This is a genomic window from Thermalbibacter longus, from assembly GCF_023806485.1.
Lineage (GTDB): Bacteria > Chloroflexota > Chloroflexia > Thermomicrobiales > Thermomicrobiaceae > Thermalbibacter > Thermalbibacter longus.
Genome location: NZ_JAMSLR010000002.1, coordinates 287,473 through 344,549, shown reverse-complemented (window position 1 = coordinate 344,549; position 57,077 = coordinate 287,473). Strand labels below are relative to the sequence as shown.

Sequence of the window (57,077 nt, the reverse complement as noted above, 5' to 3'; positions counted from 1 at the left end):
GGTGACGGCACGGTCGAAGGCCGAGATGCCCGTCGTCACCCCCTCGCGAGCCTCGACCGAGACAGTGAAGGCCGTCCCGAAGCGACTCCCGTTCGCCTGCGGTGGTACCATGAGCGGCAGCCCTAGCCGGTCGGCCCACTCCGGCGCCATCGGCACGCAGATGAGCCCACGGGCCTCGCGCGCCATGAAGTTGATCGCCTGCGGCGTGGCATGCTGCGCCGCGATGCTCAGGTCCCCCTCGTTCTCCCGATCCCGGTCGTCCACGATAATCACGAACTTCCCCTCCCGGAAGTCCGCGATCGCCCGCTCGACTCTCTCCCAGCGCGTCATCGTCAGCTCCCTGTACCGAACATTTCGGTCACCCGGATTCTCATGCATAGCCAGCCTGGCGCAGCAGCTCCATCGTCAGGCCGGTCCGCGGGGCCTGGCCGAGCAGCCGCTCGACGTACTTGGCAATGACGTCGACCTCCAGGTTCACCAGCGCTCCCACCCCCTTGCGCGGCAAGGTGATGTGCTGCTGCGTGTGATAGACGAGCGAGACGCTGAAGCTGTCGTCGTGGAGCGCCGCCACCGTCAGGCTGGCCCCGTCCACCGCGATGAAGCCGCGCTCGACCACGTAGCGCATCACCTCGGGCGGAGCGGCGATCCGGGCGACCAGCGCTTCGCCTTCGCCCCGCAGCGCGACGATTCGCCCGACGCCGTCGACGTGCCCCTGCACGTAGTGCCCCCCGAGCCGGCCACCGGCCGGCACCGAGCGCTCCAGGTTCACCAAGTCGCCCGGCCGCAGCCGGCCAAGGGTGCTCAGCCGCAGGGTGACCGGCTGGAGGCCAGCCACGAACGCGCCCTCGCTGAGCCGGGTGACCGTCAGGCAGACGCCGTCCACGCTGATGCTGTCGCCGACTCTCGTCCCCTCCAGAACCGCGCGACAGGCGATCGTCAGCTCGGCCCCGCCACCGCGCGCCTGCAGCGCGCGCACCGTCCCGATCTCTTCGACGATCCCGCTGAACATCACGCCACCTCCGAGACCGGTGGTACGGTCAGCCGCCCGGCGACCATCACGTCCGGCCCCAGCCGGCACAGCTCGACGCCCTGGAGTCGCCAGGCCTGATCCATGGTCGCCACGCCGCGGCCACCGACCGGGCCGGGAGCTTGACAGCCACCGACGAGCACCGGAGCGATGAAGGCGACGACCTGATCGACCAGACCGAGGTCGAAGAGGCGGCCCAGCAGCCGGCCACCGCCCTCGACCAGGACACGGTTGACCCCTCGCTCGCCGAGCGCGCGCAGCAGCGCGACCAGGTCGACGCCGCCCTCGCTGCCAGGCAAGATCAGGACCTCGGCGCCGGCCGCCTCCAGCGCGGCCAGCCGTTCGGCCGGCGCGCTGGCCGTGCAGGCGATCAGGGTACGTCCCGGCGTGTCCGGGTGGAGCATGGCTGCCGTCGCCGGCGTGCGCGCGCGACTGTCCACCACCACGCGCAGCGGGTGGTGCGGGCCGCCCTCGCCGGCCTCTTCCGGCGGCAAGCGCACCGTCAGCAGTGGATCATCGGCCAGCACCGTGCCCACCCCGACCAAGACCGCGTCGTGCTGGTCGCGCAGGCGGTGCGCTTCGCGACGAGCAAGCTCGCCGGTGATCCAGCGCGAGTGCCCACTGCGGGTCGCGATGCGCCCATCGAGCGTCATCGCGTACTTGGCCGTGACTTCCGGCAGGCCGGTGCTGAGCCGCTTGAGGTAGCCAGCGTTGACCAGAGCGGCTGCGTCGGCCTCCAGGCCTACCTCGACTTCGATGCCGGCGTCGCGAAGCCGGGCTAGGCCCCGCCCACAGACTTCCGGATACGGGTCGAGCAGGGCGACGACGACCCGCCGAACCCCGGCGGCAACGAGGGCCTCGACGCACGGCGGCGTGCGGCCATAGTGAGCGCAGGGTTCGAGCGTGACGTAGAGCGTCGCGCCGCGAGCGCGTTCCCCGGCCTGCTGGAGTGCGACGATCTCCGCGTGGGATCCCCCTGGCGGCCTAGTCGCACCCTCCCCGACGACCTCGCCCTCGCGCACCAGCACGGCACCTACCGCCGGGTTCGGCGCGACCCGTCCCTGCGCGCGCCAGGCCAGCGCGAGCGCCCGGCGCATCCACCGGCGATCCTCGTCCGACCAGGCGCGCGACGCTACCATGCTGCACTCCGCCCATGACAAATGACCCGAAGGCAAAGCCCTCGGGTCACATCGATCGAGGTTAGGCTGTGCCCAGCCAATGGCCAGGTGCAACCACCTTCTCCCATCCGGACTATACCGTCGGCCCCGGAGTTTCACCGGATCCTGCGGCCGCAGCCGCTCGCGGGCTATACCGCCGGTCGGGAATTGGCGCCGTCGCGCCTCACCCTGCCCCGAAGGTTTTGCACTGTCCAGTGTACCGAACCGAGCAGTCCACCGTCAATGCCCAAGACTCCTGGCATTCCCACTGTGCGGGGCCCGGCAGGCAGACATAGGTACAGCGATCCAGCAAAGACGGTGCTATATCTCGATCAGGAGCTTGCGGAGACCAGCGCGCCGGAGCGAAGCACGCAGCGCACCCGTCGGAGCTGGCCCAGCTCTTCCAGCGGGTTGCCGTCGACGACGAGGAGGTCGGCTCGCTTGCCTGGCTCCAGGGTGCCCAATGTCGCGCCCAGCCCGAGCACGTCGGCCGCGACGCGGGTCGCGGAGGCGAGCGCCTGATCTGGGGCCATACCGTACTCGCACATCAGCTCGAGCTCCGCGACCAGCGACGGGTGGGGCGTATCCGGTGAACCGGCATCGGTACCGGCGACGATCGGGATGCCCACGTCGAGCGCCATCCGAAAGCTCGACCGGTGCGCGTAGGCAGCCTGCCGCGCCTTGTGGACAGCGTATGCCGGGATCGTGCCAGAGCGGTTCTCGGCGATCGTCCGGTAGACCAGGAGCGTCGGACATAGCGCTGTCCCGCGCGCCGCCATCTCGGCCACGAGCTCCTCGGTGAGATAGATGCCGTGCTCGATCGTATCGACGCCCGCGCGTACCGCGTTGCCGATCCCATCAGCCCCGATCGCGTGTGCCGCGACCCGAAGGCCGAAGCGGTGCGCCTCCCGGGCCGCGACCGCCAGCTCCTCCTCCGTCAGCTCGGACTGCCCGACTTCTTCCCCCTCCGGTCTGCCGTAGACTCCACCCGTCGCTGCGACTTTGATCACGCGAGCGCCCAGGCTGATCTGACGACGCACCGCGTGGAGCACCGCCTGAGGGCCGTCGGACGCGATTCCCCAGAACGGGTCGTGCCCGCCGGTCATGATGATCGTCTGGCCGCAGGCGACGACGCGAGGGCCGCAGACATAGCCCCGCTCGATCGCCCGGGCAACGGAGAGCGGGATGTCCCAGTTGCCTCCCAGATCCCGCACCGTGGTGATCCCAGCCTCCAGCTCAGCGCGCGCGTTCTCCACGGCGCGGATCACGGTGAGCTGCTCGCCCTCCGACGCGACCACGTTCGCCGGGTCGGAGCCACCGCTCCAGACGAGGTGGACGTGCATGTCGATGAGGCCGGGCATCAGGAAGGCTCCAGACAGGTCGATGACCTGGTGATCGCGGGGCGAGAAGCGGTCGGCAGGCCCGACGTCGACGATGCGATCCCGTTCGACGACCACTACGAGGCCGGATCGCGGTTCCGGGTGGACGCCGTCCCAGACCACGGCTCCGTGCAGAACCAAGGCCATACTGCCAGACTCCCCTCGACCAAGCTCCACGCGGCGAAGGTCTCGCCGCTCAGACGCGCAGCGGAAGGTCTCAGCGACGCAACCCTGGGAACTAGCGCGCGGCGTTCCGGTTTAGATCGGCACGATCTGGTCTTCCAATCGCTTGGAGCGGCGAGTGATGACCTCTGGCCGATCCTTGCCGACGATGACGGTATCGTCGTGGCGGAACCCGCCGACGCCGTAGATGTAGATGCCCGGCTCGCACGAGAACACCTCGTTTTCACGGAAGGGACGATAATTGAACGGCATGTCCTCGGGGAACTCGTGCCCCTTGATCCCCATCCCGTGACCGGTGCGGTGCCGGATGTACTCGCCGAAACCAGCTTCTTCGATCACTCGCTGCGCCGCCGCGTCCGCGTTCGCGACCGTGTTCCCGGCGACCATCTGGGCCGCGGCCGCCTCGCATGCTGCCGTCGCCGTCTCGAAGGCTCGTCGACGGAGGTCATCCTTCGGCGCACCGAGAAACAGCGTGCGCTCGTTCTCCACCACCAGCCCAGCCAGCCGTCCGATGATAATGTTGACCACCACGTCTCCAGCGGAGAACCGAGCACCGCAGTCAGCGCCGGTGCCATGCGGGGCCGCGGACGCCGGGCCGCTCAGCGAGAAGACGCGCACCTCCCAGCGCGCCTCCGGGTAGCGCCGCGCTCCCTCCTCCGCCAGCAGCGCCGCGATCTTGAGGTCGAACGCGGCGACGAGCTCGCCGGGCTTGACCAGCTCCATATACCGATCCTGTCCCCAGTCGGTCAGCTCGGCGCAGCGGCGCATGATCTCCAGCTCTTCGGGATACTTGTCTTCGCGCATGCGAACCAGTCGTGCCGTGACATCGACGAACTGCGCCTCGGGCATGACGGCCTCGAGGGCAGCCGGGCCGGTGCCTTCGACGCCGAACCTGCCGCCTCGGATCCCCCGGCTCCTGAGCTTCTCAGCCAGGAGATGCGCCCACCGGTCGCGCGTGTATGTCCGCGGGAACGAGCGCGGGTGCTCCAGGTAGATCGCATAGTCACGGACGAACAGCGAACCTCGCTCCTCGGCCATCATCAAGTGATGGGTCGACAACTCGTTCATCACCATGAATGGCTCGGCAGCTCGTGGGATCACCAGAGCCACCGGCCTCTCCCACGGCTCGACATCGAGGTGAAAGCCCGAAAGCATATAGAAGTTGTTCGGCTCCGAGACGATGACCGCCTCGAGGCCGTTCTCCTCCATGAACTCGCGGAGTTGGCGGTGACGGTCCGCAAACACGTGTTGGGGAACGAAGACCATCGGAGAGTCACTCCTTTCCAGCTATCACGGCCCAGCGCGTCGCACCCGGGACCAGCTTGAGCACGGCCTGCGACTACGCCTCGAACACGGTTCGGAGCGCGTCGAGCGAGAGCGACGGCAGCATGCTGTCCGCAGCCGACTCGCCTCGCCGCTCCGCCGTCGCGACGGCATCGAGAGGACGCGCGACCCGACCCTCTCGTCGCCTCTCGTGTCGCATTCTCGCACACCCCGGAGCGAGCTGAAGCCCGCGTACCCCGGCTCGACGAGCGGCCGTCCGTACCGAGCACGCCGCATAGAGAGCGTGGTTTGGCGTTTCCGCGATCCGCCCGAGTGAGACTCGCCCGTGGCGATCAAGAAGAGGCGCAGAGCGCCGCGACCCGCTACGGTCACGGCACCCCGCACTTCATCGGAGGGAGCTCCCTCGCGGCGGGTAGATCCTACCCCGGCACGGCGTGTCGGCAGCCACCGGTTACCGGCACGCCAGCGAGCCACCGGTTACGGCTCGATGCGCACCACTTGCCCCTCAGCGGCCGAAGTCCCGTTGGCCGACACGTAGATGCGGCCGTCCGGACCGATAGCGAGGCCGCTCGGGAACACCAGCCCCTGGTTCACCAGCGTCGTGCGCTCCCCGTTGGGCGCAATCCGGATCAGGGCGCCGAAGATGTCGCCCTGCTCGGCCGCCAGCAGGCCGTTGGCCGCAATCTCCAGCACGTAGAGACTCCCATCAGGGCCGAACGCCAGGTCGATGATGTTGGTGAAGCCGGTCGTCCACACCTCTGGCTCCTCGCCGGGCACCACGCGCCAGATGCGCGCCATGCCTGGCGGGAACGGGAAGCCGGTCAGCTCGCCGACGTAGTAGGCCCCGTCTGGCCCCTTGACGACCGTGGTCGGCACGCTCTGTGCCGGGATCTTGGTGCCCGGCGGCACATCCAGAAACGGCGGCGCGTCGACCTCCTGAGGCGGGAAGACAGCGAGCGTCGAGATGCTACCGTCCGCGGTCACCGCTAGCAGCGCGTTGGCCCCGGCATCGACGACGATATAGCGATCCGGTTCGACGAGGACAGCGTACGGATTGCTGTCCGGCCCGGCACCGTCGGGATCGTTCGCGGCCTCGTACGCCGCGAGGTCAGCGATGGCAGTCCACCCACCTTCCTCGTCGATGGAGACGAGCAAGCCGAAGTTCGCGCCGGCTTCCCCGAGCTGGTTCCGCACGGCTGGGTTGGCTCCGAGACCGATCACAGCGACCAAGCTTCCGTCACTACGCACGGCGATATCGTGTGGCCCCAGCGCCGAGCCGCCATCCGCCTGCGCGAGCGAGGGGAGACCGGTGGCGACCCGCTCCTGGAGGCCGTCCGCGATCCGGGTGAGGGCGCCGGACGGGCCGTAGCAGACCTCGTTCCCCTCCGGGCCCGCGACGCAGGGGCCCTCGCCGCCACGGCCCGCCTCGGCCACGTAGAGCGCCCCATCGGGGCCGAAGGTGAGGCCGCGTGGGTTATCGAGTTCCTCGGCCACAGCCTCGAATGCCGGCACCGTCAGGCGCTCGACGCCGAGCCGGCCTAGCAGGACATCATATCGCTCCGGCCACGCGCCCGGGTGCCATTCGAAGCGAGCGCGCTCGAAGTACTGGACGACGAGATCGCCCTCGACGAACTCCTCGCTGATCGGGTAGCCGAAGATCGCCAGCCCGCCGAACCGCTCCCAGTACGCCCGGAAACCGGCCGAGAGGTTGTGCCCGGTCTCGGCGAAATACACGGCGCCAGGCCGAGGCTCAGCCTCCTGAAACGCGGCTTCGTCTTGCCGCTCGGCCGTGAGCTCGGCTCCGAGTCTTCCCAGGAGCACGTCCCACCGCTCTGGCCAGGCACCCGGGTGCCACTCGAAGCGAGCCCGCTCGAAGTACTGCATGGTGACCCCGTTCTCCGAAAACTCTTCGGTGATCGGGTAGCCGAAGAGAGCGAGGCCACCGTAGCGCTCCCAGTACGCGCGGAACCCAGCGCACAGGTTGTGCCCGGTCTCGGCGAAGTACGTGCAGCCGGCGATCGGCTCGGACGGCTCGGTGGTCTGCGCTGACGCGGTTGCGCTACCGCCGAGCGCTCCCGCGAGCAGCGCGAGCGCGAGGATCGAGGCCAGACGTTTGCTCATGGCGCGACAGTCCCTTCACGGCAGCCAGTCCGCTCTCCAGCTCACAGGGAGCGAGGCCATCAGCACGTTCTCGTTCCCACCGGTCAAATCTGGATGCCACCACCCCCTTTCGCTCGCTGGGACAGGCGTTCGAGCCGTACCCCTCCCGTTCACTGGCTCGGAACAGTGGATGCCATTGTTCTTGCCTTGGGGAGGCGAGTCAACCGTCAATTGAACCAAATCTTGACCGTCGCGCAGCGGATTCGAGCGAGGCAGCGCCACCGCTCAGCCCTGGAGATTCCCCAGCGGAACTCTCTCGCTGCTCGCAGGCAGATGGCACTGTCACGCTGGAAGTCAGGCACGCCGGCGGGGTACCCGCAGCACTCGCCGCAGCGCCGCTCGCGCTGCCCAGTAGCCGCACATGCCGTGGACGCCGCCGCCAGGCGGGGTCGATGCCGAGCAGATGTACAGGCGGGGGTCGGGTGTCGTGTACGGGTTGAGCCGAGGCGCCGGCCGGGTGAAGAGCTGGCGTAGATCCTGGAGCCCCCCGTTGATGTCGCCGCCGACGTAGTTGAGGTTGTACTGCTCCAGGTCAGCCGGCCTCGAGACGCTCCGCGCCAGGATCAGGTCGCGGAAGCCGGGGGCGAAGCGCTCGACCTGCGCCTCGATGCGTTCCGTCATGTCGACGCGCGAGCTGTTGGGCACGTGACAGTAGGCCCAGGCCGTGTGCCTGCCCGCCGGCGCCCGGCTGGGGTCGAAGAGGCTCGGCTGTGCCAGGATGACGAACGGCCGCTCCGGGTGCCGGCCCGCGGTTACTGCCCGCTCGGCCGCCGCGATCTCGTCCAGCGTGCCTCCCAGGTGCACCGTCGCGGCGCGCTGGCACTCCGGGGCCCGCCAGGGGATCGGCCCGGCGAGCGCCCAGTCCATCTTGTACACGCCGGGGCCATAGCGGTAGCGCTCCAGCCAGCGCCGGTAGCCGGCGGGAAACCGCTGCCCAGCGATGGCCAGCACCTGCCGCGGCGTCAGGTCGAGCAGGACGGCCCGGCAAGGCGGTAGCTCGTCCAGCGCCCGCACCGGTCGACCGGTCACGATCTCGCCGCCGAGAGAGCGCACGTAGGCCGCCAGCGTGTCGGCGATGCGCTGGGAGCCGCCGCGCGGGAGCGGCCAGCCGGCCGTGTGGCCGAGCATGGCCAGCACCAGCCCGACCGCCGCGCTCGGGCTGCGCTCGAGCGGGAGCATGGAGTGGGCCGCCAGCCCAGCGAGCAGCGCGCGCGCCCGCTCGCCCTCGAACTGCTCGGACGCCAGCCCGACCACCGAGCGGAGCGCCTTCAAGCCGAAGCGCGCCAGCGCGAGGGGGTGACGAGGGATCCGGAACGGGCCGAGGATAAAGCGCAGGATGCGATCGGCATCGGCCACCAGCGGAGCCATCAGCCGCCGGTAGGCCGAGGCATCGGGCCCGAGCCCGGCGGCCGTCGCCTCCACCGTGCGCTCGAGCAGTACCGCCGTGCCGTCGTCGAGCGGGTGCGCCAGGGGTACTGGAGGCTGGATCCATTCCAAGCCGAAGCGGTCGAGCGGGAAGGTCTGGAAGAGCGGCGAGCCAGCGCCGAGCGGGTGGATGGCTGAGCAGACGTCGTGGACGAAACCGGGCAGGGTCAGTGCTGCCGAGCGCGTCCCACCGCCGACGCTCTCAGCGGCCTCGACGACGAGCACCTCGCAGCCGGCCCGCGCGAGCACGATCGCGGCCGCCAGCCCGTTCGGCCCCGCGCCGACGACGACCGCGTCGTACTTCGCCGGATCTCTAGGTGCGACGTCCATCGCCGGACGACGACGCGCCCTCCTCGGTCTCGGCCGGCCCGCCGGCCACCGACTCCACGGCGGCGACGAAGGCCGCCTCCGGCCGGGCGCCCTCGAACTCCAGCGTCTCGTCGATCACGATCTTGGGCACCGCGTAGATGCGGTAGCGCTGCGCGATGTGCGGGAACTCGCTGACCTCGACGACATCCGCCGTGACTTTGTCACTTTCGATAGCCATCATGTGCGCCAGCCTGGCGGCACGCGGGCAGTGCGGTCAGGTCGGCGTCACGAAGACCTGGATATGCACTGGGCGCGCCAGCTTGCCGAGGATCTCCCGGCTCAGCGGTTGCAGCCCGGTAGTGCCGCGGGAGACGTCGACCAGATCCTCGATCAGCGTTGCGAACTCGTAGCCGGCGGGTACACCGATGAAGCGTACCTTGCCCTTGTTCTTGCCCTCGAGGACGATCGCCGGGATCTCGGTGATGCCCTCTTGGGCCGCTTGCTGCCTGACCTGGAGAAAGTCGAGGAGCTCGAGTTCGATCTTGTCCGAGAGCGAGGCCAGCTCCTCCATCAACTCGTTCGTCTCTCGGCAGGTCGCGCAGTCGTAACCCGGGATGCTGAGCTGGGTCAGCTTCTGCGTGTAGAGCCGGATCTTGACCGGATCGGCCAGCCGCTCGGCGAAGAGCCGAGACAGGTAGTCGCGGTCAGCGTCCGAGAGGATCGCCATGCGAGACCTCCTCGCCAGATTCCAACGCGTCCCCACGGGGACGCATCCCTCCCGTGAGTATGTCATGCAGCCCGCCGAGCGGCCAGACCAGCGGGCGGCCCGGCGCGCTCCCCTCTGAGAATGCTACCCTTCCGTGTAGATCGACTTCGTCGCGAAGGGTGAGACCGTCATGGGCCAGCTCCTGATCGGCACCTCGTCGTGGACGGATCACGAGCCGTTCTATCCGCCGGGGATCAAGCCCGCCGAGCGCCTGCGCTTCTACGCGCGGTACTTCCCGATCGTCGAGGTCAACTCGACCTACTACCGGATCCCCGAGCGTCGCGTCGTGGAGGGCTGGGCGCAGCGAACGCCGCCGGGCTTCGTCTTCGACGTCAAGCCGCCGCGCGAGCTGACCAGCACGCCCGAGCAGCCGGGCGGCGAAGCCCCCACGCCGGACGCCGACGTGGCCAAGGCCTTCGCCGAGGCGATCGCTCCGCTGGCCGAGGCGGGCAAGCTGGGCGCTGTGACGTTCCAGTTCCCGCCGTCCTACCGCAACACCGAGGAGCACCGCGAGTACCTGCGCCTGCTGCCCGAGCTGCTGCCGGGCTTCCCTCTCTCGGTGGAGTTCCGCCGCCGCGACTGGCTCGACGAGGAGCACGCTGAGGAGACGCTCGAGCTGCTGCGCGAGGCTGGCCTGAGCTTCACGATGGTCGACGAGCCGCAGATCGGCGTCGGCAGCGTGCCGCCGATCTACGCCGTCACGAACCCGCGGCTCGCGGTCATCCGTTTCCACGGTCGCAACGCCGAGACCTGGTACCGCTTCACCGGCAAGACCGGCGAGCGTTTCAACTGGGACTACACGCCCGAGGAACTGGAAGAGTGGCGGCCGAAGATCCTGCGGGCCGTCGAGGAGGCGCAGGCCGTCCACGTATTCTTCAACACCAACTTCGGCAACCAGGGGCCGCGGAACGCCATGCAGTTGATGGACGTGCTCGGTATCGACCACCCACCGCTGCCGGGAGAGGGCGGCGAGGCCGAGCAGCGCCGCCTGTTCGAAGACGGCTAGCGACTGACCGCTCAGTGCGGCTGGAGCGCGTACTGCAGGAAGTAGTGCCAGAGGGCATCGGCAGCCGGGGAGGCCGGCCGCCCCGCCCGGCGCACGAGCGACCAGGAGCGCCGCACCGGGAAGCCCTCGACGTCGAGCACGACCAGCCGGCCGGTCTCTAGCTCGAGCTGGATCGCGTCCAGCGGCACCACGGCGATGCCGAGGTCTGCCGCTACCGCCTGCTTGATGGCGCCGCTGCTCCGCAGCTCCATCGCGATGCGCAGCGGCACGCCTGCCTCAGCGAAGATGCGCTCCATGTCGGCCCGCGTGCCAGAGCCCACCTCACGCACCAGGAAGAGCTCGCGCCCCAGCTCCGCCAGCGGGATGCTCCGCCGGCGGGCTAGCGGGTGCCGCGGCGAGGCGATCACCACCAGGTCGTTCGGCAGGAACTGCGCGATCTCCAGGTCGTGCGGGTCTTCGATCAGCCCCATGATAGCTACGTCCGCCTCGCCGGCCAGCAAGCGCTGCTGCACGGCGAAGCGGTTGAGCACGTCCAGCGAGAGCTCGATGCCCGGATAGGCGCGGTGGAAGGCCCCGAGCACCCGCGGCACCACGTAGATGCCGGCGGTGGTGCTGGCCGCGACCGCCACCCGGCCGCGCTGCAGGTTGTTGAGGTCGTGGACGGCCCGCATGGCGTCGTCGAGCAGCTCCATGACCTGCTCGGCATACGGCAGGAGCTGGCGCCCCGCCTCGGTCAGCTCCACCGAGCGCCCGGTGCGCTCGAAGAGAGTCAGGTGCAGGGTCTGCTCGAGCGCCCTGATCTGGGCCGAGACGGCTGGCTGGCTGACGCAGAGGGCCTGGGCCGCGCGCGAGAAGCTGCGGTGCTTCGCGACGGCGTGGAAGACCTGGAGTTGCCGGAGGCTGACATCCATATAGGTTTCTCCTATATGTCTATCGCTAATTGTTATTTGCCATTATATGCCGATACCGCTATGCTGTGAAGTACCACGTGACGCCGTGCCTCGCAACCCCTCATGGAGGGAGGTGGACGATGCCAAGGTTGTCCAGGCGAGACCAGGCCCAGCTCCTCACTGTCTCCAGTCGCGTCTCCCGGCCCTGCCTGAAACGCTTGCCCGGCCTCACCGCCGTAGTACAACGCTAGCCCCGGCCAGAACCGACCACGAGCGCGAGCGCCACCGAAGTGTCGGGTGGTGGCTTCCCTGCGCACGCCTCGACCTTCACGCGACCAGCAGAGAGCACAGAGAGGAGTACGACGATGTGGACGATCCCGAGCGCGTTGCCTGAGAACCCCGAGGCCCTGGTGCCGACCCCGCTCCTGCCGCCGGGCTACGCCGTCCCGGCCTCCCGCTGGGTGCATCCCAGCACGCGCCTGCGCCAGCTCCTGGACACCCTGCCCTACGTCTTCGCGCCAGGCATCTACGACCCGCACGGCGCCGAGCTGGTGATGTACTACCAGTTCCCGGCGGTCTACTTCAGCGGCTACTCGTTCGCCATCGGTCACCTCGGCACCACGGACATGGATCTCTACACCAGCGTCGAGATCGCCGACGGCGCCCGTCGCATCGTGATGGCCCTGCGCAAGTTCCAGCTTACGATGGCTGTCGGCGACCCGGAGAAGGGGATCCCGCCGAAGCACCTCCACATCCCCCCGGTCGTCGCCGACATGGACACCGGCTACGGCAACCTCTTCAACGTGCAGCGGACCGCGGAGCTGTACGTCGCAGCCGGCCTCGCTGGCGCCCACATCGAGGATCAGGTGATGCCGAAGCGCTGCGGTCATATCGGCGGCAAGGCGCTCATCCCGGCGCAGGAGATGGTCGGCAAGCTCCGCATGCTCCGTGCCGTGGCCGACGACCTCGGCAACCGCGACTTCGTGATCATCGCCCGGACGGACGCCGTCTCGGCCGTGGACGCGCCGGAGTCGACCCGCGGGCTGCCGCTCGCCATCGAGCGCGGGCTCCGCTACCTCGACTCTGGCGTGCCTGATCTCCTGTGGTGCGAGTTCCCCACGGCCGACCGCCGGCCGCTCGAGACCTTCGTCGAGGAGGTCAAGAAGCGCTTCCCCCAGGCCCGCTTCGCGTTCAACTGGTCGTCCTCGTTCAAGTGGTTCGCCGAGCCGAACCCGATCTCCTTCCGCGAGCTAGGGGAGATGGACGTCAAGTTCATCTTCATCACGCTCGCGGCCCAGCACGCTATGGGCTACGGCTTCAGCGAGCTGCTGCAGGCCCTAGGCCGCGAGCACGAGCAGGCGTACATCGCGCTCCAACGAAAGGAGTGGGCGCCCGAGGCCGACTTCCCCACGCGGAGCCATCACCTGTTCTCCGGCGTTCCTTACCATCACCACCTAGGTAAGGCATACGACGCGCCGCGGCTGGGGAGCGAGTTCGAGGAGCCGTTGCCGGAAACGGCTGTCGTCTAGCGGAACCGGGAGCGCGGGCAACGGCCCGGAGCGAGGCGGCTTCCCGAGAAGGTGGCCGCCTCGCTGCTGTCCCAATATGATGCGCGGTAGACTATGCGCATATCAGCTCTGTCGTTCGGAGAGGGAGGAGGCCTATATGAGCGAGCCGATCCGCGTTGCCGGCCCGGTGACGCCCGAGTTCGCGGAGATCCTCACGCCCGAGGCGCTGGATTTCGTCGCGAGCCTGCACCGCGAGTTCAACCCCCGGCGCCTCGAGCTGCTCGGCCGCCGCGCCGAGCGGCAGCGGCAGCTCGACGCCGGCGAGTTGCCCGACTTCCTCCCCGAGACCGCCCACATCCGCTCCGCTGACTGGCGAGTCGCGCCGGCCCCGCCAGACCTTCAGGATCGCCGCGTCGAGATCACCGGCCCCGTAGACCGGAAGATGATGATCAACGCGCTCAACTCGGGCGCGAAGGTGTTCATGGCCGACTTCGAAGACGCGCTCTCCCCGAGTTGGGAGAACGTGGTGCAGGGGCAGATCAATCTGCGCGACGCTGTCCGGCGCGCGATCACCTTCGAGGGGCCAGACGGGCGCGTCTACCGGTTGGCTGAGCGCACGGCGACCCTGCTGGTGCGCCCGCGCGGCTGGCACCTCGACGAGCGGCACGTGCTGGTCGACGGGCGGCCGATCTCGGCGAGCCTCTTCGACTTCGGGCTCTACTTCTTCCACAACGCCCGCGAGCTGCTCGACCGCGGCACCGGCCCCTACTTCTACCTCCCGAAGCTGGAGAGCCACCTGGAGGCGCGTCTCTGGAACGACGTCTTCAACTTCGCCCAGGACACGCTCGGCATCCCGCGGGGCTCCATCCGCGCGACTGTGTTGATCGAGACGATCCTGGCTGCCTTCGAGATGGACGAGATCCTCTACGAGCTGCGCGAGCACTCGAGCGGGCTCAATGCCGGGCGGTGGGACTACATCTTCAGCATCATCAAGAAGTTCCGCCACCGACCCGACTTCCTCCTGCCCGACCGGGCCCAGGTCACGATGACGGTGCCGTTCATGCGCGCCTACACCGAGCTGCTGGTCAAGACCTGTCACCGCCGCGGCGCCCACGCCATCGGGGGCATGGCTGCCTTCATCCCCAGCCGGCGCGACCCGCAGATCAACGAGGTCGCGCTGGCGAAGGTGCGCGAGGACAAGGAGCGTGAATCGGGCGATGGCTTCGATGGAACCTGGGTGGCGCATCCCGACCTGGTGCCGGTGGCGATGGAGGTCTTCGACCGCGTGCTGGGCGATCGCCCGAACCAGGTCGAGCGCCAGCGCGACGACGTCCAGGTCACGGCGGGGGATCTGCTCGACGTGCGCGTGCCGGGCGGCCAGATCACCGAAGCGGGCTTCCGCAACAACGTCAGCGTGGGGCTCCAGTACCTCGACTCCTGGCTCCGAGGACAAGGGGCGGCCGCCATCTTCAACCTGATGGAGGATACGGCGACGGCCGAGATCTCCCGCGCCCAGCTCTGGCAGTGGCGGTATCACCGCGCCTCGCTGGCCGACGGGCGACCCATCACGGCGGAGCTCTACCGGCAGGTGCGCGACGAGGAGGTCGGCAAGCTCGGCGGCCGAAGCGCTGGGCGGCTCGCGGAGGCGATCGAGATCCTCGATCGCCTCGTGCTCGAGGACGAGTTCACCGAGTTCCTGACGTTCCTGGCCTACGACTACATCGACTGAGCGGAGCGACGACCCGGAGCTGGTCAGAGGAGTCCAGGCGCGGCGGAGACCTACGCTCCCTCGCTGCCTGGCTCCGGCGAACGGGCGAGATCGAGCAGCCGATCAGCGAGGGCCACCAGCTCGGCCCGCCCGCGCAGGACGCCGAGCCAGCGCTGCGGGATGCCGGTGATGCCGGCACGCGCCCCGGCCAGCGCGCCGGTCACCGCCCCAGCGGTGTCGGCATCGCCACCGAGGTTCACCGCCGCGACCACCGCGTCCTCGAACGAGCCATGGCACGAGACGGCCCAGAGGGCGATCCGCAAGGTGTTGAGCACGTAGCCGGAGGTGGCCGCCGTCTCCGGGTCGAGCGCCGGCGCGTCCTCGACCGCGCGTCGCACCGCGGGCTCCGGCACCGCGGCCGCGGCGGCGAGGAGGGCCTCAGCCGGAGCTGCGTTCGCCTGGATCGCGGTGGCGATCGCCTGCCCCAGCGCGACGCATGCCCACATCGCCTCCGGGTGCGCGTGGGTGATCCGCGACACCTCCAGGCTCGCCTGCACCAGCTCGCGCGGTCGCCAGGCGTGGAAGAGCGCGACCGGCGCTGTCCGCATCAGCGAGCCGTTACCAGCCGCTCGGTACGGGGCCGCGCGGTAGACCCGCTCGGCGGCCTCCTCCCAGCGCTCACCGGCGGCGATCCTGGAGAGGACGCGCGCCACGGTTGTGCCGACGTCCTTGGGGCCGCGCAGAAACCACTCGACGAAACGCCGCGCGATGTCCCCCGGCTCGACGCGACCGAGCTCCACGATGCTCCTGGCGATGCAGAGGGCCATCTCGGTGTCGTCCGTCACCTCGCCGGGTGCGAGGCTAAGCCAGCCTCCGCCGATGATCTCGCGGTGGACACCGAAGCGGGCACGAATCTCGCTCGCCGAGCAAAGCTCGACGGTCGCGCCGAGGGCGTCACCGACAGCCAGACCAGCGAGGCAGCCGCGGAAACGGTCGCGCGCGACCCGCTCGCTCACCGCGTCCATGTCCCACCTCGCTCCCCACCGCCCTGCGCCCTTCGGCGAAGTTCGAACCAACCAGGAGGGGTTCCCTCAAGCAGGCGGCGCAGTGTCTCCGCCATCCACTCCCAGTACCTGTCGTCGTCGGGCACGAGCTGCTCTAATGTCAACGCCGCCTCGCGGGGCGCGTCCAGGCCTCCATCTGCTCGCACCGGCAGCTCCCACACCGGAGCCGTCGCGTGCTCCCCGGCGACCAGCGCGCGCAGGTCGGGCAACTCCACGACCAGCAGCGCCTCGACCTCGCCTGCGTCCGGGGCGAGCCTCTCGGGAGCCGCCGGCAGCGGTAGCGCGAAGATGTCCTGCACCTCGCGGTCGATCCAGCCGGAGCCAGCGCGCTCCATCCACCGCCGGCCCACCGGGACGAGCGCTTCGGCTCGCACGGCCAGGCCCAGCTCCTCGCGCAGCTCGCGGAGCACCGCCGACCGGGCCGGCTCGTCTCGCCCGAGGCGGGAACCCGGCTGCTCCCCGGCCCGATAGTGACCGCCGACGCTGACGTCGACCATTCCCGCCATGGTGTCCTTCCAGCGGCTACGCCGCTGCAGCAAGAGGCACGGCTCACCGGCGCCGTCTCGCCAGGCGATCCAGACGTGGAACGCGCCGTGCCAGTCCCCGTCGCGGTGGACGGCATGACGGGGCTTGACGGTGCCAGTTGGCCGCCCGTCCGGGTCGAGGAGCTCGAACGGCTCGTCCGGCGGGTCGACGGGGTTCACGTACGTCTCGCTCATGCGCAGAGTCTACCGCACGCTGGCTGCCTGCACGTGTGCTAGGCTAAGTCGCTTCGCGGCGAGGGACGCGGAGGAGCGTACCCCAGCAAAGGTCGCGACGCGAGGCAGCGGTGATGTCCGGCAGCGAGGAGAGCCGAGAGCATGGAGCTGAAAGACACGATCACGGTCGAGGAGTTCCAGCAAGTCGACATGCGCGTCGGGCGGATCGTGGCCGTCGAAGAGTTCTCCGAGGCACGCAAGCCGTCGTACAAGCTCACGATCGACTTCGGCCCGCTGGGCACTCGCCGCTCGTCGGCAGCGATCCGGCCGTGGTACCGGCCAGAGGAGTTGCTCGGCCGCCTCGTGATTGCCGTGGTGAACCTGCCGGTGCGTCGCGTCGCCGGGTTTCCCTCGGAGGTGCTCGTGCTCGGCGCGATCCAGGCCGACGGCCGCGTGATCTTGCTGCAGCCCGACACCGAGGCCGAACTGGGCAGCTTCATCGCTTGAGCAGACCGGAACCGACGCACAGGCCACCACGACGGGGGCCACACCTCGGGACGAGCGGTGTGCTATACTCAGGGCAGGTGTAGTTTTAGAAAAGATTAGGTAGGTAAAGCATGAGCGAGTCGAATCCGGGCACAGGCCGCTGGTTCGGGCTGGGATTTCTCGCTGTCGGGCTCGCGATGATCATCGTCGACGCCACGATCGTCAACGTCGCCGTGCCGAGCATTATCGCCGACCTGCAGATCGCGGCCACCGACGCCGAGTGGATCAACACCGTCTACTCGCTGGTCTTCGCGGCGCTGTTGATCTCCGTCGGCCGGATCGGAGACCTGATCGGGCGCAAGCGCGTCTATCTCGGCGGGCTCGTCCTCTTCGTGCTCGCCAGCCTGCTCTGCGGCGCGGTGCCGAGCGGAGGGTGGCTCATCGCGGCCCGCGCGCTGCAGGGCATCGGGGCGGCGCTCATCCTACCCTCGACCCTGTCGAGCGTCAACGCGATGTTCCGCGGTCGCGAGCGGGGGATCGCGTTCGGAATCTGGGGATCGGTGATCGGCGGCATGGCTGCCCTCGGCCCCCTCGTCGGTGGGTGGCTGACGACATCCTATTCGTGGCATTGGGCCTTCTACGTCAATCTGCCGATCGGAGTGGTCGCGTTTGCGGGCACGGCGCTGCTCGTCCCGGAGACGCGTGACCCTGCGGCCCAGCGTGGCCTCGACCCACTCGGGATCGCGTTGAGTAGCACGGGCTTCGCTGCCCTGGTCTTCGGCCTCATCGAGGGTGAGCGCTATGGCTGGCTGCGTCCAGCGATGCCGTTCCGGATCGGTGACTGGAGCTGGCCGCTCAGCTCGCTGTCGCCGGTTCCCGTTGCGCTCGGGCTCGCTGCGCTCCTGATTCCCCTGTTCTTCGCACACCAGCGCTGGCGTGGCGACCGCGGGCGACCGGTGCTCGTCGACCTGGCCTTGTTTCGCTACCGGAGCTTCCGCTGGGGCAACCTGACCGCCCTGATCGTGAGCCTCGGCGAGTTCGGCATGGTGTTCGTGCTCCCGCTCTTCCTCCAGGCAGTCCTGGGCTACAGCGCGTTCGAGACCGGTATCGTCCTGTTGGCACTGGCTGCCGGCGCCTTTATCGCCGGGCCTGCTGCCGCAGGCCTGGCACAGCGCTTCGGGCCGCGACGGGTCGTGACGGCCGGCATGGCGCTGGAAGCGGTCGGACTGCTCGGCCTCGCCGCCCTGCTCTCGCCCGAGACGAGCGGCATCCGGTTAGCGCCAGCGCTCCTCGTCTACGGTGTCGGTGTCGGGCTGGCCACCAGGCAGCTTACGAGCGTGATCCTGGCCGAGGTGCCTGCCACCCGCTCGGGACAGGCATCGGGCATCCAGAGCACGACGCGCCAGATCGGCTCGGCCCTCGGCATCGCGATCCTCGGCACGCTCCTAGCCGCTGGCCTGGCAACGAGCACCCGCGACCGCCTGGAAGGCATACCGGGGATCCCTCAGGCGCAGGTGATCGAGATCTCGCAGCTCGTCAAGCGAACCGCCGGACAGGTACTCCCCGAGCTGCGTCGCCAACCGGGATCCGAGCCGGTGGTAGAGGCGATCGAAGAGGCGTTCACTTGGGCAGCCCGGCGTGACGCGGTCGTCGCCGCAGGATTCATCCTCGTCGGTTTCGCGGCGAGTTGGCTGCTGCCGGACGTGTCTGGCCTGCAACGGCAGGCCGGAGCCGCGGAGACCGTAGAGACCGCCGTGGGGCGTCCGTCATCCTGAAGCGCGCCAGAGCGCGAGGGCTAGCACCGCTGTACCCAGAACCAGGCGATACCAGACGAACACGAGCGCGCTGTGCCGCTGGAGGAAGCGCAGGAGAAACGCGATCGCGAGGTAGCCCACCACGGCGGCACTGATCGTGCCTGCCGCGAAGATGAGACGCTCTTCGGCGGGCAGCCCCGCCCGGAGGAGATCGATCCCCTCGAGCAGACCGGCGCCCGCGACAGCCGGCACGCCCAGCAGGAACGAGAAGCGGGCCGCTGCGTCCCGGCGCAGGCCCAGGAAGAGGCCAGCGGTGATCGTGCTCCCCGAGCGCGAGACGCCCGGCAGGAGCGCCAGAGCCTGCGCCAGCCCGACGACGATGCCGTCCCAGGCAGTGACATCGCTCAGGTCTCGCCGGTGGCGCGCCAGCCATTCGGCCAGCGCCAGCAGCAGGCCCAGGCCGATCAGCAGTAGCGCGCTGACCATGATCGCCCTGTCGCCTCCACCGCCGGAATGGAAGTAGGCATCCAGCGCGTCCGAGCCGAGAAACCCGGCCACCGCCGCGGGGATCGACCCGATCGCGATGATCAGAGCCAGCCGGGCGTCCGGATCGGCCGTCCAGCGACGGGTCTTCAGGCCACGCAGCAGGCCGGCTGCCATCGCCAGCAGATCGCGCCAGAAATAGGTCACAACGGCGGCCAAGGTTCCGAGGTGGAGCGCCACGCTGAAGGCCAGGCCAGGCTCGGGCCAGCCGAGGAGCCAGGGGACGATCAGGAGATGCGCCGAGCTGCTGATCGGCAGGAACTCGGTCAGTCCCTGCAGGACGCCGAGCAGGATCGCCTCGAACACGCCCACCTAGCTCGCTGCCTCCTCGACCGAGCTGCGCCGTAGCTCCCGCCAGGACAGGCTCTCGCGCCACCAGAAGAGCAGGCCCCAGAGGGTCACCGGCAGGTAGAGCACCGCGTGGAGTACCAGCGCGTACGAGAGCGCCAGCTCGCGGCTGATCCCGACGACCCCGACGAGCACCAGCAGCACGCCGGCCTCGAACGGGCCGATGTAGCCGGGGGAGGACGGGATCAACGTCGCCAGGTTGGCCACTGCCGTCGTCAGCAGGATGACGAGCATGCTGAGCTGGAGATCGAACGCCTGGGCCACCACGGCATAGGTGAGCGCCTCGAACAACCAGGCAGCGATGGAGGTCGCGGCCACGGCGAAGAGCTCGCGGCGTCGCTGGAGAATGCTCAGGCCGAGGACGATGGAGTGCGCCATGCGCTCGGCGCGCTCGCGCAGATGAGCCGGCAAGCGCGGCAAGGTACGGGCGAGCAGCGGCTCCCGCACGCGCCGGTTGCTCACGATCGCCAGCCCGACCAGCAGGGGTACGAAGAGCAACCCAGCCACGACGGCCAGGTGGCGGAGCGGCGAGGTCAGCGCGACCGAGAGCGACGCCACCAGCATGAACGCCAGCATCGTCAGGCCGTCGAACAGGCGCTCGACCGCGATCGTCGTTAAGGCGGCCGTCTTCCGCACGCCCGCGCGCGTCGACAGCGCGTAGGCGCGCACGAACTCGCCGGCCCGCAGCGGCAAGACATTGTTCGCCATGTAGCCGATGACCACGACCGGGAACAGGTCGGCCCAGTGGACGCGGCGGGCGCTCTGGAGCAGGAGCGACCAGCGGACTGATCGAACCCAGACGCCGCTGAAGTAGAGCGCCAGCGCCGGGATGACGTACCAGTACTCCGCGCGCTTCAGCGCGCTCCAAACGGCCTCGAAGTCCTGCCCGCGCAGGGCGAGGAAGAGGAAGACCAGGCTGACTGCGATTCCGACAATCGTGCGCCGCACTCGTACCCAATCGCGCGCTTTTGTCTCACACGCGTGGGGAGCGAGCAAGATGGATCGATTCCCGTCACCCGTACCACTGTCCTGGCCCCACGCGCCAGCACAACGCCGCTGAGTATAGCTTCGGCCACTGATGGCGACCACTGGAGGCGATCGCCACGACGCTGATGTGCTCGCCCTGTCACCAGAGGCAGTTGCGAAAATGGGAGAGGGCCAACCCCGATGCTCACGTCGCGGTGCCTATCGGGGACCAGCTCTCTCAGCGCGCTGGGCAGCCGGCCCGCTCGTAGAGCACCAGGCCACCGCGCTGCTCGACCCCTCGCGCGCCCGGGTAGCCGAACTGGGCTGGATCGACGTCGAGCGGCAACACGGCGTAGCAGACAGCGGGTGGCGCCTCCGGCAAGCGCCAGTAATCGAGCTGCCCCCGGCCGTAGACACGGTGGCCCGTCCGCTGCAGGATCGCGGCCAGCATGCCGAAAGTCGCCGGGTCGCGCTCGAGCGCGGGCAGGTCGACCGGCGCGCCGCCGGGCACCGCGGCGGCCAGCTCCCAGAGCCATGGGTTCGGCTCCAGTGTGAAGACGTAGTTGGGCCCGCCGATGACCTGCCTAAGCTGCGGATACGCAGCGATCCTCTGGAGCACCGGATCCTCGGCCGGCGGGCGGCTCGGATCGGCATGGTAGGCCACGGTACGCACCCCGATCCCCTGTAAGAGCGCGATCGTTTCCGGCGACGGAAACTCCCGCATCCGGTCGCGGAAGGCGTAGTAGGCTGGCGGCGTGATGCCGCTGTAGCCGTTGACCAGCGGGTTCCAGTGGAATGTGGACCAGTAGTTCGGCCAGGCCGAGGCGACGACCCCCTCGCCCATCGGCAGCTCGATCGCCGGGGCAGGGTTTGCCTGCATCCAGGCGTAGTCCGGTCGCTGCAGCTCGGCGTGGGTGACCGGCAGCGGGTCGCCGACGGCGACGGCGTGCAGCCCTTCCGCGAGCAGCGCGGCTGCGAGGACAAGCCCACCCAGCACGATAACCGGCCGGTTCGCGCGGAGCCGCTCGACCAGCCGAGCAACGCCGAGGCCGGCCAGCGCCGCCAGCCCTACCAGCGCCAGGAGGCCGAACCTGGCCGGAACCCGGATCGCCTTGAAGCCGGGCACATACTCGTAGAGCAGGCGGTAAGGCAACGGCAACTCGCGCCCCAGAACATGGGCCGAGATGCCGAAGCTGAAGACAACCGAGACGCCCACCAGCACAAGTAGCGCCCAACGCGCCCAGCCTCCCCGACGCTCGGTTACCCCGACGAGCGCGAGAGCGCCGACTAGCAGGCCAGGGAACAGATCCTGCTCGAGGTGCCGGTGGAAGCGGCCGCCCAGGAAGTCCCCGTACAGGCGGTGAGACGGGCTGACAGCCAGGTAGTCCGCAGGCCGCGCGCTCCACTGGGCGACCTCCGCCGGGGTGCGCTCGGCACCCAGTTCCTCGTGCACCTGCCAGTACGGCAGCAGCGTGGGCAAGAGCACGATCAGCGCGACCAGGCAAGCGAGGGCTGACCACGCGCCCCCCACCAGCGCGCGACGTGATCGCTCGAAAAGGAGCCCGAGGCCCAGCACGACAGCGAGCAGGACGCCGAGGAAGGCGAAGTAGTAGATCCCGGACAGGCCCTGGGCGACGACCACCAGGCCGAGCACCGCGGCCCAGCGGAACGAGCCCTGCCGCAGCGCCCGCCGGGCAGCGAGCACGCCGAGCGGGAGCCACTGGGCCGAGAGCAGGTGCAGGTGCTCGAGGTGGGCAAGTCTCGGCGACGCGGCTGCGTAGGCGAGCCCGGCCAATAAGCCCGCCGCGCGGCTACCGGTGAGATCGAGCACGAGCGCATACATGGCCAGGCCGGAGAGAGCCAGCGCTAGCCAGGTGGCCACGTTGTCCGCCAGAATCGGGTTCTCGGTAATCAAGAGCACCGGCGCCACCATCAGCGCCTGGCCGAACAGGTGATCGGAGTAGGCGAGCGTGTTGCGGTAGGGATAGAAGATATTCGCGTTGAAGACGCCGAGCGGATCAGTCTTCCAGGCGTGTACATCCCAAGCCAGCGTCCAGGCCTGAAACACTGGATCTCCCCAGCTCACCGGCCGGTGGACCGGGTCGCTCGCCAGTGGCCAGGTGACGACCAGCGCCAGCAAGACGAACGCGGCGCCGGCCAGCAGGTCAGCGAGCCAGCTCCTGGCCAGCCTCCGCGTTGCTGGCCCCGGGGCTCGTGCTGTCGAGGCCGCAGCGGTCTCTGGTTGTCCTTCGCTGCTGTCCAGCGTAGCCCTCTTCACCCAGGCACCTTGCAGAGATCGCCTCCACTTGCCGCCAGGTACAGAGGGTAGCTGTGGCGGTCTCCTCACACCAGGCGACTACAAGCAGCCCGATGCGAGCAGGGATCCGTCCGCCTACCCGCTCGCCCGGGCGGCGGTCGAGATGCGGGCTAGGGCCTGGCGCAGGTCGGCCAGCAGGTCATCCACGTGCTCGATCCCGACCGAGAGCCGGATCAGGTTCTCCGCGACCTCGTTCCCTGAGCCGGCCATGCTGGCATGCGTCATCGCTGCTGGGCACTCGATCAGCGACTCCACGCCGCCCAGGCTCTCGGCTAGGGTGAACACCTTCGTTCCCTCGACGACCGCCCTCGCCGCGTCAGCGCCACCACGCACGGCGAAAGACACCATGCCACCGAAGCCGCGCGGCATCTGCCGGCGGGCCACCTCGTGCCCAGGATGGTCGGGCAGCCCAGGGTAGAAGACCCGCTCGACCGCCGGGTGCGCGCGGAGCATCTCCGCCACCGCCATGCCGTTCGCGCTGTGCTGGCGCATCCGCACCGCCAGCGTCTTGATCCCGCGCAGGATCAGCCAGCAGTCGAACGGCCCGGGCACGTCGCCGCAAGCGTTCTGCAGGAACTTGAGCCTCTGGTAGATCTCTGGGTCGTTCCCCAACACCGCGCCGCCGATCACGTCGCTGTGTCCCCCGAGGTACTTGGTCGTGCTGTGGAGCACCAGGTCGGCGCCGAGGGCGAGCGGCCGCTGCAGGTACGGCGAGGCGAACGTGTTGTCGACCACCAGCAGCGCGCCGTTGCTGTGCGCGATTTCAGCCAGCGCGGCGATATCGACGATCTTCAGGTACGGGTTCGTGGGCGTCTCGACCCAGATCATCCGCGTCTCAGGCCGAAGCGCGGCGCGCACGCGGGCAGGGTCGGTGAGATCGACCAGCGAGTACTCGATCCCGTAGCGGGCTACCACGCGCGCCATCAGCCGGTAGGTGCCGCCGTAGACGTCGTCTGAGAGGATGACATGGTGGCCGGGATCGAGCAGGTACCAGACGTTCTGGGTGGCGGCCAGGCCTGAGGCGTAGCACAAGCCCCAGCGCGCGCCCTCCAGCGCGGCCAGCGCCGTCTGCAGGGCAGTGCGCGTCGGGTTATCGGTGCGGGCGTACTCGTAACCCTTATGCCGGCCGACCCCGTCCTGCGCAAAGGTCGAAGTCTGGTAGATGGGCACGATCACCGCACCGGTGGCTGGGTCCGGCTCCTGGCCGGCGTGGATCGCCAGCGTCTCGAAGTGCGGGCCGTCGGCCTGAGTCATCGCGTTATCCCTCTCACGACGCGATCTCGTTCCGGTGCGCGACGAAGCTGAGCAGGTCCGAGCGGGTGACGATCCCCACCACCGTGCCGCGCTCCTCGACCAGCACGGCCGGCGAGCCGGACGAGAGCAGCGGGAAGATCCGCTCCACCTCCTCGTTGCGATCGACGAGCGGAAACGGCAGATCCATCACTGCGCCGATGCGCTCGTGGATCGCCTCCGGGCGCCGGTAGACCCGATCCAGCAGCGTCCGCTCCTCGATACTGCCCACCACCTGGTGCACCGCGATCGGCCCGGCCGGGTCGGCGTCGTCGCGTAGCACGGGCATCTGCGAGATCCGGTAACGCTGCATCAGGTCGATCGCCTCCCCCACCGTCTGGTTCGCCCGCACGCTGACCACTGCCGGCAGCTCGCTCGGCTCACGAGCCTCTAGCAGGCGCGCCACGCGCGCTGGCGGGCCGAACCGGGCCAGGAAGCCGTTCTCGCGCATCCAGTCGTCATTGTAGATCTTCGAGAGGTAGCCGCGGCCGCTATCGGGGATGATCACGACGATGAGCGTCGCTGGATCGTCCTCGCGCTGTGCCACCTGGAGCGCCGCCCAGACGGCCGTGCCGCCGGAGCCGCCGATCAAGATCCCCTCCTCGCGGGTGACTCTGCGCGCGGTTAGGAAGGAGTCGCGATCGGAGACGGTGATCCACTCGTCGACCACCGAGGGCTCGAAGGTGCCCGGCCAGAAGTCCTCCCCGATCCCCTCCACCTTGTAGGGACGGACGTTCTCGGGTTGGGTGTAGATCGATCCCTCGGGGTCAGCGCCGATGACCTTGATCGCCGGGTTCTGCTCCTTCAGGTACCAGGCTACGCCGGTGATCGTACCACCGGTACCCACGCCGGCCACCAGGTGAGTCACCTTCCCCTCGGTCTGCTGCCAGATCTCCGGGCCCGTCGTCTCATAGTGCGCGCGCGGGTTCATCGGGTTGAAGTACTGGTTGGGCTGGAAGGCGCCAGGGATCTCGCGGGTCAGCCTGTCAGCCACGCTGTAATAGCTCTCCGGCGACTCGCGGGGCACAGCCGTGGGCGTTGTGACCACCTCGGCACCGTAGGCGCGCAGCAGCGCGATCTTCTCGGCAGAGACCTTGTCCGGCATGACGAAGATGCAACGATATCCCTTGATCGCCGCCGCCATCGCGAGCCCGACGCCAGTGTTCCCGCTCGTCGGCTCGACGATGGTACCGCCCGGCTTGAGCCAGCCGCGCCGCTCGGCCTCCTCCAGCATCCGGAAGCCGATCCGATCCTTGACGCTGCCGCCGGGATTGAGGAGCTCCAGCTTGGCCACCACGCTCGCGTGGAGGCCACGGGTCACGGCATTGAGCCGTACCAGCGGGGTGTTACCGACCAGCGAGAGCACATTGGGGTAGATCATCGCGCTGCCCAGCTCGGGCCCGAGCCCCTTCCGCGAGCCGGCAATCCAGGAAGGCGCCGGCATTGTAGCACAGGGTACCGCTTCCGGCCGCTTCCAGCTCAGGGCGCTCAGTGGGCGATGACTCCCAGGCCGGCCGGATCCTGCCTAATCCTGACCCTCCCAGGCACGCGCTGCCCGGCACTTGGCGAACAGGCAACCGTATCGACTATCTTTAGCGTAGGGCTGGTTCGCCGGCCCGACTGTTTCGGCCTCGTTCCACGTACGCGATCTACGCCACCGCGCAGCGCTCGGCGCTCGGGGGCAGGCAGACGTTCGGAACCAGCACAGCCTGGCTGGGCACTCGATGGTAGCGTGCCGCATTCAGACAGGCGAGTCGTCATGCTCGTGACCGCGCCCCTTCTTCGGTACCTGCTAGGGGGTCGATGGCTCAAGACATCTTGCTCGTCAACCTGGCATTTGCGCTGGTCGCCGGGTTCATCGGGGCAGCTATCGCCACGAGGCTCGGCCAATCAGCGATCGTCGGGTACATCCTCGGTGGGATCCTGATCGGGCCACACACACCCGGCTTCGTCGGAAATCCGGAGATAGTGGAGGCGCTCGCGAATATCGGGATCATCCTGCTGATGTTCGCGGTCGGAGTTCAGATCTCCATCGACGACCTTCTCCGGGCAGGGAGAATCGCTATCCTCGGCGGCCTGCTCCAGGTGATCGTCACGATCGCGCTCGGCTATGCGATCGGCGTCGCGCTCGGATGGAGTCCCCTGGAGGCGTTCGTCTTCGGCTCGGTCGTCTCGAACTCGTCGAGCACTGTGCTCAGCAAGGTGCTGGGCGATCGGGGAGAGATGGACACCACGCACGGGCGCATCGGGCTGGCGTGGTCAACGGTGCAAGATCTCAGCACCGTCGCGCTCGTCGTCATCTTCTCGGCCCTCGCGATCGAAGGGAACGACCTGTGGACCGAACTCGTGGTGGCGATCGGAAAGGCGGGGCTGTTCCTCGTCATCCTCCTACCGGTCGGGTGGAAACTCTTGCCCTGGTTCTTCGAACGAGTAGTCGGTCCGCAGAATCGCGAAGTCTTCATCGTGGCGGTCGCTGCCTTCGCGCTCGGCACCGCGTACGTCTCGTCCTTCTTCGGGCTCTCGCTGGCGCTGGGCGCGTTCGTGGCCGGCATCGTGGTGAGCGAGTCCGATATCTGGCACCAGATCCTGGACGATATCATCCCGCTCCGCGATCTCTTCATCGTCCTTTTCTTCGTTTCAGTGGGCATGCTCGTGGACCCAGCCTTCATCGTGCGCAACATACCCCTGGTGCTGCTCGGCGTGGCCTCGATCTCCGTGCTGAAAGGCATGATCGTCGCTGCGATCATGCTGCTGTTCCGCTACCCTCTCGGCTCATCGATCCTCACCGGCATCGTTCTGGCTCAATCGGCGGAGTTCTCTCTGCTGCTGGCGCGCGAGGGAGCTGAGCTGGGGATCGTTGGATCGACGCTCTTCAATTTGATGGTGTCCAGCGTCGTGTTGAGCATCTTCCTCGCCCCGCTTCTCCACCTCGCCGGCCAGCCGCTGATCGCCCGGATCCAGCAACTCCTGCCCGCGAGCGAGCTTTCCCGGCTTCCGGCTCTTGAAAATCCGGACTCGCACCTCCGGGGACATGCGGTGATCATCGGCTACGGGCGCGTCGGTGGGGTCATCGGGGATGCGTTACGCCGTCGAGGCTTCCCGTTCCTCGTCATCGACCACGATCAGGGCGTCGTTCGCCGTCTCCGTGCTCAGGGTATCCCCGCGCTCCTCGGCTCGGGGGACAATCGCACCCTGCTCGACCAGGCACGGCTCAGGCAGGCGCGCGTGCTCGTCATCGCGATCCCGGATGCGCTGAGCACGCGCCACATCGTGGACTACGCGCTCCAGGTCAATCCCGACCTTCACATCGTCGCCCGGACGCATACGCGCCGTGAGCGCGCGTTCCTGGTCGAGCGCGGCGTCAGCGAGGCGGTGATCGGCGAACTCGAGCTGGCCCTCGAGATGGCGCGTTTCACCTTACACCGGTTCGGTGTCAGCACGATCGAGACCCAGGCATTCCTCCAGAAGCTCCGCACCCAGCAGGACAGTACCAGCCAGCTCTAACACCGTTTCCCGCAGATCGCCAGGTGGCCACCAGCCACGGCTCCTTTACCCGCACGGCGACCCGCGGGCTCAGAGTTGACAACGAGCAGGATTCGGTATACTCGGTATACCTGGAAAGCGAACTCCGCCGATGATCGAGATCGAGCCGATCGCCGATACGAGCCTCTATCGCTCTGACGAGGCGTACGAGCGCTTGAAGCGCGCGATCGTTCGTGGCCGACTTCCACCTGGCGTGCGGCTACGTGAGAGCGAACTGGCTGCCCGGCTCGGCGTGAGCCGCACGCCGGTCCGCGAGGCTCTTCGCCGACTTGCCGCCGAGGGGCTCGTCCGTCTCCAACCAGGGCGCACCGCCGTCGTCGCCGATCTCGATCCCGCGGCGCTGCGCGATCTCTACAGTGTCAGAGCTGTACTCGAAGGGATGGCCGCGCGCGAAGCCGCACGCAATGTCTCCCCACCGGTACTCGGGCTCCTCGGTGGGCTCACCGCCCAAATGGCCGATGCGCTCGAGCGTGGGGACGACGAGCAGCTCGAGGCACTCAATACCCAGTTTCACCTGGCCGTGGCTCAGGCCAGTGGGAACCGTTATCTCATGCGGCTCCTGATGGAGATGGAGCCGCAGGTCGAGCGCTTCCGCTTCGTCGCCCTCCGCGATCCGGCACGTCGGAAACGGTCGTATGAGGAGCACTGCGTAATCTATGCGGCGGTCCGCGATCACGATGCCGACCGCGCGGAGCAGGCTGCGCGCCATCATGTCGAGCGCGCGCTGGCCTGGCGCCTGGCTCGCGACACCGAGCAGCGAGGTGGGTCACCCCGAGATACAGAACGCTAGCCGCAGATGCCGTGGGATCTGTACCTGCATTCAGCCTGTAGTGCGAGGCGAGTCAACGTGGAAAGGGGGTGATGCCAGAGGAGGAGATTGCGGAGAGACAGGAGGAGCCGATCGCGCGCTCCCGGGAGCGCACGAATGGAGAGGAGAACCTGCCATGACTGAGTTTACCCGTCGTTTCGCCCTCAACGACCGCTCGCTGAGCCGCCGGGCCCTGCTGCGATTGCTGGCCGCCGGCGGTGCTGGCGCGCTGCTGGCGGCCTGCGGTGGCGGTGCGGAGCCCACACCGACACCGGCAACCGGCGCCGCCACTCCGACCGGGGCGGCGCGGACGCCCACGCCAGCGGCCACGCCGGCGACCAGCCCGGCTGCCGGCGCGACACCGACCGTCCAGGCTGCGCCCACCGGGACTACCGAGGGCGGCTGGCCAGCCTACTATCCAGCCGACTACGACCAGATCGTCGAGGCTTCCCGCGGGGAGGATCGACTCATCGTCTATTCCATCATGTCAGAGCAGAATTGGGCGCCAGTGCTCGAAGCCTTCAACCAGCGCTACGACTGGATCACTGTCGAGACCAGCGACCTGGGTTCGTACGAAGTCTTCGAACGTTACTACCCGGAAGCCGCCAGCGGCGCCCGAACTGCCGATATGATCATCACCTCGGCACCCGATGCCTGGCAGGAGTTCATCTCCCGAGACGAGCTGAACGTCTACCAGTCTCCGGAGGCCCAGTACCTACCCGACTGGGCACAACTCGCTGAGGGCGTCTACGTCGTCTCGGCTGACCCGCTTGTCTTCATCTGGAATAAGCAGTTGGTCCAGACTCCGCCCAAGACGATGGCCGAGCTCGCCGAGATGGTGCAGGCCAACCCCGGAGACTGGCAGGGTCGGATTACCACCTACGACGCCGAGCAGGTCGCAACCGGATTCGCTGCATTCTGGTTCTGGATCAAGAAGGCCGGTGAGCAGGGCTGGGATATTCTGAGCAGGATCGGCCAGGCCAGCGTCCAGGTGCAGTCATCTGCAGGCCGAATGGTCGACGCGACGCTGGCGGGGGAGGCGAAACTCGGCTTCTTCGTCTCCACGATCTCGGTCTTCCCGCGCTACCCTGAGGCCGAGCCGGTACTCGGTTGGGGGTTGATCGGCGACGGCACCCCGCTGAACACGCGCGGAGCCGGCATAACCAAAGCTGCACAGAGCCCCAACTCAGCTCGACTCCTCCTCGACTTCATGCTGTCGCGCGAGGGCCAGATCGCCTGGGCCCAGGGAGGACTCACACCGTACCGCCCGGACGTGGCTGATCAGGTTGAGTTTCACCTCAACACCGTCATCGCAGAGATCGGCCAGGAGAATGCGCTGCCGTTCTCCTTCGATCCCGATCTGACCGATCAGGCCAAGACGCAGGAGTTCCTGAGCCGCTGGAAGCAGGCGTTTGGCCGTCCATGAGGGCCAAAACCGGCGTAAGCGGGCAAGCGGCCGCTGTGAACCGGTGTGGAGGGGACCATGACCGTAACGGTCGAAGCAGCCAGGCCAGTCACGCGGCGATCACTCGACCTGCCTGTCCAGGTGGCGCTCGCCGCCGCGACGGTGGCTCTCGTGTTCTTTCCGCTGGTACCTATCCTGGTACAGGCTTTCAGCACCCGGCCTCTCTATGACCCGGTGCGCGCCTTCACGCTGTCCAATTTCACGCGCGTCCTAAGCAGCGGCGCGTTCTGGAGCGTGGTCGGCACGACGGTCGCGTTCGCAGCACTCACGACGGTGCTGGCGGTCACGCTGGGCACAGTGCTGGCGATCCTGATCGAGCGCACCGATCTCCCGGCCCGTGGGCTACTGAACAGTCTCGTCATCCTCCCCTTTTACGTGTCGCCGCTCGTCCTGGCGTTTGCCTGGGCGGTGATCTACGGCCCGCAGGGCTACCTCACGATCTGGGCGCGTCAACTCATCGGCCACGACCCTTGGAATCTCTACAGCATCCCCGGTCTGGCTGTCGTCTCGATGGTCTACTACGTGCCCTACACCTACCTGTACTGCACGGCCGCGCTGAGCCTCTCAGATCCCCAGGTCGAGGATGCGGCGCGGATCGCCGGTGCCGGGCCGCTGCGGGCGATCCGCGCCGTCACGTTGCCGCTCCTTCGTCCCGCCATCACTTATAGCGCGCTTCTGACCTTCGTCTCGGCTCTGGAACTCCTATCGATCCCGCTCGTGCTGGGCACCCCTGCCGGCATCCGAGTGCTCGCGAGCTACCTCTATATCCTCGGCATTGCCGGGGGCAGGATCGACTACGGTGCCATCGCTGCGATCTCGGTCCTCACGGTTGCCATCGTCACTGCGCTGGTCTGGGTGCAGGAGCGGCTGGTCAGCGAGGAACGGCGGTTTGTCACCACCGGAGGCCGGGCTTCCCGTATCCGGCCCATGCAGCTGGGGTCCCTTCGCTGGCTCGCGTTCGTGTTCGTGATGGCGTACTTCACGTTCGCGGTGCTGCTCCCGCTGAGCGGCATCGTGGCACAGTCAGCGACCGCCTTCCTCAGCCCGTTGATTAACCCGCTCCAGGTGCTGACCTGGGAGAACTACCGCTTGATCCTCGAGACAGAGGCATATCGGCGCTCGATCGTGAACAGTCTGATTATCGCCACGCTCGGCGGGGCGATCGGCATCCTCTTCATGGCCTTCATCTCGCTGATGTCCTACCGATCGGAATTTCCTGGCCGGCGTGCTCTGACGTACCTTGCGCTCTACCCGCGCGCGATCCCCGGGATCATTGTCGGCATCGGCTTCCTGTGGGCCTTCCTGCTCATTCCCGGCCTGGGCGCAGTGCGCAACACGATTTGGGCTCTGATGGCAGCCTTCATCATGCGCTACATCCCTCTCGGCTTCGGCGCGGTCAGCCCGGCGATCCTCCGCATCTCACCCGAACTCGACCGCGCCGCCCGGGTGGCTGGTGCCGACTGGCTGGGAACGACGCGCCGGATCCTGCTCCCGCTGGTGCGTCCTGCTCTGCTCTCCGGGTACACCCTGCTCGTCATCACCTTCCTGAAGGAGTACTCGAGCGCGTTGTTCCTCTTCGCCCGGGGCTCCGAGGTCATCGGGACGACGATGATCGAGCTCTGGCGGCAGGGAAATTCTGGCCCGGTCGCGGCCCTCGCCAGTATCCAGATCGTTCTGACTCTCATCGTCCTGGCAGCCAGCAGCGCCCTGCTGCGGAGGAGGTAGCATGGGTGATCTCGTTATCGAAGGCCTCGTCAAACACTACGGGCCAGTGCTCGCCGTCGACAACGTGTCGTTGACCGTGCCGGCCGGCAAACTGGTGAGCCTGCTCGGTCCCTCAGGGTGTGGAAAGACGACCACCCTCAACTGCATCGCCGGGCTCGAGCGGCCGGACGCCGGCGTCATCCGCGTTGCCGGAACCATTCTCACCGATGCGTCCCGGCGGATCTTCTTGCCACCCGAGCGACGCCGGCTCGGTATGGTTTTCCAGAGCTACGCGCTCTGGCCACACATGACGGTCTTCGACAACCTTGCCTTCGGCCTGCGGCTGCAGAAGGTACCACGGGACGAGATCCACCGGCGGATCACCGAGGTGCTGGAGCTGGTCGGCCTCGGTGGGATGGAGCGGCGATACCCGTACCAGCTCTCCGGTGGCCAGCAGCAGCGCGTTGCGCTGGCGCGAGCGGTTGTGAGCCAGCCAGCAGTGTTGCTGCTCGACGAGCCGCTTTCCAACCTGGACGCCAAGGTGCGTGAGCAGGCTCGCTTCTGGCTGCGCGAGTTCCAGCAGCGACTCGGGATTACCACTGTGTATGTCACCCACGATCAGGCGGAGGCGCTGGCCATCTCCGATCTCGTTGCGGTGATGTCTGCCGGAAAGGTGCTCCAGTACGGCCCGCCCAGGGAGATTTACGAGCGACCGGCGACCCGCTTCGTCGCCGACTTCATCGGAGCGACCTCGTTCCTGGACGGCACTGTCAGCGACCGCTCAGACGGCCTGCTCCGCGTACGGGTGGGTGGAGAGATCGAGCTCTGCGTGACCCACGCGCTGGCCCGGCAACCAGGCGAGCCGGTGGTTCTCGCGGTGCGGGCAGAACGCATCACGCTCGCCGCGGATGGGGATACCGTCAACATCGTGCCAGGAATCAAACGCAGCCAGGTCTACCTCGGCTCCCGTTACCAGTCGCTCGTCGAAACCCCGGCTGGGACCCTGCGCGTCGAGACCGCGATGGAGTTGCCCGATGGCAAGGTGCGGCTCAAACTGCCGCCTGAGGCACTGGTAGTCCTGCCTCCGGAGGAGGGAAGCTGATGCCGAAACCGCTCGCCGGGATCCGGGTGCTCGATCTCTCACGCCTGGTGGCCGGCGGCATGCTTGGGATGCTGCTGGGTGACTTCGGAGCCGATGTCGTCAAGGTGGAGCAGCCAGGGCGGGGTGACCCGCTGCGCACCTGGACGACCGGCGATCGCCCGTACTGGTGGCGGGTCTATGGCCGAAACAAGCGATCGATCACGCTCAACATGGCGCACCCGAGGGGTCGTCACCTTCTTCTGCACCTGGTACCGCGCTTCGACGTGCTGGTGGAGTCGTTCGTGCCCGGCAAGCTGGAGAGTTGGGGCCTCGGCCCCGACGCCCTCCTCGAACGGAACCCGAAGCTGGTGATCGTCCGCATCTCCGGCTGGGGCCAGGATGGTCCATACCGCGACCGGCCGGGGTTCGGCACGCTGGTGGAGGCCGCCAGCGGCCTCGCTGCCATGACCGGGGAGCCGGACGGCCCACCGCTCCTCCCGCCGTTCCCGATGGCCGACATGTACGCCGCGCTCTACGCGGCCAGCGCCACGTTGATGGCGCTCTATCACCGGGATGTTCACGATGGAAGCGGCCAGGTCATCGATGTCGCCCTCTTCGAGGCGATCTTCTCGGTTCTGGGTCCGCTAGCGGCCGAGTACGCCGAACTCGGAGTCGTCCGGACACGCCAGGGCAGCCGCTCCCGCAACGCCGCCCCGCGCGGCATCTACCGGACGGCCGACGGCGAATACCTCGCGGTCAGCGCCTCGACGCCCGATACAGCCGAACGCTTCCTGCGCGCCTACGGCCTCGGATACCTTCTGGAAGACCCGCGCTTCGCCACCAACGAGGCACGAGTCCGGCATGCCCGTGAGTTGGACCGGCTCGTCGAGGAGGCAATCGCCAGCCGTACCCTGGAGGAGAACCGGCAGATCATCGAGCGCCACCGGCTAACCGCCGTACCCGTACAAACCATCGCCGACATCGCTCGTGATCCACACTGGCAGGCGCGCGGGCTCTTCCTCGACGTCGTCGACGAGCAGGGCTTTGTGCGCATGCACCGGGTCATCCCGCTCCTATCCGAGACACCCGGTGAGATTCGGCACCCTGGCCCGGCCCTCGGTGCTGACAACGATGCCATCTACCGCGACGAGCTCGGCCTGAGTGACGAGGAGCTTCAGGAGCTCCGCGCAGAGGGGATCATCTGAATAGACGAAAGCGAGGAAGACTCATGGAACCCTGGCGTACTGCTATCACTGATGCCGGAGCCGAGCACATCCGAATCCGTGGTTACGACATCACCGAGCTGATGCAACATGCTAGCTTCGCGGACACGCTCTACCTGATTCACCGTTCGCGGCTGCCCTCACCTGGGGAGCGACGCCTGATCGATGCGATCCTGATCGCGAGCAGCGATCACGGGCCTGGAGCCCCCTCGGCGCTCGCTGCCCGAGTTGCAGCTTCGGGGAACCGGAGGGCTCCAGAAGCCGCCATCGCCGCCGGCATCCTGGCGATTGGCGACTACCATGGTGGCGCCGGTGAGCAGTGTATGGTGCTGCTCGCCGAAGGAATCCAGTGGGCCGAGCGGGAGGGCCGCACGCTCATCGAGGCCGCTGAACGCATCGTCGATCGTGCCCTCGAGCGACGGGAGCGGCTGCCCGGTCTCGGCCACCGCACGCACCAGGAAGACCCGCGTGCGACCCTGCTCTTCGCGCTGGCAACCGAGCACAGTGTGGCCGGCAAAGGCGTCGAGCTGATCCAGGCGATCCAGCGTGAGGCAAGCCGGCGTATTCGTCCCTTGCCGATCAACGTCGATGGTGCGCTGGCTGCGGTGCTCTTCGATCTCGGCTTCGAGCCGATCGCTGCCCGCTTCTTCTTCATCGTCGGGCGCGTGGCCGGGCTTACCGCTCAGGTCTACGAGGAGTTGCACCGCGAACGCCCGATGCGGATCCATGTGCCGGTCGAGTACGACGGTCCGGAAGCGAGGGCTCTCCGCTCCGAGGACGCGCGCTGACGAGACCGGCAGGCATGAGGCAGACCGGCCCTTCTCCTCGAGTGCGCGTCGATAGCCCACCCCTCACGAGCGGCGATGAGGACACGGCCACAGGGTGACAATCGTTCGCCCGAGCACTTCGTGAGGCTTGCCACAAGGGCGACCTCTAGGGTAGAGTAGCGGGCTGAACGCCCGATGCGGGTCTCGTGGGGTTTGTGACACGGTTAGGGTAGGAGGGGAACGACCGATGGAGGATCTGCAGCCTGGCGCGCGCTTGAACGGACGGATGAGCCGGCGCGAGCTGCTTCGCCGCTCCGCCGGGCTCATGCTGGGGACGGCAGCGCTAGGCTTGCTGGCAGCGTGTGGTGACCAAGAGGCGACGCCGTCTTCCCCGTCGAACTCCGGCTCCCCCGCTCAGGCCAGCCCACAGGCTGGCGGCACGCCGAGCGCGGGCTCGGCTGGCAGCGCAGGCGAGCTGGTCATCTATAACTGGTATCAGCCCTGGATCAAAGAGGTATACCCGATCTTCGAACAGGAAACCGGGATCAAGGTTACCCAGCTCGGTACCTACTCGAGCAACGACGAGTGGTGGGCCAAGCTCAGCGCCGGGGAGTCGTTCGACTTCTTCATCCCCTCCACGCGCTACGTGACGCGGGCCATGGCCGCGGACATGATTACGCCGCTCGACTTGAGCCTCATTCCCAACTATCAGAACCTCCTCGAGGACTTCCAGCGGTTGCCCTACTACGAGAAGGACGGCAAGCCGCACGCCGTGCCGTTCACCCGCGTCTACTACGCGCTGACGTACAACACCGAGGAGTTCCCCCAGGCACCCGATAGCTGGGCGGTGACCTGGGACGAAGCCTACTCCGGGCGCATCGCCCTGCATGACCAGGCATTCGCTCGGGTCGCGATTACCGCGATGTACCTGGGTGACGATCCCATCAACCCCACGCGCTGGGACGACATCCGCCAGGCCCTCATCGAGCAGAAGCCGCTGGTCAAGAAGTACTGGAAGGACTACCAGAACGGGATGGAGCTGTTCGTCAACAAGGAGGTCGTGGTCGGGCAGCTCACCGACGGCCGGGTGCGGATGGGACAGGATCTCGGCGCCCCGATCTCCTGGACGGTGCCGAAGGAGGGGTGCCTGATCTTCATCGACACCTTCGCCATCCCCAAGACCGCCAAGAACGTCGAGAACGCGCATAAGTTCATCAATTTCCTCCTCCGTGAGGACATCATGCTCAAGCAGATGGAGCTCATGCGCTACGACGCGGTGAACCGGGCCGCTCGCGAGAAACTCTCGCCGGAGGAACTGGCCCGATTCACCCCGCCAGAGGGCGCCAAGCTCGTCGTCGGCGACACCGTCTCCACCGAGGTGTTGAATCGCTGCGATGAGCTGTGGAACGAAGTCAAGCTCGCCTGACGACCAGTGATGGACAGCGCCGGTGCTCCTGCGATGAGCGAATTCGATGTCGAGCTGCGCGAGGTAACGAAGCACTTCGGCGACGTGGTGGCCGTCGACCGGGTTAGCCTGGCGGTCGAGCGAGGAACCTTTCTGACCCTGCTCGGCCCGTCCGGTTGTGGCAAGACCACGACGCTCCGGATGATCGGCGGCTTCGAGTATCCCGACAGCGGGGAGATCTACATCCGCGGCGTCCCCATGGGCCGTACCCCACCCTACCGCCGGGATACCTCGATGGTCTTCCAGAACTACGCGCTCTTCCCGCACATGTCGGTCGCCGAGAACATCGCGTACGGTCTGCGGGAGCGCAAAGTCGACAAGGCGACGATCGAGCGTCGGGTCGAAGAGATGCTCCGGCTGGTCGAGCTGGAAGGCTTCGGCAAGCGCCGGCCGCGGCAGCTCTCAGGGGGCCAGCAGCAGCGCGTGGCGCTGGCGCGCTCGCTCGTTATCGAGCCGACCGTCCTGCTCCTCGATGAGCCTCTCGGAGCGCTCGATCTCAAGCTCCGCAAGCAGATGCAGCTCGAACTGAAGCGCATCCAGGAGCGCGTGGGAATCACGTTCATCTACGTCACGCACGATCAGGACGAAGCGCTCACGATGTCCGATCGCATCGCGGTCATGAACCGCGGCCGAGTGGAACAGTACGGCTCTGCGGAAGAGATCTTCGAGCGCCCGCGCACTCGCTTCGTCGCCGACTTCATGGGAGCCGAGAACATCCTGGATGCCGAGGTCGTCCAGGCGGATGGCCGCTCGGCGCTGGTTCGGGTAGCGGGGGCGCAGCTCCCAGTACGCGGGGACGGCCTGCAGGCCGGCCAGCGAGTGGCGCTGGTCGCGCGACCGTACCGTGTAAAGCTGCTGGAGGATCCAGCTCACCAGGACGCGCTGTGGCAGGCAACGGTGCAGGAACGCGTCTACAAGGGTAGCTCTGTCGCCTACCTGCTCCAGCTCGCTACCGGACCGCAACTGCGCGCTGAGGTGCTCGTCGGCGCCGGTGATGGCCATGCCGAGCCAGGCCGGCAGGTTGGGGTCGCCATCGACCCCACGCACGTAGTCATCGTCCGAGAGTGAGGAGACTGCGCACGTGGCGTCGTCCCCGGCAACGGCTCAGATGACGACTGCTCGCGCCGGCCGCCAGCTTCCGACCCTGCTGCCCGTGCTGGCCACGGTCGGCCTGCCGACGCTCCTGCTCACGCTGTTCCTGCTCCTACCGCTGATCCTGGTCGCGGTGTACAGCGTCTACTCGACCGACCCGATCACCGGGATCATGCAGCCCGACTTCACGCTCGCCAACTACGAGCGCATCGTCTCCTCGCCCATCTACCGCAAGGTGTTCCTGCGGACGCTGGAGATCGCGCTGCTGTGCACCGGTATCGCGCTGCTCATCGCCTACCCGATGGCCTATACCATCGGGGCCCTGGTGCCGCGCGAGCGCCAGACGTTGCTCCTCTTTCTCGTGATCATCCCGTTCTGGACGAGCTATATCGTGCGCACCTACGGATGGATCGGCATCTTGCAGAGCGGCGGCTTCCTCGAGAGCGTCCTCTCGCTGATCCCTGGCGTCGACGCCGGGCTCGACGTCCTCTACTCGCGCCCGGCCGTGATCGTCGGATTCGTCCACGTCTTCCTGCCGCTGATGATTCTGCCGATCTACGCGTCGGCCCGCAACCTCGACCACCGGCTGATCGAGGCGTCGTACGATCTGGGCGCGTCGCCCTGGCGGACGTTTCTCCGCGTGACGCTGCCGTTGACGATGCCAGGAGTCGTAGCCGGAGCGACCCTGTTTTTCATCGCCACCTTCGGCGCGTTCGTTACCCCCCAGCTCCTCGGTGGCACTGAAGACCTGATGATGGGCAACGTTATCGCGGATCAATTCGGCGAGGCGTTCAACTGGCCATTCGGCGCCGCCCTCTCGGTCGTGATGATCCTGATCGTTGTCCTCTCACTGGCCCTCCTCTTCCGCTTCGCCGACCTGGAGTCGATCTATGGCTAGCCCGTCGGCCTCGCTCACCGCCCCGCGAGCCGGACGCCGCTTGGATGCGCGCTGGCTACTCTACCTACTGACCGCCGCCGTCTACATCTTCCTGTTCTCGCCCATCGTGGTGGTCGTCATCGCGTCCTTCAATCCCACCGGCCTGACGTCGTTTCCGCCCGCCGGGTTTACCCTCGCCTGGTATGCCGATCTCCTGCGAGATGGGGACATCCTGCGAGCGCTCCGCACCTCGCTCGTGGTCGCGGTGCTGGCCGCGCTTCTCACCTCGGCGCTTGCGATCGCTGCGGCGTACGGGCTGAGCCGCTTCACCTTTCGGTTCAAGCGGGTGATCCAGGCGTTCTTCTACTTACCGATCCTGGTGCCCGGTGTCGTCGCTGGCATCGCGCTGATCTTCTGGTTCAAGCGGATCGGGCTGCAGACCGGGCTGCTCACGATCCTCATCGCCCATGTCGTCCATGCCTTCCCCTATACGCTCTCGATCGTCCTGACTAGCTTCTACGGGTTCGATCGCCGCCTCGAAGAGGCCTCGCAGGATCTCGGCGCGAATCCCTGGCGGACATTCTGGCGCGTGACGCTGCCGCTCGTGATGCCCGGCGTGATCGGCGGCGCGCTGCTCGCCTTCACGATCTCGTTCGACGAGTTCGTGCTGACGTTCTTCGTGGCAGGCGGAGGAGTGGTCACGCTGCCGCTCGAGATCTACTCGCGGATTCGCTTCCTGCTCTCACCAGTCATCAACGCGGTCGCCGCGGTTGTGCTCCTCGTCTCGATGACGCTGGCGCTCGCCGTTCAGCTCCTCGTGCTCATGCGCGAGCGCCGGGCGCGGGCAGCCTGAACGCAGGCGGGGCCGGTCAGCAGGTGGCCGGCCCCGGACAGGCTGCCTGGTCGTCCGCGTCAACCGATCCGGAAGTACTTGAAGGACTCAGCGAGCTGCATCCGCTCAGCGCCGGGGAAGCGCTTGCGCCGCGCCTCGGCCGCCGCGTCCTGCGCCCACAGCCGTATCCACGGTACGGGATCCCAGTCACCCATCTGGCTCGCGTGGGCCCTGAGTGCCTCGATCTTGCGGTCGAAATATCCGGTGATGTCGACCCAGTAGTCCGGCTCCTTGCTCCCGGCCAGGTAGACCTCCTGCACCGTGTGTGGCTCCAGTCCCTCTGCCAGCAACTCCGGGAAGGTGAGCCGGTCGCGAGAGGTGGGGAACACGGCAGCCAGCGCCGCTTCGCCCATGGCGATGTGGTCTGGATGCTGGATGTACTCCTGGCCGACCCAGCGGGCCGTCGGATCCTGGCAGATGACGGCATCCGGCTTGTACTTGCGTATGGCGCGCACGATCGCCCTGCGTAGCTCGAGGTCCGGAACGAGCTCGGCGTCGCGGAAGCGCAGAAACTCGACATGCTTGACGCCGAGGATCCGCGCCGCGGCGAGCTGCTCGGCTTCCCGGATCTCGACGAGCCGCGCGGAGGTCATCGTCGGATCGTTGCTCCCTTTGTCACCGCTGGTCCCGAGCACATACGTCACCTCGCAGCCCGAAGCTGCCCAGCGTGCCACGGTGCCGGCGCACATAAACTCGGCGTCGTCCGGATGAGCCACGATCACCATCAGGCTGGCCGGCACTCGACTCTCTTCCCGCTCAGGCTGCTCGCTCATCGCTACCCCTTCCGCACGCTCCGCGCTGCCGACCAGCGTTACACAACGCTACACCCGCGCGCCCTATTCCTCGGCTCCGTGCTCCAGCACGCGATCGCCCACCGGCGTGTCGGACCCGGCGAGCGAACCTCCCACCAACTTCACGCGAGGCACCAGCGCCCAGTCGAACTCCCCTACGCGTTCCGGCCCGAGCTGCCGGAGCAGGCGCAGGCAGCACTCCGCCTGTTGCGCCAGCAAGGCTACATCCACGCCCTGGCAGGTCGCTGGGTAGCGCTCCAGCTTCGCCAACCCGCGCTCGAGCTGGCGAATCGCGCCGATCCAGTTTGCCCGCCGCAGGTGGTGAAACGCGACCCCGATTTGCAGGATACCCTGATAGAGATAGCGCACCGGGTCGCTTTCAGCTCGCCACAGCGTCTCCAGGATCTCGTGGCACTCGAAGAACTCGCCCCGGTTGAACAGCGCCACGCCTTCCAGCAGAAGCGGTGGGGGTGCATCGCTGCAGCGGTCGTGCACAGGTCCAGGACGATTACTCACAGCGCAGGCATCCAGGTCTCGGCGCGCTCGTCCCCGGCGCCGGGTAGCCCTGCAGGATACGCAGCGCGGCCTGCAACTGCGCGTCCTGCGCGATCGTCTCCTCGGTGAGCGGCCTCCCGCCGACCGGCATGGCAGGCGGAACCTCTACTGGCAGCGATACCCGGACATCGGGCTCGATCCCGTTGCGCCAGATCTGGCGACCGTTGGGCGTCAACCACAGCTCGGTACCGAGCAGAATCGCCGAGCCGTCCTGAAGCCGGAACTCGGTGAGTACAGTTCCGGTGCCGAATGTACGCTCGCCCACCAGCGGCGCGCGCTTGTTCTCCTGGATCGCCCCGGCGACGATCTCCCCGGCGGAGGCCGTCCCACCATTGATCAGCACCACCATCGGGAGGTCGGTCGGAGAAGCCGAGGCGTCGGTGCGATACTCTTCGCGGTCCCCGCCCCGAACCTGCGACAGAAAGACCGTGCTGTTCGGCGGCAGGAACTGCGAGGCGACTCCGATCGCCTCGTTGACCAGCCCTCCGGGGTTGTTGCGCAGATCGAGCACGATCGCTTCGGCCCCGGCAGCTTGCGCCTCGGCGATGGCGCGCTTCAGGTCGTCGGTCGCCCCGCTGGAGAACTGGCTCAGTCGGATATCGGCGATCTGCCCGGGAAGCATCGTCCAGCTTACCGGGCTGATCCGGATCGTTTCACGCACGAGCGTTACCTGGATCGGGTCTTGCTGACCCTGGCGCTGGAAGACGAGTGTGACGCTGGTACCCTCCGGGCCACGCACGCGCCGGACAACTTCATCGAGCCCCAGCCCCTGCGCCGGCTGGCCATCGACCTCGAGCAGCACATCGCCGGGTCGGATCCCGGCCTCCTGGGCTGGCGAGTTGTCGAGCGGGGTGACTACGACGATGTTACCGTCGCGCTCCTCGATCTGGATGCCCACGCCCGTGTAGGTGCCAGAGAGTTCCTCCGCGTGCATCCGCAGCTCGTCGGCCGTCAGGTACCGCGTATGTCCCTGATCGCCGAGCGTCTCGAGCATCGCGGTGATGGCTGCCGCCAGCATCTTCTGATCGTCGATCGCTGAGGGATCGACGTAGTGCTGGTGGACGACATCCCACGCTTCCCCGAAAACCGAGATCGGCGCTGCCGGAGAGGGAGCTGCCTGAGAGTGCGAGGGAGGCATAGCCGGTGCCAGAGTGGCACCGAGCCCGACCCCGAGCGTAAAGACGACCGCGAGGAGGACGAGCCCGAACGAGAACCTGGCACGGCGACCGAACGCCCGGCCTCTCCTCTCCGATTTCTCGTCCAAGGTCACGAGGTGCGCCTCCGATCCAACCTGTTCCCATCCCGCGCGCATTTCGTCGATCGATGCGCTGCACAACGGTAAGCATACCGAATCGCTCCTGGGCCCAGCCGTCCAGGAGCCTCACCGGCAAGAAGCACGCATCGAGGGTGGACACGCACAGGGATGGCTGCCTTCCCGGAGTTCTCAGACGCCTAGACGCCATAGCACCAGGCTGGCGACCTGGACTCAGCCCGCAGTGCTGTGCGCTCCGAGTCGAAGTCGCGGACGAGCAAGTGCAGTCCTCCACCGTGCTCTCGACGGATGCCCCGCAGCGTCAGGGTTGCGACCAGGCGAGCCACGCGCGCGGCTGAGCCCGCTGTCCTCACCGAGCTGCTCCACCGCGAGCCCGGATCGCCGGAGAGGGACGGCAAAGCGCTCGTTCGGAGTCGCCGTCGCGGTGGGGGCCAGGATCGTGGGGCGAACTATCTGCTCGATCGCCCGGCGCAGGCCGAGAGAGGCCGGCAGAAAGTCGTGTCCCCACTCGGAGATACGGTGCGCCTCATCGACGGCGAAGAGCCACGCCTGCTGGTCGCGCACTGCCGCCACGAACGCCTCGTTCTCGAATCGCTCCGGCGTTCGGTGTCGCTTCCCCGGCCACCCACGTCTACTCGCCGGCAGCGCGCGTCACCTGCTGCCAGCCTGGAGACTTCGCCGAGCATGTCCCGCACGGCTGCCTCGTGCATCTGGTGGCGAATACCGATCTCGTAGACATCACGACCGGCCAGCGCGTCGCGCACGATGCTCGTCTCCCCGGCGGGCAGCGTCTCGACCAGCGCCGGGCAGTGCCGGAGCTCATGGACGATTGGTTCCCAGCGACTGCGCTTACCCACATCACGCTCCTTTCCGACCTGCCTGTCCGGGCGCCCTCCACCCGCGCGACCTGTTCCATCCCAGGCTTGGCGAGAGTGCCCCAACCGGCTCTCTGGCCTCTCAGAGCCAGCCCCAGCGACGGAACATGAGCAGTGCCAGGATGATGACCAGCGCGATGCTCGCGACCATCACCCAGAAGGCTGTCTCCGAGTAGAGCGGCAGCCCCTCGAAGCTGGTGCCGAAGAAGCTCAAGATGATCGCCGCTGGGAGCAGCATGGTCGAGACCACGGTCAAAATCTTCATCACGTGGTTAGTTCGATGTGAGACGTGAGAAACGTAGATGTCGAACGCTCCCCGGACGGCTTCCCGCAGACTGTCGCAGCGGTCGAGCAGCCGGTGGAAGCGGTTTTCGAGATCCCGAAAATACGACGCCACTTCGTCGCCGGAGATGAGGGCGAAGTCCGGCCGGAGGAAGGTCGCGAACACCTCGGCGTGTTGATCGACGATACGGCCGAGCGCGAAGATGAGCTTCTTGAGATGGATGAGCTCTTCGAGGAACCTATCGGAGTCGTTCCGCAGTGCCTGCTCTTCGAGCGCTTCGATCCGGTCTTCCGGCGTCTCAGACCACTCCCTGGTAGTGCTCGAGGAGCTCGTCCAGGACGATGTACCGCATGTACGCCGACTCCAGGCGCACCAGCTCCGGGTTCTGGCTCGCCCGGCCCTTGATGCCCTCCACGAACGGCAGCGGACGGTGGTGGATGCTGAGCAGGTAGTTGGGGCCGATCACCAGATCGAGCTCGCTCGCCAGCACCCGTTGATGCTCGGGGCGACGCGTGCGACCGCCGAGGAGACGAAGAAGTGATCACGGTAGACGTCAACTTGTGGCCGCTGCCAGGGCGACACCGCAGCGTGCAACGCCCGCCGGTCGATTGACAGCCGCCCGGCAAGACGTTCCAAATCCGCCACCGCAAACTCCGAAAGATCGATCCAGACGAAGTTCTCATCAGCTCGCACTATCTCAGCGATCGACTCGAGATCGACCGGCTTCAGCTCTTCGTCGGCCTCGCACCAGCCACGCCTGGAGCGAGGCCGACTGCGGGCGATCCGCAGGCTCTTCGACCTGGACAAGCTCCTGACTCGAATGTGGCAAGTCCGCGGCCACCATGTCTCTCCCCTCCCTGATCGTCAGCCGGTCGCCGGGGCGAGCTCGATACGCAAGCGCGCTGGCCCAGCCAGATGCTTCGGCTACCGCATGCGCTGGCGACGGCTGCTACATTATGTCTATCGTACTGCATGGGAAATACTCGCGCTGCATCCACGAGTGTCCGGACCGGCCCGCGCAGGCCAGGAACACCGGAATATCAGCGTTCTCGCGCTCCCAGCTCGAGAAGTTGCAAGCGCCAGCGCGGCCATCCAGGGGAGACGAAGCCCGCGTCCGCCGTGTCCCCGTCGGGTCGCCGGTGGCCACACTACGCTACGGGAGCAACCGGGAGCAGCGTGCCAAAGCGTCGTTGCGGTTTCCTCCTGGGATGGGGAGGCGGCCCACAGCGCCCAGAGGTGGCCGTCCGAGATCGCGGTTTCCCCACGGGGATAGGGAGGCGTTCTCCAGACACCAGGAAGGACGGATGCTGGCTCGTCCCTCCTGGCTTGAAGATGGCTGGAGCCGTGTCAGCCCGTCAAGGCGCGATCAGCGCGGCTGATCGGTAAAGATGCGATAGATGCCGCTACAGGTCGCACAGACGTTTCCCTGCTCGTCCATAACCTCACCCTGAGCGAAAACGAGGTTGCGCCCACCGCTGATCACCCGTGCCGTGCCGACGACCTGCCGTTCCGCCTCGAGCATGCGCAGATAGGTGATGTTCAGCGAGACGGTCACCTGACCGGTGATGTCATCGCGGCTCGAAAAGACCGCTGCCCCCAGCAGCCCATCGAACAGGTAGGCGACGATCCCGCCGTTGACCGCGCGAGTGCCGCCACCACCGCGGTGATGTTCTTCGACGAGCAGTTCGACCCGCGCCTGCCCGTCTCGGGCCTCGACGACACGGAAGCCAGGCCAGCGAAAGAACGGCCTGGCGTTCCACTCGGCGATCCAGCGATCTCCCTCCCGCATCCCCGGCACCATCCCCTCGCGCTGTCCTCTCCACACAGCCGCCCCTGGCCGCGTGGCACAGGGGCGACAACCGACGTGCGATTGTACCGAACGGCCAGAAACGAGCCTGCGGGACGTCTTCCTCCCAGAACCCCACGGGCCGCGCCTGCTCTCCGCACGCCCCTGCCAATCGCCGGTGCGCAGCTCCACGCGCCCGACTGTCCCGGATATCATCATCGACAAGATCCGCGAACTGCAGCCGCCGCATGTGTTGGCGAGACGGCAGCCGGTTGGTCCCTTGGGGGCAAACATCCGCGGGATTACAGGGATTCAGATGCTGATGACGCCCCTGGGCTAGATCGCCACCACGACGGATACCTCGTGCAGGGGAATCAGAAATGCCCGACACATACCTCCAGGCTGTACCCCGGCACTCGCCCCCTGCGCTTCTGTCAATCTGACTCCGCCACGCTCGCTGGCGGCGACTGCTCGGCGCGGAGCAGGTCGATCGTCTCGATGGCGTGCCGCAGATGGGGGATCACGATGCTCCCGCCCACTACCAGCGCCACGTTCAGGGCATCGTACAGCTCAGCGTCGCTCCAGCCGAGCTTCACGCACTGGTCGAGGTGGTAGTCGATGCAATCGTTGCAGCGCAGCACGGTCGAGGCCACCAGGCCCAGCAGCTCCTTCGTCCTGGCGTCCAACGCCCCATCGCGATAGGCGGCGCTGTCCAGGCTGAAGAAGCGGTTGATGTCACGGTGGCCGATCTCGCTGATGCGCTCGTTCATCCGCGCGCGGTAAGCGCGGAACTCGTCCAGGCGATTGCCCATCGTGCTCACACCTCCTCGCTCGACGCTGCTGCAAGCCGCTGCTCGAGCTGGTCCAGCTCCTCCGTCGAGAGTCGCCACTCACCGGCCCGCACGTTGGACTCGACCTGTTCCGGGCTCGTCGCGCCGGCGATCACCGACGACACGACCGGCTGGGCAACTAGCCAGGCCAGCGCCAGCTCGCCGACGGAGCGCCCGCGCTCGGCGGCGAATGCCTCCAGCACCGCCAGCACCCGGAAGTTGCGCTCGGTCAGCCAGCGCTGCTGCCAGCTCGGGTTGTCGTGCCCGCGCACGCCGGGCGGCACCGGCTCTCCTGGGCGATATTTGCCGGTCAGAAAGCCGCCAGCCAGCGGCGAGTACGGGATGATGCCCAGCCCGTAGAAGCGGCAGGCCGGGATGAGCTCCTGCTCGATCCCGCGCTCGAGCACGTTGTAGAGCGACTGGCTCACCACCGGCGGCGCATAGCCGCGGCGCTCGCACCGTCCCATGATGTCGGCGACCTGCCAGGCCGCGTAGTTCGAGATCGCGGGGTAGCGCACCTTGCCCGCGCGCACGAGATCGTCGAGGGCGCGCAGGCTCTCCTCGAGCGGCGTGTCCGGATCGGGCCGGTGGAGGTAGAAGAGGTCGACGTAGTCCGTGCCGAGGCGCTTGAGGCTGGCCTCCAGGCTGGCAATGATGCGCCGGCGCGAGAGTCCCTGACCGTTCGGCCCCTCGTGCAGCGGATACCCGGTCTTGGTGGCCAGCACCACCTCGTGACGCCGCCCAGCGATCGCCTTGCCGATGTACTCCTCCGAGAGTCCCCTCGAATAGGTGTCGGCCGTGTCGATATGGTTGATGCCGAGATCGAGCGCCCGGTGGACGATCGCGGCCGTCTGCCGCTCGTCGCAGTAACGCCCGAACGTGTTGCCCCCGAGCCCGATGACCGACACCAGAACGCCGCTGCTACCCAACCGGCGATAGTCCATGGGAAGCGTTCTCCTCTCGAATCCCGGGCAGCCCGAGCTGCCTGGCCCCGTGCACTCGCCTGGCGCGGCGGCCAGCTCAGGCGCCAGGCGGAACCAACTCGTCACGATGCTCCCAACGTCTCAGGAGTTCAGACCCTTCCCGAGCTGCGGGAGCTTCGTTTCCGGTATAGTCACCGCAGGAACCGGTCCAGGCAAGGTGGGCCACCGTGCAGTTCGGGGTATTCGACATCTTCCAGGTGACGCCAGACGTGTCGGCCGATCGCGTCTACGCCGAGCGCCTGCGGGACGCGGAGCTCATCGACCAGCTCGGGCTCGACTACTACTTCGTGGCCGAGCGCCACTTTTTGCCGCTGTACCGGAGCCCGGCGCCGGGCATCTGGCTGGGCGCGGTCGCGGCTCGCACCCGGCGGGTACGGCTGGGCGTGCTGGCGTATACCGTTCCACTGCACAACCCGGTCTTGCTGGCAGAAGAGATCTCGGTGCTCGACCATCTCAGCCGGGGGCGGGCCGAGGTCGGGGTCGGGCTGGGGCACCGGCCTCAGGAGCTGGCCAGCCTGGGCATCGACCCGGCCAAACGGCAGGCGCTTTTCCTCGAGTCGCTGGTGCTGATGCGGCGGGCCTGGCAAGGCGAGCCGTTCGATCACCCCGGTATCGCCTTCCGGTTCCGCGAGCTCTACGTCGAGCCACCCTACCAGCGGCCCCATCCACCTCTCTGGTACGCCGGAACCGATCCGGAAGCCGCGCGCTGGGCCGGCCGGAACGGCCTCTCGCTGGCGGTCGGCTTCCGGCCGCTGGTCCAGCTCCAGCCGACCTGCGACGCCTGGCGCGCCGGGCAGGCCGAGTCCACGTCGGGCCGGGCGCGGCTCGCGCTGATGCGCTCGCTGTACGTCGCCGAGAGCGACGCGCAGGCCCGTCGCGAGATGGTCGCCGACCTGCGCCGCCTGGGGAGGCTCTTCGTGCCGTCGCCGGCGGAGGCCGCGACCCAGACCCACCCGCTGGGCTCGGCTCCCGAGGCCGAGCAGGCCCTCGACCGGCTGCTGGCGAGTGAAGCAGTTATCGCTGGTAGCCCCGAGACCTGTGCTGAGGCGATCGCCCGCGCGGCGCGCGCCCTCCAGCTCGACGTCTTCCTCGCCAACCCCTACCTGAGCGGGGTGGAGCCGCGGCGCGTCGAGCGCACGCTCCGGCTCTTGGCCACGGCCGTCCGACCGCGAGTCGAAGCCGCCCTCGGCGTGTCTCCCACTCGGGGTTAGGCCGCCTTCACCGCTTCGATCAGTTTCATGAGCGACTCGCGCGCATCGCCGAACAGCATGCGAGTCTGCGACATGTGGAACAGTTCGTTCTCGATGCCGGCGAAGCCGGGCCGCATGCTGCGCTTGAGCACGATCACGTTGCGCGCCTGGTCGACGTTCAGGATCGGCATGCCGTAGATCGGGCTGCTGGGGTCGCTGCGCGCTGCCGGGTTGACCACGTCGTTCGCGCCGACGACCAGCGCCACGTCGGCCCGCTGGAACTCTTCGTTGATCTGTTCCATCTCGAAGAGCTGGTCGTAGGGCACGTTGGCCTCGGCCAGCAGCACGTTCATGTGCCCGGGCATCCGGCCAGCCACCGGGTGGATTGCGAACTTCACCTCGACGCCGCGCTTCTCCAGCTCGTCGGCCAGCTCCCGCACCTGGTGCTGCGCCTGCGCCACTGCCAGCCCGTAGCCAGGGACGACGATCACCTCGTTGGCATAGGCCATCAGCACGGCCGCGTCCTCGGCCGTGATCTCCCGGATCGGCTTGGCCTCGGCCACCGCCGCGGCGCGGCCGGATACGCGGAACGCGCCGAACATCACGTTGGCCAGCGAGCGGTTCATGGCCCGGCTCATCAGGATGGTGAGCAACGAGCCGGACGCGCCCACCAGCGCGCCGGCCACGATCAGGATCTGGTTGTCGAGCACGAACCCAGTGGCAGCGGCCGCCAGCCCGGTCATGGAGTTGAGTACCGCGATCACGACCGGCATGTCGGCGCCGCCGACCGGCAACACCAGCAGGACGCCGAACACGAGGGCAAGCGCGAACAGCAACCAGACGACCGTCACTCCGCCGGCCAGGCCCAGCAGCCAGACCCAGAGCGCGACGATCCCCAGGAAGGCGGCGACGTTCACCGGCAACTGGAGCGGGAACCGCACCGGCCGGCCGGTCATCACCTCCTGCAGCTTGGCGAAGGCGATCAGGCTCCCGGTGAGCGCGATCGAGCCGATCGTGGTACCGAACGCCACCGACACCGCTTCGCCGACGCTGACGGCCCCGGAGGCCGCGAAGCGCTGGAACTCGGCCACCGAGACCACCGCGGCCGTGCCGCCTCCCATGCCATTGAACAGCGCGACCATCTGCGGCATGGCCGTCATCGGCACGATCCGCGCCAGGTAGACGCTCGCGACGGTGCCGACGCCGATGCCGAAGAGCATCACCGCGATGTTGGCCGCGCCCCAGGTGATGTGCGGATCCAGCAGCGTGACCGCGACGGCCAGCAGTAGCGCGGCCGCCGCGATCTGGTTACCCGAGCGGGCCGTGCGCGGCGCGCTCATCCGCTTCAGGCCGAAGACCAGCGCAACGGCTGAGACGAGGTAGGCCAGGTCGATCAGTGCCTCACGATAGCTCTCGATCACGGCTTCCTCACCGGCTCCTTCTCACGAACCGCTTGCACGCCCGCGCCGACCGGGGCCGGCTCGCCCGCTGGCTTCTCTGCCGGCCGCGGCTTGAACATCTCGAGCATTCGATCGGTCACCACGAGCCCGCCGAACAGGTTGCCCGCTCCGAGCGCGCAGCCGAGGAACCCCAGCAGGTAGAGAATCGGCCGATCGGCGGTACCGGCAACCAGGATGCCGCCCAGCAGCACGATGCCGTGGATCGCGTTGGTGCCGGACATCAGCGGGGTGTGCAACAACGAGGGAACCCGCGAGATCACCTCGAACCCGAGGAAGATCGTCAAGATGAGCACGTAGAGGCCGAGCAGCAGCTCCTGGTTCACCGCACCTCCTCCTTCAGCCGGGCCAGCGTCGGCTCGTGCAGGATCTCGCCATCTCTCGTCAGCACCACGCCGCGCGTGATCTCATCCTCGAAGTCGAAGACCAGCTCGCCGCGCGGCGCCAGGTGCTCCACCAGAGTGGTCACGTTCCGGGCATACATCTGGCTGGCGGTATAGGCCATCTCGCTCGGCAGGTTCAGTGGCCCCATAATCGTCACGCCGTAGCGAACGACCGTCTCGCCCGGCTCCGTCAGCTCACAGTTCCCGCCCATCTCGGCAGCCAGATCGACGATCACCGCGCGCGGGCGCATCTCCCGCACGGTCTCCTCGCGGATCAGCACTGGAGCGCGCCGGCCGGGAACCAGCGCGGTGGTGATCACTACGTCCGCCTCGACGCAGTGGTTGTGGATCAGCTCCTGCTCGAGCCGCAGGTGCTCCTCGGCCAGCTCGGTCGCGTAGCCGCCGACCTCCTCAGTCTTGATCTCCAGTTCGAGGAACTTCGCGCCCAGGCTCTCGACCTGCTCCTTGACTACCGGCCGGGTATCGAACGCCTCGACGACAGCGCCGAGCCGGCGGGCAGTCGCGATCGCCTGCAGCCCGGCCACTCCAGCGCCCAGTACCAGCACCTTCGCCGGCCGGATAGTGCCGGCGGCCGTCATCATCAGGGGGAAGAACTTGGGCAGCTCGTTCGCCGCCAGCAGCACTGCCTTATAGCCGGCAACCGTGCTCATCGAGGAGAGCGCGTCCATCGGCTGCGCCCGCGTGATCCGCGGGATGGTATCCATGCTGATCGCGGTGACCTTGCGCTCGGCCAGCCGGGCTACCAGCTCCGGCCGGATCAGTGGCTGGAGAAAAGCGATGATGGCTGTCCCTGGCCGGAGCATCTCCACCTCATGCTCCGAAGGGCGCTGCACCTTGAGCACGAGCGAGGCACTGCCGTAAACCGTCGCCGCATCCGGCGCGAGCCGCGCGCCCGCAGCCTCGTACTCCTCATCGGTGAACCCGGCGGCCAGCCCAGCTTCCCGCTCGACCAGCACACTAAACCCGCGCGCCACCAGCTTCTTCGCCGCCTCCGGCGTCAGCGCGACGCGACGCTCGCCCGGCATCGTCTCGCGGGGGACTCCGATCGTCAGCGCCGGCGCTGTGGCAGAATCAGATGACTGCACGATCGCCGCTCCTCTACCTGAAGCTGCCCACACAGTGGCCGGGTAGCTCGTTCAGCCGAGCGCCCGGCCAGCATCGACATCAACGCTCGCTCAACCGCAGTCCGGCCTGATACTCCCGCTCGAGCCCGAGGAATCTGCCGGCACAGCTACCCAGCCCTGTATCGTACCAAAACGTGAGCGTATTCACACGCTCGAGTCCCGATCTCTCCCCGGTGTCGAGCATCCATCTCTTCGAGCGGTCACCCGGAACCACCCGAACGGGTAGTCGTCGTCACCGGTACCCGCTCGGTACCATCCGGCGCGAGGATAGGGACCATGCTCGCTGGCGTGTGGAGGAGCGTCGCATGGACTGGGTCTGGGCAGCGATTCGCTGGGTTCATCTGGTCGCCGCCATCGCCTGGGTCGGCGGCCAGCTCTTCCTGGTGCTGGTGCTGCTGCCGGTACTGCGACGCGCGCTCCCTCCAGCCCAGCGCACGCTCATCGTCGCTCAGCTCGGGCAACGCTTCGCCGTGGTGTCCTGGATCTCGCTGGGGCTGCTCCTCGTAACCGGCTTCCTCAACGGGGAGCGGCGCGGCGTTGCCTGGGAATCGTTGCCTGCAGCGCAGTCGACCTACGGGCAGGTTCTGTTCGCCAAGCTGTGTCTCGTGGCCGCAGTTATCGCGCTGACGCTCCTCCACGGCCAGATCCTCGGCCCCCGAATCACGCGCCTGGCCTCCGTGGCGAGCATCGGTGGCCCAGACGCAGAGACGCACCGGCGCCGGCTCGCCAGGCTGTCGATCATCGTGTCGGGTACGAACCTGCTACTGAACCTGGCCATCGTCTACCTCGCGGCGCGGCTGGTATCCTGATGCCCCCGGCCGAGAGCGGGGAGCGATCGCCGATGGCGACAACGGGCAGGCTACCAGCCACGAGGCGAGGAGGAGCAATGACCGCCGACGGGGCGATCCAGCGTCTCGATTTTCTGATCGAGAGCGAGCCAGGGATTCAGATCTGGGCACGTCAGGTGCGCGGCACCGGCGATCTTCGCCCGCCGGTGCTGCTGATCCACGGCGGCGGGCCGGGCGGGATCGTCTTCGATCTGCCGATACCCGGCTACTCGCTGGCCGAAGACCTCGTCGCAGCCGGCTACACGACCTACCTGATGGATGTCCGCGGCTGGGGCAACTCTGCCCGCCCTCAGGCGCTCAGGGAGCCGCGGGAGCACAATCCGCCGGCCGTGACCTCGGAAGAGGCGGTACGCGATATCGGCGCGGTGGTGGGCTTGATCAGCTCAATCCACAGCGGGGAGCGCGTCGGGTTGATCGGGTGGGCCACCGGCGGGCACTGGGCCGGGATGTATACGGCACGCCACAACGAGACGGTGCGCTGCCTGGTCATGCTCAACAGCCTCTACGGCGTCAATGCCCCCTGGCCACTGCGCGCGGCGTTCGAGCGGCCGGATCGTCCGGGCGTCTTCGACCACAGCGGCGGGGCCTACCGGCTAGTGGATCGCCACGGCCTGCTCGCGAGTTGGGATCGGGCCATCCCAGCGGAGGACAAGAGCGAGTGGCGCGACCCCGCCGTGGCTGACGCCTACGTCCAGGAGTCGCTCGCGAGCGATCCGACCAGCAGCTCGCGCACCCCACCGAGCATGCGCATCCCGCGAGGCTTCCAGCTCGAGAGCTACAATCTCTCGCTCGGGCACAAGTACTGGGACGCAGCCGCCATCCGCGTGCCGACGCTGGTCATCCGCGGTGACCGCGACCACTGGTCGCGCCCCGAGGACTTGGAGGCGCTGCGAGCGGAGCTGGTGAACGCCCCGCTCGTGCGAACGGTGACGATCGCAGGCGGGACGCATTACCTCTTTCTCGATCGCCCAGAGCGGGGCCGAGCCCGCTTCCTCGACGAGACCTCGGCGTTCCTGGCAGAGAGCTGAGCGCCCTTCGCGCAGAACCCACGGCGAGCGCTCGCCGGGCACATGGAGACGGCGGCTAGTCCGCCGCGCTGCCGCGAGCCGAACGTGCCGGGTGCTTGCGCGCCTGGCGACGCAGGCGGGCGGTGTCCGGGATCAGGAAGACCAGCGGAATCATCAGCAGGATCAAGAGCGCGCTCGCCCTGAAGATCACCGCGAGCCCCTCGCCCGGGTTAGAGAAGCGGGTCAGGAGCAGGACAATCAGCGCCGTGCCCAGGACGCCGCCGGTCGAGCGGAACATGCCACGCATGCCGACGATCCGCGCCACCGCCGCGGGCATCAGCTCCAGCGCGGCGTTGCTCGAGGCCGGCGCGCTGATGCCGACGCCGATCCCGGAGATCGCGACCAGGGCCGCCAGCAGCAGCTCATCACTCACCGGGTGTCCGGCGACCGACACCTGGTGCCAGCTCTCCGCCGTGAGGAAGAGGCTAGCGCTGACCAGCACGATTCCGGCGATCATCGGAGAGCGGTAGCCCAGCCGGATCAAGAAGAAGGAGCTCAGCGCCGAGCAGAGGGCCATGGCGAGCGCCCGCGGCATAAGGATGAAGCCAACGGTCGTCTCGCGCAGGTGATAGGCCTCGATGGCATACAGCGGGACGAAGCTGAAGAAGCCGAAGACGAGCGCGCCATGAAGGAAGTTGTACAGGTTGACCGCGGCGAAGGCCCGACCGCGCAGTAGCCGCAGGTCGATCATCGGGTCGGCCACGCGGTGCTCCTGATAGACAAAGGCCACCAGCGCGAGCGTGCCGAGGAGGAGCCAGAGGGCGACTTGCGAGGTGAAAGCCCCCAAGTTCCCCAGTACGGTCAAGCCGAACATGATACCGAGCATGCCCAACGCGAAGAGCGTTGCACCGACGAGGTCGATCGGTCGGGGGCGCGACGGTCGTGTGCTGGCAGGGATCAGCCCCAGACCGCCCAGGAGCAGCACGATCCCGATCGGCACGTTGATGAAGACAGAGCGCCAGCCGAGGTGCTCGACCATCCAGCCACCCAGCACCGACCCGACCAGGGCACCGACAGGGAACACGCTCGCGAACAAACCGATCGCCGTCGGGCGCCAGCGGTCGTCGAAGACATCGCTGATGATGCCCGAGGCCGAGGGCATGAAGGCACCGCCTCCCACGGCCTGGAGGATTCGGAAGAGGATGAGAAGGTAGACGTTCGGCGCGATGCCGCAGAGAAACGAGCTGGCTGTGAACAGCCCGACGCAAGCGAGGAAAAGCCGCTTGCGGCCTAACTCATCGCTGAGCTTGCCGGCAAGGGGCATCATGACCGTCTGCGCGAGCTGGTAGCCGGTCAGCACCCACCCCACCCAGACCACGCTCGCGTTCAGCCCTTCGGTCATCGCCGGGAATGCCACCGTGACGGTCGTGATGCCGATGCTCGACATCAGGAGCGCAAGACAGACGACCAGGAAAATCAGGATCGACCGCGCCCCGGGTCGCCGCCCTGCGCCTAACGGGCCGGTGCCGCCAGCCGATGCCTGGTCGAGTGCGCCTGTCATCGAGCTGTATACCCCCGTTTCTGGCCGTCGCTCAGCCTGAGAAGAGGCACCCCCATCGCCATGTCTCGTCGAGCTGGCGAGACGGGGGCGAAGCGCAACGCGATAGGGAACCCGGTCGTACAGGCATGCGGGGATGAACAATGCGGCAGCGCGCGACCTACCGCTCGTTCGCAGCCTGCCGCCTCCAACGCCCCTCCGGCACACAATACCTTAGCCCGTCCGCACTGGTGAGGCAATCGGGGTCCGGCACGGAGGGAGCCCCCGATCACGACGAGAATCGGCACCGGCCTCGAGTCGCTTCTTGACTTCATGGGTTTCCTCTTCTACGATGCAGATACGTTCCAAATAGGGTGAAGGAGGCAGGACGATGAATGTAACGCCTCCTGAAGAGGCCCCGAAGGGCGCGCTCCTCCTTATGCTCGTGTTCTTCCTGATGCTGGTCGGGTTCTGGTTCGTTCTCTATGCCGAGTTGTGGACCCGGAGGTGAGTTGTGGCCGAAGCTGGACCGCCAGAACGCCATGAGCCCTATCTGTACGAGCTCGCCTGGATCCTCCCCAGTATCGCAATCCCGACCGCAATGCTCGTCGCCGTCGTGATCGCCGCATTTGGAATGGGCATCCACCTGCCCGGCATAGCAGGCACGGTCGACCCGGCTCAGCTCAGGGAGACACCGCCCTTTGACAATCCCGGTCTGTCGCAGATCGCCCCCAACCACTACCAGCTCACGATCGTGGCGAGTGCCTGGCAATTCCAGCCCAATGAAGTGCGGATACCGGCCGGCGCGCAGGTCGATATCGTTGCGACAAGCCGGGATGTCATTCACGGGTTCGAGATTCCCGGAACGAACGTGAACCTTATGGTGATACCGGGCCGCATCGCCCGCACGACAGTAACCTTCCACCAACCGGGAACCTACCAGTTCATGTGCCATGAGTACTGTGGTGTGGGACACCATCTCATGTGGGGTCGCATCATCGTGGAGGGGACGCCATGAACGGCCTGCCGGCTCGCTACCCCGCCGAGCTCGGCTCGGTGCACCGGTTGACCGGAGCCTATGTCACTGTCGCGCTCATTACACTGGCGTTAGCGAACGTGCCGAGTATCTACCAGGCCCTCGATAGTGCTGGCATCAACCTCTACGCAACGCTGCCGATCTTCCGCTCGTATTACCAGGGTCTCACCCTGCACGGCGTCGGTAATGTGCTGCTCTGGACAACCTTCTTCATCTGCGGGTTCCTGAGCTTCACGATGGTCTATGCCTTACGTCGCCCGCTGGCCTCGATGCGGCTCGCCTGGGCAACCTTCTGGATCATGCTTGCCGGCCTCGTACTTGCCGTGATCGCGATCCTCGCGAATCAGGCTACGGTGCTCTATACCTTCTATCCACCGATGCGCGCACACCCGGCCTTCTATATCGGCTTGACACTGGTCGTAGCGGGTACGTGGCTCGTATTGCTGAACTTCATTCGGACGTACCGCCAGTGGCGAGCGAGCCATCCCGACGAGCCCACGCCACTGGCAGCGTTCGGGGCTTTGATTACCTTCGTGATGTGGACGATCGCCAGCGCTGGCGTGGCCATCGAGATGGTCTTCCTGTTGATCCCGTGGTCCCTCGGGCTCGTCTCAGCCATCGACCCACTCCTCGCTCGCTCGCTGTTCTGGTTTACCGGGCATCCGATCGTATACTTCTGGCTGCTGCCTGCCGTAATCTCCTGGTACACGATGGTTCCCAAGATCGCGGGAGGACGCCTCTTCAGCGAGACTGTCGCTCGTATCGCCTTCATCATCTTTCTCGTCTATTCGCTTCCTGTCGGCCTCCACCACCAGTTCACCGATCCTGGTATCTCCGAGTGGTGGAAGCTCGTGCACGCCTTCTTCACATTCATCGTGTTCTTCGCCAGCCTCCTCACGATGTTCAATGTAGCTGCCACACTCGAGAACGCCGGCCGAGCACGCGGAGCGAGGGGGTGGTTGAACTGGATCCTGCCGCTACCCTGGAGCGAACCCGCTTTCGTCTCTCAGGTCCTGGGCATGTTCCTCTTCATCTTCGGCGGCATAAGCGGCCTGGCCAACGCCTCGTACAATGTGAACTTGATCGTCCACAACACGCGCTGGATCGTCGGCCACTTCCATCTGACGGTCGGGGCGGCTGTCACGTTGACCTTCATGGGGATCACATACTGGCTGGTACCCTACTTGACCGGCCGCGCGCTCTGGAGCCGGAGGCTCGCGCTCGTTCAGGCCTGGTCGTTCTTCGTAGGGGAGGTGATCTTTTCCGAGACGCTTCACCGGTTGGGCTTGCTCGGCATGCCGCGTAGGACACAAATCGCGGCGGCCGAGTACGTTATGCCGCAATGGCAGAGCATCATCGGTATGCCTCTCGTGGGCATCGGCGGCACGATCATGTTCGTAAGCGGCATCCTCTACCTGCTGAACATCACGCTTACGCTGGTGGCCTCCCGCACTCCGGCACAGGTCGAGGTGCCACTCGCCGAGTATGCCCCTGGGGAGCGTCGCGTCCCGCCGGTACTCGATCGCTGGCGTCCATGGGTGATCGTCACCATCACCCTCACCCTCGTCGCGTGGCTTCCACCGCTGCTCATGCTACTCGCCTCGCTGTCGCCAGTGCGCGGCGCGCGCGTGTGGTGAGTTGGAGGTGGTCTCATCCACCTCCAACCTGACACCTCTACACGCAACACCAGACGGCATCGACCGCTGGTGAGCCGCAGGGCTCTCTGCACCGGTTGCGCTCTGCCAGCAGCCGAGCGCTGGCCCGGCGTCAGCCCCAGGGAGCCGGGCTGATCAGCAACGCCATGCCGTCGAAGTAACCCCAGGAGCGCATGAAGTCGTCCCAGGAGAACGCGCGGTACTGGCCGTCTCCCGGGTCGGCGATGTAGACCCAATCCTGGTCGTAGCCGTAGACGA

The 57,077-nt window shown here is 67.4% G+C and carries 52 protein-coding genes, 1 pseudogene and 1 riboswitch (2 of these 54 only partly in view); of the genes and pseudogenes, 22 read left to right on the top strand and 31 right to left on the bottom strand.

Annotated elements, in window-relative coordinates; translation table 11 throughout:
- The 9 genes and pseudogenes from NET02_RS04665 to NET02_RS16665 form a co-directional block, all read right to left on the bottom strand.
- On the bottom strand, window positions 1-330 hold the beginning of the coding sequence (locus tag NET02_RS04665) for a bifunctional 3,4-dihydroxy-2-butanone-4-phosphate synthase/GTP cyclohydrolase II (RefSeq protein WP_284056210.1). It extends 933 nt beyond the left edge of the window; the window shows 330 of its 1,263 coding nt (coding positions 1-330); the start codon lies at window positions 328-330; its stop codon lies beyond the left edge, outside the window.
- A gap of 40 nt (window positions 331-370) precedes the next feature.
- Window positions 371-1,009, bottom strand: a complete 639-nt coding sequence (locus tag NET02_RS04660) for a riboflavin synthase (protein WP_284056209.1) — start codon at window positions 1,007-1,009, stop codon at window positions 371-373.
- Window positions 1,009-2,166, bottom strand: coding sequence for a bifunctional diaminohydroxyphosphoribosylaminopyrimidine deaminase/5-amino-6-(5-phosphoribosylamino)uracil reductase RibD (gene ribD / locus NET02_RS04655; protein WP_284056208.1), 1,158 nt, complete (start codon window positions 2,164-2,166; stop codon window positions 1,009-1,011). The genes NET02_RS04660 and ribD overlap by 1 nt, the downstream gene beginning before the upstream one ends.
- Window positions 2,167-2,257: 91 nt before the next feature.
- A riboswitch (FMN riboswitch) is annotated at window positions 2,258-2,390 on the bottom strand.
- A gap of 126 nt (window positions 2,391-2,516) precedes the next feature.
- Window positions 2,517-3,710, bottom strand: coding sequence for a metal-dependent hydrolase family protein (locus NET02_RS04650; RefSeq protein ID WP_284056207.1), 1,194 nt, complete (start codon window positions 3,708-3,710; stop codon window positions 2,517-2,519).
- A 111-nt stretch (window positions 3,711-3,821) separates the two neighbouring features.
- On the bottom strand, window positions 3,822-5,012 hold the full coding sequence (locus NET02_RS04645; protein ID WP_284056206.1) for a M24 family metallopeptidase: 1,191 nt from the start codon (window positions 5,010-5,012) through the stop codon (window positions 3,822-3,824).
- A 495-nt stretch (window positions 5,013-5,507) separates the two neighbouring features.
- Window positions 5,508-7,151: a ScyD/ScyE family protein gene (locus NET02_RS04640; protein WP_284056205.1), complete on the bottom strand. Its 1,644-nt coding sequence runs from the start codon at window positions 7,149-7,151 to the stop codon at window positions 5,508-5,510.
- Window positions 7,152-7,484: 333 nt separating this feature from the next.
- Window positions 7,485-8,945, bottom strand: a complete 1,461-nt coding sequence (locus NET02_RS04635; RefSeq protein WP_284056204.1) for a phytoene desaturase family protein — start codon at window positions 8,943-8,945, stop codon at window positions 7,485-7,487.
- Window positions 8,929-9,186, bottom strand: a pseudogene (locus NET02_RS16670) (thioredoxin family protein); the annotation flags it as partial. The pseudogene NET02_RS16670 and the gene NET02_RS04635, both read right to left, overlap by 17 nt.
- Before the next feature lie 12 nt (window positions 9,187-9,198).
- Window positions 9,199-9,651, bottom strand: a complete 453-nt coding sequence (locus NET02_RS16665) for a thioredoxin family protein (RefSeq protein ID WP_284056203.1) — start codon at window positions 9,649-9,651, stop codon at window positions 9,199-9,201.
- A 169-nt stretch (window positions 9,652-9,820) separates the two neighbouring features.
- On the opposite strand from NET02_RS16665, the gene NET02_RS04620 reads away from it, so the two are divergent.
- Window positions 9,821-10,696, top strand: a complete 876-nt coding sequence (locus NET02_RS04620) for a DUF72 domain-containing protein (protein WP_284056202.1) — start codon at window positions 9,821-9,823, stop codon at window positions 10,694-10,696.
- An 11-nt stretch (window positions 10,697-10,707) separates the two neighbouring features.
- Here the strand turns inward: NET02_RS04620 and NET02_RS04615 are convergent, their stop codons facing one another.
- Window positions 10,708-11,607 (bottom strand): LysR family transcriptional regulator, encoded by a 900-nt coding sequence (locus NET02_RS04615; protein WP_284056201.1) that lies wholly within the window; start codon window positions 11,605-11,607, stop codon window positions 10,708-10,710.
- 344 nt (window positions 11,608-11,951) lie between these two features.
- Between NET02_RS04615 and NET02_RS04610 the strand changes: the two genes are divergently transcribed.
- Window positions 11,952-13,115 carry an isocitrate lyase/PEP mutase family protein gene (locus NET02_RS04610; RefSeq protein WP_284056200.1) on the top strand — a complete coding sequence of 388 codons (1,164 nt, stop codon included), beginning with the start codon at window positions 11,952-11,954 and terminating at the stop codon, window positions 13,113-13,115.
- A 136-nt stretch (window positions 13,116-13,251) separates the two neighbouring features.
- Entirely contained in the window at window positions 13,252-14,823 is a 1,572-nt protein-coding gene (aceB, locus tag NET02_RS04605; RefSeq protein WP_284056199.1) for a malate synthase A, read from the top strand.
- Window positions 14,824-14,873: 50 nt separating this feature from the next.
- Here aceB and NET02_RS04600 read toward each other — a convergent pair whose 3' ends face one another.
- Both NET02_RS04600 and NET02_RS04595 read right to left on the bottom strand, forming a co-directional pair.
- Entirely contained in the window at window positions 14,874-15,827 is a 954-nt protein-coding gene (locus NET02_RS04600; RefSeq protein WP_284056198.1) for an ADP-ribosylglycohydrolase family protein, read from the bottom strand.
- On the bottom strand, window positions 15,815-16,585 hold the full coding sequence (locus tag NET02_RS04595; RefSeq protein ID WP_284056197.1) for an NUDIX hydrolase: 771 nt from the start codon (window positions 16,583-16,585) through the stop codon (window positions 15,815-15,817). The genes NET02_RS04600 and NET02_RS04595 overlap by 13 nt, the downstream gene beginning before the upstream one ends.
- A 141-nt stretch (window positions 16,586-16,726) precedes the next feature.
- Between NET02_RS04595 and NET02_RS04590 the strand changes: the two genes are divergently transcribed.
- Window positions 16,727-17,071 (top strand): tRNA-binding protein, encoded by a 345-nt coding sequence (locus tag NET02_RS04590; protein WP_284056196.1) that lies wholly within the window; start codon window positions 16,727-16,729, stop codon window positions 17,069-17,071.
- 110 nt (window positions 17,072-17,181) lie between these two features.
- Window positions 17,182-18,825, top strand: a complete 1,644-nt coding sequence (locus NET02_RS04585; protein ID WP_284056195.1) for a DHA2 family efflux MFS transporter permease subunit — start codon at window positions 17,182-17,184, stop codon at window positions 18,823-18,825.
- Here the strand turns inward: NET02_RS04585 and uppP are convergent.
- From uppP to NET02_RS04560, 5 genes are all read right to left on the bottom strand, one after another.
- Window positions 18,817-19,659: an undecaprenyl-diphosphatase UppP gene (gene uppP / locus NET02_RS04580; protein ID WP_284056194.1), complete on the bottom strand. Its 843-nt coding sequence runs from the start codon at window positions 19,657-19,659 to the stop codon at window positions 18,817-18,819. The two genes, NET02_RS04585 and uppP, sit on opposite strands and share 9 nt — an antisense overlap.
- The gene (locus NET02_RS04575) at window positions 19,660-20,643 is read right to left on the bottom strand and encodes a lysylphosphatidylglycerol synthase transmembrane domain-containing protein (protein WP_284056193.1); all 984 of its coding nucleotides are present in this window, start codon (window positions 20,641-20,643) and stop codon (window positions 19,660-19,662) included.
- 256 nt (window positions 20,644-20,899) lie between these two features.
- Window positions 20,900-22,939, bottom strand: coding sequence for a YfhO family protein (locus NET02_RS04570; RefSeq protein WP_284056192.1), 2,040 nt, complete (start codon window positions 22,937-22,939; stop codon window positions 20,900-20,902).
- 114 nt (window positions 22,940-23,053) lie between these two features.
- The gene (locus tag NET02_RS04565; RefSeq protein ID WP_284056191.1) at window positions 23,054-24,232 is read right to left on the bottom strand and encodes a cystathionine gamma-synthase; all 1,179 of its coding nucleotides are present in this window, start codon (window positions 24,230-24,232) and stop codon (window positions 23,054-23,056) included.
- Between the two features lie 13 nt (window positions 24,233-24,245).
- Entirely contained in the window at window positions 24,246-25,649 is a 1,404-nt protein-coding gene (locus NET02_RS04560; RefSeq protein ID WP_284056190.1) for a cystathionine beta-synthase, read from the bottom strand.
- A 422-nt stretch (window positions 25,650-26,071) separates the two neighbouring features.
- Between NET02_RS04560 and NET02_RS04555 the strand changes: the two genes are divergently transcribed.
- From NET02_RS04555 to NET02_RS04505, 11 genes are all read left to right on the top strand, one after another.
- A complete protein-coding gene (locus NET02_RS04555; protein ID WP_284056189.1) occupies window positions 26,072-27,772 on the top strand; it encodes a cation:proton antiporter in 1,701 nt (566 codons plus the stop codon).
- A 130-nt stretch (window positions 27,773-27,902) separates the two neighbouring features.
- On the top strand, window positions 27,903-28,601 hold the full coding sequence (locus NET02_RS04550; protein WP_284056188.1) for a GntR family transcriptional regulator: 699 nt from the start codon (window positions 27,903-27,905) through the stop codon (window positions 28,599-28,601).
- A 154-nt stretch (window positions 28,602-28,755) separates the two neighbouring features.
- Window positions 28,756-30,045: an ABC transporter substrate-binding protein gene (locus tag NET02_RS04545; RefSeq protein WP_284056187.1), complete on the top strand. Its 1,290-nt coding sequence runs from the start codon at window positions 28,756-28,758 to the stop codon at window positions 30,043-30,045.
- Between the two features lie 57 nt (window positions 30,046-30,102).
- Complete coding sequence (locus tag NET02_RS04540; protein ID WP_284056186.1) at window positions 30,103-31,809, top strand: ABC transporter permease; 1,707 nt, start codon at window positions 30,103-30,105, stop codon at window positions 31,807-31,809.
- Window position 31,810: 1 nt separating this feature from the next.
- Window positions 31,811-32,890, top strand: coding sequence for an ABC transporter ATP-binding protein (locus NET02_RS04535; RefSeq protein WP_284056185.1), 1,080 nt, complete (start codon window positions 31,811-31,813; stop codon window positions 32,888-32,890).
- Window positions 32,890-34,074, top strand: a complete 1,185-nt coding sequence (locus tag NET02_RS04530; protein ID WP_284056184.1) for a CaiB/BaiF CoA transferase family protein — start codon at window positions 32,890-32,892, stop codon at window positions 34,072-34,074. Before NET02_RS04535 ends, NET02_RS04530 begins: the two co-directional genes overlap by 1 nt.
- Window positions 34,075-34,097: 23 nt before the next feature.
- Window positions 34,098-34,880, top strand: a complete 783-nt coding sequence (locus tag NET02_RS04525; protein ID WP_284056183.1) for a citryl-CoA lyase — start codon at window positions 34,098-34,100, stop codon at window positions 34,878-34,880.
- A gap of 226 nt (window positions 34,881-35,106) precedes the next feature.
- Window positions 35,107-36,285, top strand: a complete 1,179-nt coding sequence (locus tag NET02_RS04520) for an ABC transporter substrate-binding protein (protein WP_284056182.1) — start codon at window positions 35,107-35,109, stop codon at window positions 36,283-36,285.
- Between the two features lie 33 nt (window positions 36,286-36,318).
- Entirely contained in the window at window positions 36,319-37,392 is a 1,074-nt protein-coding gene (locus tag NET02_RS04515; RefSeq protein WP_284056181.1) for an ABC transporter ATP-binding protein, read from the top strand.
- A 13-nt stretch (window positions 37,393-37,405) separates the two neighbouring features.
- A complete protein-coding gene (locus NET02_RS04510; protein ID WP_284056180.1) occupies window positions 37,406-38,314 on the top strand; it encodes an ABC transporter permease in 909 nt (302 codons plus the stop codon).
- On the top strand, window positions 38,307-39,146 hold the full coding sequence (locus NET02_RS04505; protein ID WP_284056179.1) for an ABC transporter permease: 840 nt from the start codon (window positions 38,307-38,309) through the stop codon (window positions 39,144-39,146). Before NET02_RS04510 ends, NET02_RS04505 begins: the two co-directional genes overlap by 8 nt.
- Before the next feature lie 59 nt (window positions 39,147-39,205).
- Here the strand turns inward: NET02_RS04505 and NET02_RS04500 are convergent, their stop codons facing one another.
- From NET02_RS04500 to NET02_RS04460, 9 genes are all read right to left on the bottom strand, one after another.
- Window positions 39,206-39,958, bottom strand: a complete 753-nt coding sequence (locus NET02_RS04500; protein ID WP_284056178.1) for a PIG-L deacetylase family protein — start codon at window positions 39,956-39,958, stop codon at window positions 39,206-39,208.
- A gap of 63 nt (window positions 39,959-40,021) precedes the next feature.
- Window positions 40,022-40,492 carry a DUF309 domain-containing protein gene (locus NET02_RS04495; protein WP_284056177.1) on the bottom strand — a complete coding sequence of 157 codons (471 nt, stop codon included), beginning with the start codon at window positions 40,490-40,492 and terminating at the stop codon, window positions 40,022-40,024.
- On the bottom strand, window positions 40,485-41,801 hold the full coding sequence (locus NET02_RS04490; protein ID WP_284056176.1) for a S41 family peptidase: 1,317 nt from the start codon (window positions 41,799-41,801) through the stop codon (window positions 40,485-40,487). The genes NET02_RS04495 and NET02_RS04490 overlap by 8 nt, the downstream gene beginning before the upstream one ends.
- A 216-nt stretch (window positions 41,802-42,017) precedes the next feature.
- The gene (locus NET02_RS04485) at window positions 42,018-42,377 is read right to left on the bottom strand and encodes a hypothetical protein (protein WP_284056175.1); all 360 of its coding nucleotides are present in this window, start codon (window positions 42,375-42,377) and stop codon (window positions 42,018-42,020) included.
- 384 nt (window positions 42,378-42,761) lie between these two features.
- Window positions 42,762-43,220, bottom strand: a complete 459-nt coding sequence (locus NET02_RS04480; RefSeq protein ID WP_284056266.1) for a CorA family divalent cation transporter — start codon at window positions 43,218-43,220, stop codon at window positions 42,762-42,764.
- 40 nt (window positions 43,221-43,260) lie between these two features.
- A complete protein-coding gene (locus NET02_RS04475; protein WP_284056174.1) occupies window positions 43,261-43,452 on the bottom strand; it encodes a hypothetical protein in 192 nt (63 codons plus the stop codon).
- Window positions 43,453-44,328: 876 nt separating this feature from the next.
- Window positions 44,329-44,751: a PaaI family thioesterase gene (locus NET02_RS04470; protein WP_284056173.1), complete on the bottom strand. Its 423-nt coding sequence runs from the start codon at window positions 44,749-44,751 to the stop codon at window positions 44,329-44,331.
- Between the two features lie 431 nt (window positions 44,752-45,182).
- A complete protein-coding gene (locus NET02_RS04465; protein WP_284056172.1) occupies window positions 45,183-45,560 on the bottom strand; it encodes a carboxymuconolactone decarboxylase family protein in 378 nt (125 codons plus the stop codon).
- A 5-nt stretch (window positions 45,561-45,565) separates the two neighbouring features.
- Window positions 45,566-46,522, bottom strand: a complete 957-nt coding sequence (locus NET02_RS04460) for an aldo/keto reductase (RefSeq protein ID WP_284056171.1) — start codon at window positions 46,520-46,522, stop codon at window positions 45,566-45,568.
- 206 nt (window positions 46,523-46,728) lie between these two features.
- Here NET02_RS04460 and NET02_RS04455 point away from each other — a divergent pair, with 206 nt between their 5' ends.
- The gene (locus NET02_RS04455) at window positions 46,729-47,772 is read left to right on the top strand and encodes an LLM class flavin-dependent oxidoreductase (RefSeq protein ID WP_284056170.1); all 1,044 of its coding nucleotides are present in this window, start codon (window positions 46,729-46,731) and stop codon (window positions 47,770-47,772) included.
- Here the strand turns inward: NET02_RS04455 and NET02_RS04450 are convergent.
- The 3 genes from NET02_RS04450 to NET02_RS04440 are packed head-to-tail and all read right to left on the bottom strand — an operon-like array spanning window position 47,769 to window position 50,697.
- Entirely contained in the window at window positions 47,769-49,172 is a 1,404-nt protein-coding gene (locus NET02_RS04450; RefSeq protein ID WP_284056169.1) for an NAD(P)(+) transhydrogenase (Re/Si-specific) subunit beta, read from the bottom strand. The two genes, NET02_RS04455 and NET02_RS04450, sit on opposite strands and share 4 nt — an antisense overlap.
- Window positions 49,169-49,534 (bottom strand): NAD(P) transhydrogenase subunit alpha part 2, encoded by a 366-nt coding sequence (locus tag NET02_RS04445; protein WP_284056168.1) that lies wholly within the window; start codon window positions 49,532-49,534, stop codon window positions 49,169-49,171. Before NET02_RS04445 ends, NET02_RS04450 begins: the two co-directional genes overlap by 4 nt.
- Window positions 49,531-50,697 (bottom strand): Re/Si-specific NAD(P)(+) transhydrogenase subunit alpha, encoded by a 1,167-nt coding sequence (locus tag NET02_RS04440; protein WP_284056167.1) that lies wholly within the window; start codon window positions 50,695-50,697, stop codon window positions 49,531-49,533. The genes NET02_RS04445 and NET02_RS04440 overlap by 4 nt, the downstream gene beginning before the upstream one ends.
- Window positions 50,698-51,041: 344 nt before the next feature.
- Here NET02_RS04440 and NET02_RS04435 point away from each other — a divergent pair, with 344 nt between their 5' ends.
- Both NET02_RS04435 and NET02_RS04430 read left to right on the top strand, forming a co-directional pair.
- Entirely contained in the window at window positions 51,042-51,545 is a 504-nt protein-coding gene (locus NET02_RS04435) for a DUF4149 domain-containing protein (protein ID WP_284056166.1), read from the top strand.
- A 77-nt stretch (window positions 51,546-51,622) separates the two neighbouring features.
- Complete coding sequence (locus tag NET02_RS04430; protein ID WP_284056165.1) at window positions 51,623-52,612, top strand: alpha/beta hydrolase; 990 nt, start codon at window positions 51,623-51,625, stop codon at window positions 52,610-52,612.
- Between the two features lie 55 nt (window positions 52,613-52,667).
- On the opposite strand, the gene NET02_RS04425 is transcribed toward NET02_RS04430, so the two are convergent.
- Entirely contained in the window at window positions 52,668-54,152 is a 1,485-nt protein-coding gene (locus tag NET02_RS04425; RefSeq protein WP_284056164.1) for a DHA2 family efflux MFS transporter permease subunit, read from the bottom strand.
- 367 nt (window positions 54,153-54,519) lie between these two features.
- Here NET02_RS04425 and NET02_RS04420 point away from each other — a divergent pair, with 367 nt between their 5' ends.
- The 3 genes from NET02_RS04420 to NET02_RS04410 are packed head-to-tail and all read left to right on the top strand — an operon-like array spanning window position 54,520 to window position 56,801.
- Window positions 54,520-54,639, top strand: a complete 120-nt coding sequence (locus NET02_RS04420; protein ID WP_284056163.1) for a cytochrome c oxidase subunit 2A — start codon at window positions 54,520-54,522, stop codon at window positions 54,637-54,639.
- 3 nt (window positions 54,640-54,642) lie between these two features.
- Window positions 54,643-55,146: a cytochrome c oxidase subunit II gene (locus tag NET02_RS04415; protein WP_284056162.1), complete on the top strand. Its 504-nt coding sequence runs from the start codon at window positions 54,643-54,645 to the stop codon at window positions 55,144-55,146.
- Window positions 55,143-56,801, top strand: coding sequence for a cbb3-type cytochrome c oxidase subunit I (locus tag NET02_RS04410; protein WP_284056161.1), 1,659 nt, complete (start codon window positions 55,143-55,145; stop codon window positions 56,799-56,801). The genes NET02_RS04415 and NET02_RS04410 overlap by 4 nt, the downstream gene beginning before the upstream one ends.
- 130 nt (window positions 56,802-56,931) lie before the next feature.
- Here the strand turns inward: NET02_RS04410 and NET02_RS04405 are convergent, their stop codons facing one another.
- Window positions 56,932-57,077 carry the end of a LysM peptidoglycan-binding domain-containing protein gene (locus tag NET02_RS04405; RefSeq protein ID WP_284056160.1) on the bottom strand. It continues 1,150 nt past the right edge of the window, so 146 of the gene's 1,296 nt are visible here — the last part of the coding sequence; its start codon lies beyond the right edge, outside the window — the gene reads right to left on this strand; it ends in the stop codon at window positions 56,932-56,934.

Excerpts from the sequence above, each read along its gene's own strand:
- NET02_RS04595 (WP_284056197.1), bottom strand. The coding sequence starts at position 16,585 with ATGAGCGAGACGTACGTGAACCCCGTCGACCCGCCGGACGAGCCGTTC.
- NET02_RS04460 (WP_284056171.1), bottom strand. The coding sequence starts at position 46,522 with ATGGACTATCGCCGGTTGGGTAGCAGCGGCGTTCTGGTGTCGGTCATC.
- NET02_RS04465 (WP_284056172.1), bottom strand. The coding sequence starts at position 45,560 with ATGGGCAATCGCCTGGACGAGTTCCGCGCTTACCGCGCGCGGATGAAC.
- NET02_RS04545 (WP_284056187.1), top strand. The coding sequence starts at position 28,756 with ATGACTGAGTTTACCCGTCGTTTCGCCCTCAACGACCGCTCGCTGAGC.
- NET02_RS04530 (WP_284056184.1), top strand. The coding sequence starts at position 32,890 with ATGCCGAAACCGCTCGCCGGGATCCGGGTGCTCGATCTCTCACGCCTG.
- NET02_RS04560 (WP_284056190.1), bottom strand. The coding sequence starts at position 25,649 with ATGATCTACCCCAATGTGCTCTCGCTGGTCGGTAACACCCCGCTGGTA.
- NET02_RS04420 (WP_284056163.1), top strand. The coding sequence starts at position 54,520 with ATGAATGTAACGCCTCCTGAAGAGGCCCCGAAGGGCGCGCTCCTCCTT.
- NET02_RS04540 (WP_284056186.1), top strand. The coding sequence starts at position 30,103 with ATGACCGTAACGGTCGAAGCAGCCAGGCCAGTCACGCGGCGATCACTC.
- NET02_RS04550 (WP_284056188.1), top strand. The coding sequence starts at position 27,903 with ATGATCGAGATCGAGCCGATCGCCGATACGAGCCTCTATCGCTCTGAC.
- NET02_RS04470 (WP_284056173.1), bottom strand. The coding sequence starts at position 44,751 with ATGCGGGAGGGAGATCGCTGGATCGCCGAGTGGAACGCCAGGCCGTTC.
- NET02_RS04500 (WP_284056178.1), bottom strand. The coding sequence starts at position 39,958 with ATGAGCGAGCAGCCTGAGCGGGAAGAGAGTCGAGTGCCGGCCAGCCTG.
- NET02_RS04590 (WP_284056196.1), top strand. The coding sequence starts at position 16,727 with ATGGAGCTGAAAGACACGATCACGGTCGAGGAGTTCCAGCAAGTCGAC.
- NET02_RS04615 (WP_284056201.1), bottom strand. The coding sequence starts at position 11,607 with ATGGATGTCAGCCTCCGGCAACTCCAGGTCTTCCACGCCGTCGCGAAG.
- NET02_RS16665 (WP_284056203.1), bottom strand. The coding sequence starts at position 9,651 with ATGGCGATCCTCTCGGACGCTGACCGCGACTACCTGTCTCGGCTCTTC.
- NET02_RS04645 (WP_284056206.1), bottom strand. The coding sequence starts at position 5,012 with ATGGTCTTCGTTCCCCAACACGTGTTTGCGGACCGTCACCGCCAACTC.
- aceB (WP_284056199.1), top strand. The coding sequence starts at position 13,252 with ATGAGCGAGCCGATCCGCGTTGCCGGCCCGGTGACGCCCGAGTTCGCG.
- NET02_RS04430 (WP_284056165.1), top strand. The coding sequence starts at position 51,623 with ATGACCGCCGACGGGGCGATCCAGCGTCTCGATTTTCTGATCGAGAGC.
- ribD (WP_284056208.1), bottom strand. The coding sequence starts at position 2,166 with ATGGTAGCGTCGCGCGCCTGGTCGGACGAGGATCGCCGGTGGATGCGC.
- NET02_RS04435 (WP_284056166.1), top strand. The coding sequence starts at position 51,042 with ATGGACTGGGTCTGGGCAGCGATTCGCTGGGTTCATCTGGTCGCCGCC.
- NET02_RS04515 (WP_284056181.1), top strand. The coding sequence starts at position 36,319 with ATGAGCGAATTCGATGTCGAGCTGCGCGAGGTAACGAAGCACTTCGGC.
- NET02_RS04425 (WP_284056164.1), bottom strand. The coding sequence starts at position 54,152 with ATGACAGGCGCACTCGACCAGGCATCGGCTGGCGGCACCGGCCCGTTA.
- NET02_RS04410 (WP_284056161.1), top strand. The coding sequence starts at position 55,143 with ATGAACGGCCTGCCGGCTCGCTACCCCGCCGAGCTCGGCTCGGTGCAC.
- NET02_RS04600 (WP_284056198.1), bottom strand. The coding sequence starts at position 15,827 with ATGGACGCGGTGAGCGAGCGGGTCGCGCGCGACCGTTTCCGCGGCTGC.
- NET02_RS04565 (WP_284056191.1), bottom strand. The coding sequence starts at position 24,232 with ATGACTCAGGCCGACGGCCCGCACTTCGAGACGCTGGCGATCCACGCC.
- NET02_RS04640 (WP_284056205.1), bottom strand. The coding sequence starts at position 7,151 with ATGAGCAAACGTCTGGCCTCGATCCTCGCGCTCGCGCTGCTCGCGGGA.
- NET02_RS04610 (WP_284056200.1), top strand. The coding sequence starts at position 11,952 with ATGTGGACGATCCCGAGCGCGTTGCCTGAGAACCCCGAGGCCCTGGTG.
- NET02_RS04660 (WP_284056209.1), bottom strand. The coding sequence starts at position 1,009 with ATGTTCAGCGGGATCGTCGAAGAGATCGGGACGGTGCGCGCGCTGCAG.
- NET02_RS04555 (WP_284056189.1), top strand. The coding sequence starts at position 26,072 with ATGGCTCAAGACATCTTGCTCGTCAACCTGGCATTTGCGCTGGTCGCC.
- NET02_RS04520 (WP_284056182.1), top strand. The coding sequence starts at position 35,107 with ATGGAGGATCTGCAGCCTGGCGCGCGCTTGAACGGACGGATGAGCCGG.
- NET02_RS04505 (WP_284056179.1), top strand. The coding sequence starts at position 38,307 with ATGGCTAGCCCGTCGGCCTCGCTCACCGCCCCGCGAGCCGGACGCCGC.
- NET02_RS04525 (WP_284056183.1), top strand. The coding sequence starts at position 34,098 with ATGGAACCCTGGCGTACTGCTATCACTGATGCCGGAGCCGAGCACATC.
- NET02_RS04585 (WP_284056195.1), top strand. The coding sequence starts at position 17,182 with ATGAGCGAGTCGAATCCGGGCACAGGCCGCTGGTTCGGGCTGGGATTT.
- NET02_RS04535 (WP_284056185.1), top strand. The coding sequence starts at position 31,811 with ATGGGTGATCTCGTTATCGAAGGCCTCGTCAAACACTACGGGCCAGTG.
- NET02_RS04635 (WP_284056204.1), bottom strand. The coding sequence starts at position 8,945 with ATGGACGTCGCACCTAGAGATCCGGCGAAGTACGACGCGGTCGTCGTC.
- NET02_RS04620 (WP_284056202.1), top strand. The coding sequence starts at position 9,821 with ATGGGCCAGCTCCTGATCGGCACCTCGTCGTGGACGGATCACGAGCCG.
- NET02_RS04650 (WP_284056207.1), bottom strand. The coding sequence starts at position 3,710 with ATGGCCTTGGTTCTGCACGGAGCCGTGGTCTGGGACGGCGTCCACCCG.